Origin of the sequence: Microbulbifer sp. NBRC 101763 (assembly GCF_040371615.1) — a bacterium.
GTDB classification, from domain to species: domain Bacteria; phylum Pseudomonadota; class Gammaproteobacteria; order Pseudomonadales; family Cellvibrionaceae; genus Microbulbifer; species Microbulbifer variabilis.
The window spans coordinates 173,014-230,684 of the sequence record NZ_BAABQV010000005.1; the positions used below are offsets into that span (position 1 = coordinate 173,014).

General features: G+C 48.5%; 49 protein-coding genes and 3 tRNA genes (1 of these 52 running past the window's edge). 24 read left to right on the forward strand and 28 right to left on the reverse strand.

Annotation, left to right across the window (positions count from 1 at the left end):
- The 5 genes from gspE to ABWV76_RS13640 form a co-directional block, all read right to left on the reverse strand.
- Window positions 1–1,014 carry the 5' portion of a type II secretion system ATPase GspE gene (gene gspE, locus ABWV76_RS13620; RefSeq protein WP_020412897.1) on the reverse strand. 483 nt of this gene lie to the left of the window's left edge, so 1,014 of the gene's 1,497 nt are visible here — the first part of the coding sequence; it begins with the start codon at window positions 1,012–1,014; the stop codon falls past the left edge of the window.
- Window positions 1,011–3,038 (reverse strand): type II secretion system secretin GspD, encoded by a 2,028-nt coding sequence (gspD, locus tag ABWV76_RS13625; protein WP_020412898.1) that lies wholly within the window; start codon window positions 3,036–3,038, stop codon window positions 1,011–1,013. The genes gspE and gspD overlap by 4 nt, the downstream gene beginning before the upstream one ends.
- A 58-nt stretch (window positions 3,039–3,096) precedes the next feature.
- Window positions 3,097–3,780 carry a type II secretion system protein N gene (locus ABWV76_RS13630; protein ID WP_353376246.1) on the reverse strand — a complete coding sequence of 228 codons (684 nt, stop codon included), beginning with the start codon at window positions 3,778–3,780 and terminating at the stop codon, window positions 3,097–3,099.
- Between the two features lie 210 nt (window positions 3,781–3,990).
- A complete protein-coding gene (locus ABWV76_RS13635) occupies window positions 3,991–4,920 on the reverse strand; it encodes an electron transfer flavoprotein subunit alpha/FixB family protein (protein ID WP_353376247.1) in 930 nt (309 codons plus the stop codon).
- Window positions 4,920–5,669 carry an electron transfer flavoprotein subunit beta/FixA family protein gene (locus tag ABWV76_RS13640; protein ID WP_353376248.1) on the reverse strand — a complete coding sequence of 250 codons (750 nt, stop codon included), beginning with the start codon at window positions 5,667–5,669 and terminating at the stop codon, window positions 4,920–4,922. The genes ABWV76_RS13635 and ABWV76_RS13640 overlap by 1 nt, the downstream gene beginning before the upstream one ends.
- 353 nt (window positions 5,670–6,022) lie before the next feature.
- Between ABWV76_RS13640 and ABWV76_RS13645 the strand changes: the two genes are divergently transcribed.
- The gene (locus ABWV76_RS13645; RefSeq protein WP_502914805.1) at window positions 6,023–7,660 is read left to right on the forward strand and encodes an electron transfer flavoprotein-ubiquinone oxidoreductase; all 1,638 of its coding nucleotides are present in this window, start codon (window positions 6,023–6,025) and stop codon (window positions 7,658–7,660) included.
- Between the two features lie 134 nt (window positions 7,661–7,794).
- Here ABWV76_RS13645 and ABWV76_RS13650 read toward each other — a convergent pair whose 3' ends face one another.
- The 5 genes from ABWV76_RS13650 to ABWV76_RS13670 form a co-directional block, all read right to left on the reverse strand.
- On the reverse strand, window positions 7,795–10,524 hold the full coding sequence (locus tag ABWV76_RS13650; RefSeq protein ID WP_353376249.1) for a TonB-dependent receptor domain-containing protein: 2,730 nt from the start codon (window positions 10,522–10,524) through the stop codon (window positions 7,795–7,797).
- Window positions 10,525–10,645: 121 nt separating this feature from the next.
- Window positions 10,646–12,295, reverse strand: coding sequence for a beta-helix domain-containing protein (locus tag ABWV76_RS13655; RefSeq protein ID WP_353376250.1), 1,650 nt, complete (start codon window positions 12,293–12,295; stop codon window positions 10,646–10,648).
- A 467-nt stretch (window positions 12,296–12,762) separates the two neighbouring features.
- Window positions 12,763–13,326, reverse strand: coding sequence for a DUF1285 domain-containing protein (locus ABWV76_RS13660; RefSeq protein ID WP_353376251.1), 564 nt, complete (start codon window positions 13,324–13,326; stop codon window positions 12,763–12,765).
- Window positions 13,319–14,002, reverse strand: coding sequence for a TetR/AcrR family transcriptional regulator (locus ABWV76_RS13665; protein ID WP_020412906.1), 684 nt, complete (start codon window positions 14,000–14,002; stop codon window positions 13,319–13,321). Before ABWV76_RS13665 ends, ABWV76_RS13660 begins: the two co-directional genes overlap by 8 nt.
- A gap of 345 nt (window positions 14,003–14,347) precedes the next feature.
- Complete coding sequence (locus ABWV76_RS13670) at window positions 14,348–15,028, reverse strand: hypothetical protein (RefSeq protein ID WP_020412907.1); 681 nt, start codon at window positions 15,026–15,028, stop codon at window positions 14,348–14,350.
- Between the two features lie 346 nt (window positions 15,029–15,374).
- Between ABWV76_RS13670 and ABWV76_RS13675 the strand changes: the two genes are divergently transcribed.
- The 6 genes from ABWV76_RS13675 (at window position 15,375) to ABWV76_RS13700 (ending at window position 19,317) form a co-directional block, all read left to right on the forward strand.
- Window positions 15,375–16,223 carry an acyl-CoA thioesterase gene (locus ABWV76_RS13675; protein ID WP_020412908.1) on the forward strand — a complete coding sequence of 283 codons (849 nt, stop codon included), beginning with the start codon at window positions 15,375–15,377 and terminating at the stop codon, window positions 16,221–16,223.
- A 72-nt stretch (window positions 16,224–16,295) separates the two neighbouring features.
- Window positions 16,296–16,372 (forward strand) — tRNA-Pro (locus ABWV76_RS13680).
- A gap of 231 nt (window positions 16,373–16,603) precedes the next feature.
- Window positions 16,604–17,053, forward strand: a complete 450-nt coding sequence (locus tag ABWV76_RS13685) for a phosphate-starvation-inducible PsiE family protein (protein WP_020412909.1) — start codon at window positions 16,604–16,606, stop codon at window positions 17,051–17,053.
- Window positions 17,054–17,358: 305 nt separating this feature from the next.
- Window positions 17,359–18,573, forward strand: a complete 1,215-nt coding sequence (locus ABWV76_RS13690) for a hypothetical protein (protein WP_353376252.1) — start codon at window positions 17,359–17,361, stop codon at window positions 18,571–18,573.
- Between the two features lie 492 nt (window positions 18,574–19,065).
- A tRNA-Cys gene (locus tag ABWV76_RS13695) sits at window positions 19,066–19,139 on the forward strand.
- A 91-nt stretch (window positions 19,140–19,230) separates the two neighbouring features.
- Window positions 19,231–19,317 (forward strand) — tRNA-Leu (locus ABWV76_RS13700).
- Between the two features lie 360 nt (window positions 19,318–19,677).
- On the opposite strand, the gene lepB is transcribed toward ABWV76_RS13700, so the two are convergent.
- Window positions 19,678–20,328, reverse strand: coding sequence for a signal peptidase I (gene lepB, locus ABWV76_RS13705; protein ID WP_282953392.1), 651 nt, complete (start codon window positions 20,326–20,328; stop codon window positions 19,678–19,680).
- A gap of 194 nt (window positions 20,329–20,522) precedes the next feature.
- On the reverse strand, window positions 20,523–21,071 hold the full coding sequence (locus ABWV76_RS13710; RefSeq protein WP_353376253.1) for an NADPH-dependent FMN reductase: 549 nt from the start codon (window positions 21,069–21,071) through the stop codon (window positions 20,523–20,525).
- Window positions 21,072–21,318: 247 nt separating this feature from the next.
- Between ABWV76_RS13710 and ABWV76_RS13715 the strand changes: the two genes are divergently transcribed.
- From ABWV76_RS13715 to ABWV76_RS13725, 3 genes are all read left to right on the forward strand, one after another.
- Window positions 21,319–21,858: a Dps family protein gene (locus tag ABWV76_RS13715; protein ID WP_020412931.1), complete on the forward strand. Its 540-nt coding sequence runs from the start codon at window positions 21,319–21,321 to the stop codon at window positions 21,856–21,858.
- Window positions 21,859–22,381: 523 nt separating this feature from the next.
- Window positions 22,382–22,924 (forward strand): RNA polymerase sigma factor SigZ, encoded by a 543-nt coding sequence (sigZ, locus tag ABWV76_RS13720; protein ID WP_353376254.1) that lies wholly within the window; start codon window positions 22,382–22,384, stop codon window positions 22,922–22,924.
- A 65-nt stretch (window positions 22,925–22,989) separates the two neighbouring features.
- Window positions 22,990–23,691, forward strand: a complete 702-nt coding sequence (locus ABWV76_RS13725) for a glutathione S-transferase family protein (protein WP_353376255.1) — start codon at window positions 22,990–22,992, stop codon at window positions 23,689–23,691.
- Window positions 23,692–23,773: 82 nt separating this feature from the next.
- Here the strand turns inward: ABWV76_RS13725 and ABWV76_RS13730 are convergent, their stop codons facing one another.
- Together ABWV76_RS13730 and ABWV76_RS13735 are read right to left on the reverse strand one after the other, a co-directional pair.
- A complete protein-coding gene (locus tag ABWV76_RS13730) occupies window positions 23,774–24,193 on the reverse strand; it encodes a GFA family protein (protein ID WP_353376256.1) in 420 nt (139 codons plus the stop codon).
- A gap of 148 nt (window positions 24,194–24,341) precedes the next feature.
- Entirely contained in the window at window positions 24,342–25,505 is a 1,164-nt protein-coding gene (locus tag ABWV76_RS13735) for a dipeptidase (RefSeq protein WP_502914806.1), read from the reverse strand.
- Window positions 25,506–25,692: 187 nt separating this feature from the next.
- Here ABWV76_RS13735 and ABWV76_RS13740 point away from each other — a divergent pair, with 187 nt between their 5' ends.
- A complete protein-coding gene (locus tag ABWV76_RS13740) occupies window positions 25,693–26,166 on the forward strand; it encodes an LEA/WHy family protein (protein ID WP_353376258.1) in 474 nt (157 codons plus the stop codon).
- A gap of 116 nt (window positions 26,167–26,282) precedes the next feature.
- Here the strand turns inward: ABWV76_RS13740 and ABWV76_RS13745 are convergent, their stop codons facing one another.
- From ABWV76_RS13745 to ABWV76_RS13800, 12 genes are all read right to left on the reverse strand, one after another.
- A complete protein-coding gene (locus ABWV76_RS13745) occupies window positions 26,283–27,239 on the reverse strand; it encodes a lipid A-modifier LpxR family protein (protein ID WP_353376259.1) in 957 nt (318 codons plus the stop codon).
- A 56-nt stretch (window positions 27,240–27,295) separates the two neighbouring features.
- Window positions 27,296–29,005 carry a sulfatase-like hydrolase/transferase gene (locus tag ABWV76_RS13750; protein ID WP_353376260.1) on the reverse strand — a complete coding sequence of 570 codons (1,710 nt, stop codon included), beginning with the start codon at window positions 29,003–29,005 and terminating at the stop codon, window positions 27,296–27,298.
- Window positions 29,006–29,262: 257 nt separating this feature from the next.
- Window positions 29,263–29,829: a CDP-diacylglycerol--glycerol-3-phosphate 3-phosphatidyltransferase gene (gene pgsA, locus ABWV76_RS13755; protein WP_020412939.1), complete on the reverse strand. Its 567-nt coding sequence runs from the start codon at window positions 29,827–29,829 to the stop codon at window positions 29,263–29,265.
- A gap of 104 nt (window positions 29,830–29,933) precedes the next feature.
- Complete coding sequence (uvrC, locus tag ABWV76_RS13760; protein WP_353376261.1) at window positions 29,934–31,748, reverse strand: excinuclease ABC subunit UvrC; 1,815 nt, start codon at window positions 31,746–31,748, stop codon at window positions 29,934–29,936.
- A gap of 41 nt (window positions 31,749–31,789) precedes the next feature.
- Window positions 31,790–32,443 carry a response regulator gene (locus tag ABWV76_RS13765; protein ID WP_026305042.1) on the reverse strand — a complete coding sequence of 218 codons (654 nt, stop codon included), beginning with the start codon at window positions 32,441–32,443 and terminating at the stop codon, window positions 31,790–31,792.
- A gap of 601 nt (window positions 32,444–33,044) precedes the next feature.
- Window positions 33,045–34,061: a UDP-N-acetylmuramate dehydrogenase gene (gene murB, locus ABWV76_RS13770; protein WP_353376262.1), complete on the reverse strand. Its 1,017-nt coding sequence runs from the start codon at window positions 34,059–34,061 to the stop codon at window positions 33,045–33,047.
- Between the two features lie 12 nt (window positions 34,062–34,073).
- Window positions 34,074–34,841: a 3-deoxy-manno-octulosonate cytidylyltransferase gene (gene kdsB / locus ABWV76_RS13775; RefSeq protein ID WP_353376263.1), complete on the reverse strand. Its 768-nt coding sequence runs from the start codon at window positions 34,839–34,841 to the stop codon at window positions 34,074–34,076.
- Window positions 34,831–35,865 carry a tetraacyldisaccharide 4'-kinase gene (lpxK, locus tag ABWV76_RS13780; protein ID WP_282953383.1) on the reverse strand — a complete coding sequence of 345 codons (1,035 nt, stop codon included), beginning with the start codon at window positions 35,863–35,865 and terminating at the stop codon, window positions 34,831–34,833. Before lpxK ends, kdsB begins: the two co-directional genes overlap by 11 nt.
- Window positions 35,866–35,874: 9 nt before the next feature.
- On the reverse strand, window positions 35,875–37,704 hold the full coding sequence (msbA, locus tag ABWV76_RS13785; protein WP_020412946.1) for a lipid A export permease/ATP-binding protein MsbA: 1,830 nt from the start codon (window positions 37,702–37,704) through the stop codon (window positions 35,875–35,877).
- Window positions 37,705–37,792: 88 nt separating this feature from the next.
- Complete coding sequence (locus ABWV76_RS13790) at window positions 37,793–38,212, reverse strand: ExbD/TolR family protein (protein ID WP_020412947.1); 420 nt, start codon at window positions 38,210–38,212, stop codon at window positions 37,793–37,795.
- Window positions 38,213–38,227: 15 nt separating this feature from the next.
- Window positions 38,228–38,851 (reverse strand): MotA/TolQ/ExbB proton channel family protein, encoded by a 624-nt coding sequence (locus tag ABWV76_RS13795; protein WP_020412948.1) that lies wholly within the window; start codon window positions 38,849–38,851, stop codon window positions 38,228–38,230.
- Between the two features lie 79 nt (window positions 38,852–38,930).
- Window positions 38,931–41,384 carry a DNA internalization-related competence protein ComEC/Rec2 gene (locus ABWV76_RS13800; RefSeq protein ID WP_353376264.1) on the reverse strand — a complete coding sequence of 818 codons (2,454 nt, stop codon included), beginning with the start codon at window positions 41,382–41,384 and terminating at the stop codon, window positions 38,931–38,933.
- A 372-nt stretch (window positions 41,385–41,756) separates the two neighbouring features.
- Between ABWV76_RS13800 and ABWV76_RS13805 the strand changes: the two genes are divergently transcribed.
- Window positions 41,757–42,695, forward strand: a complete 939-nt coding sequence (locus ABWV76_RS13805) for a porin (RefSeq protein WP_282953379.1) — start codon at window positions 41,757–41,759, stop codon at window positions 42,693–42,695.
- Window positions 42,696–42,829: 134 nt separating this feature from the next.
- Here the strand turns inward: ABWV76_RS13805 and ABWV76_RS13810 are convergent, their stop codons facing one another.
- Window positions 42,830–44,314, reverse strand: coding sequence for a bifunctional 2-methylcitrate dehydratase/aconitate hydratase (locus tag ABWV76_RS13810; RefSeq protein ID WP_353376265.1), 1,485 nt, complete (start codon window positions 44,312–44,314; stop codon window positions 42,830–42,832).
- 342 nt (window positions 44,315–44,656) lie between these two features.
- Between ABWV76_RS13810 and ABWV76_RS13815 the strand changes: the two genes are divergently transcribed.
- The 12 genes from ABWV76_RS13815 to ABWV76_RS13870 all read left to right on the forward strand — a co-directional run bounded on the left by ABWV76_RS13815 (window position 44,657) and on the right by ABWV76_RS13870 (window position 56,465).
- Entirely contained in the window at window positions 44,657–45,274 is a 618-nt protein-coding gene (locus ABWV76_RS13815; protein WP_020412953.1) for a Crp/Fnr family transcriptional regulator, read from the forward strand.
- Between the two features lie 118 nt (window positions 45,275–45,392).
- A complete protein-coding gene (locus ABWV76_RS13820) occupies window positions 45,393–45,953 on the forward strand; it encodes a cytochrome P460 family protein (protein WP_353376266.1) in 561 nt (186 codons plus the stop codon).
- Window positions 45,954–46,113: 160 nt separating this feature from the next.
- Window positions 46,114–47,445 carry a prephenate-dependent tRNA uridine(34) hydroxylase TrhP gene (gene trhP, locus ABWV76_RS13825; protein ID WP_353376267.1) on the forward strand — a complete coding sequence of 444 codons (1,332 nt, stop codon included), beginning with the start codon at window positions 46,114–46,116 and terminating at the stop codon, window positions 47,443–47,445.
- A gap of 497 nt (window positions 47,446–47,942) precedes the next feature.
- Window positions 47,943–49,193 carry an efflux RND transporter periplasmic adaptor subunit gene (locus ABWV76_RS13830; RefSeq protein ID WP_353376268.1) on the forward strand — a complete coding sequence of 417 codons (1,251 nt, stop codon included), beginning with the start codon at window positions 47,943–47,945 and terminating at the stop codon, window positions 49,191–49,193.
- Window positions 49,194–49,228: 35 nt separating this feature from the next.
- Window positions 49,229–49,945 carry an ABC transporter ATP-binding protein gene (locus ABWV76_RS13835; protein WP_353376269.1) on the forward strand — a complete coding sequence of 239 codons (717 nt, stop codon included), beginning with the start codon at window positions 49,229–49,231 and terminating at the stop codon, window positions 49,943–49,945.
- A complete protein-coding gene (locus ABWV76_RS13840) occupies window positions 49,942–52,377 on the forward strand; it encodes an ABC transporter permease (protein WP_353376270.1) in 2,436 nt (811 codons plus the stop codon). The genes ABWV76_RS13835 and ABWV76_RS13840 overlap by 4 nt, the downstream gene beginning before the upstream one ends.
- 93 nt (window positions 52,378–52,470) lie before the next feature.
- Window positions 52,471–53,370: an alpha/beta fold hydrolase gene (locus tag ABWV76_RS13845; RefSeq protein ID WP_353376271.1), complete on the forward strand. Its 900-nt coding sequence runs from the start codon at window positions 52,471–52,473 to the stop codon at window positions 53,368–53,370.
- A 51-nt stretch (window positions 53,371–53,421) separates the two neighbouring features.
- Window positions 53,422–53,697 (forward strand): TehB family protein, encoded by a 276-nt coding sequence (locus ABWV76_RS13850; protein ID WP_353376272.1) that lies wholly within the window; start codon window positions 53,422–53,424, stop codon window positions 53,695–53,697.
- A gap of 204 nt (window positions 53,698–53,901) precedes the next feature.
- Window positions 53,902–54,360 (forward strand): nuclear transport factor 2 family protein, encoded by a 459-nt coding sequence (locus ABWV76_RS13855; RefSeq protein ID WP_353376273.1) that lies wholly within the window; start codon window positions 53,902–53,904, stop codon window positions 54,358–54,360.
- Window positions 54,361–54,906: 546 nt separating this feature from the next.
- Window positions 54,907–55,515 carry a hypothetical protein gene (locus ABWV76_RS13860; RefSeq protein ID WP_353376274.1) on the forward strand — a complete coding sequence of 203 codons (609 nt, stop codon included), beginning with the start codon at window positions 54,907–54,909 and terminating at the stop codon, window positions 55,513–55,515.
- A 50-nt stretch (window positions 55,516–55,565) separates the two neighbouring features.
- Window positions 55,566–56,063 carry an arsinothricin resistance N-acetyltransferase ArsN1 family B gene (locus ABWV76_RS13865; RefSeq protein ID WP_020412964.1) on the forward strand — a complete coding sequence of 166 codons (498 nt, stop codon included), beginning with the start codon at window positions 55,566–55,568 and terminating at the stop codon, window positions 56,061–56,063.
- A gap of 84 nt (window positions 56,064–56,147) precedes the next feature.
- Window positions 56,148–56,465, forward strand: a complete 318-nt coding sequence (locus tag ABWV76_RS13870; RefSeq protein WP_020412965.1) for a heavy metal-binding domain-containing protein — start codon at window positions 56,148–56,150, stop codon at window positions 56,463–56,465.
- Window positions 56,466–56,543: 78 nt separating this feature from the next.
- Here the strand turns inward: ABWV76_RS13870 and ABWV76_RS13875 are convergent, their stop codons facing one another.
- On the reverse strand, window positions 56,544–57,605 hold the full coding sequence (locus ABWV76_RS13875) for an FAD-dependent oxidoreductase (RefSeq protein ID WP_353376275.1): 1,062 nt from the start codon (window positions 57,603–57,605) through the stop codon (window positions 56,544–56,546).
- Window positions 57,606–57,671 lie beyond the last annotated feature (66 nt).

Here is a 57,671-nt window from a genome sequence, read left to right on the forward strand (position 1 = left end):
GATTTGCATTGTTTCGAGGTCACGGATCTCACCCACCATCACCACATCGGGATCCTGGCGCAGAATTGCCCGCAAACCGCGAGCAAAAGTCATATCCGCCTTGGTATTCACCTGGGTTTGGCCCACACCTTCCAGGTTGTATTCCACTGGGTCTTCAACCGTAAGGATATTTTTCTCACGGCTGTTAATACTGCCAAGGCCAGCATATAAGGTTGTGGTTTTACCCGAGCCTGTAGGTCCGGTTACCAAAATAATGCCGTGGGGATGGGAAAGCAGTTCCGTCATTACACTGAGATCGCGCTGTGCCATTCCCAGCTTGCTCAGGTCCATCTTGCCAGCCTGCTTATCCAGAAGACGCATAACCACACGCTCCCCCGCAGAAGAAGGCATTGTGGATACACGTACATCCACTTCGCGTCCAGCCATCAAAAGAGAAATACGGCCATCCTGGGGAACACGCTTTTCCGCGATATCCAGCTTGGCCATAACCTTAATCCGGGAGACCAGTAAAGGCGCCAGTGCACGGCGAGGCTGCAGTACCTCCCGCAGGACGCCATCAACCCTAAAGCGCACAACCAGCCGCTTCTCAAATGTCTCAATATGGATATCCGAGGCGCCCTGTTTAAGCGACTCGGCGAAAATTGCGTTGATCAGCTTAACGATAGGTGCATCGTCTTCCTGCTCCAACAGATCTTCAGTTTCCGGCAACGAATCTGCAACCGCGGCAAGATCCAAATCCTCACCAAGCCCCTCCACTTCCGAGAGGTTTCCTCCTTCACGGTTTTCATACAGTCGCTGTAGAGCAACCTGGAAAGCCTCTTCCTCGACGGCCTCCAGGCTCACCACAGCACCATTGATTCGCTGTACCTCGGCAACAGCCGAGGGATTCAACGGGGCCACATACTGGCATATAGGCTGGCCTTCCTGCTCCACTAACAGAACCCTGTGACGCTTGGCGAAAGCGTATGGAAGGCGGCGAATTATTGGAGTTCCTGTTCCTAGTTCAGCCGTCATTTAGATTCTTCGACCTCCAGCACCTCAACATCAACCTCACCTGGCACCCCCTCCAGGGCTTCCTCCAGGTTATCAACAGCATTGATAGAACCATCTACCGGGGCCGGGCTTTCGTTATAGGTTCCTGTTGGCGGCATTAAGTCAGGCAATGCATCTCCACGGTGCCAATCCCACAGCAGGCTTGTACGATCTTTGATATAGATCTGCTTCTGCTGCAGATCCATGTAACGTTTGCGGGTTTCCTCGTAACCTGCCACTTGCGTACTCAGGATCTTCGGCTTCAGGAACACCATCAAATTAGTTTTGAAGACTTCCTTTTTATTATTGCGGAACAGGCGGCCTATCCCTGGGATATCCCCTAACAGGGGTACCTTTTGCACAGAGTCTTTAACGGTATCTTCAATTAATCCACCCAGTACAAGTATTGCACCATCGTCGATGAGTACCTTGGTGCGTATTTCCCGCTTGCTAGTAATAATATCCGAAGCCCCGACAGCAGCATCAGCCGCGGCCGAAGCAAGGTTTTCAACTTTTTGCTCAATTTCCAGGGTTACAGAGTTGTTATTATTTACCCTTGGAGTCACTTTCAGTGTGGTACCAATATCCTCACGCTGAATGGTGGTAAAGGGATCATCATTACTACCCGACAACAGCTGTTCACCGGTGATAAAAGGCACATTTTGACCAACGAGGATCTCAGCCTCCTCATTATCCAAAGCCATAATTGTTGGAGTGGAGAGGATATTCGTGTTGCCTGCAGTGGCAAGAGCATTCACTGCGACACGAAGGTCGGTGCCACTCAGGTAACCTAAATGTAATGCATTCGCCCCAGTTAGACTTTCAAGAGGTAGTGAGAAAGGGTTGATATTTCCATCGGCATCTTTAGCCGGAAGGTTATTCCAGCCGGCAACAACATTATCATCCGCCCCAGCAATCCAGCTGATACCCAGCTCGTTATTGGTATTTTCATTAACCTCAACAATAATCGCTTCGATCAACACCTGAGCACGACGCACATCCAGACGAGCGATAACACCTTTCATGGTTTCCAGCAGTGCTGGTGGGGCAGTAAGAACCAAAGCATTGAGTGATTCATTGACTTGGATACTGACTTCAACATTCGCCGCCTGCTGATCTTTCTCAGTGTTCTGAATACTGCCACTCATACCTTCCAGGATTGGCTTGAGGTCTGCAGCATTAGAGTACTGGATATAAACCACCGCAGTATTGCCATCTCCATCCAGCGGCTGGTCAAGGCGAGCAATAACAGACCTGATCTGCTGGCGAGTTACCGGGTCACCGGTCAACAAAATACTATTGGAGCGTTCATCCACGGCAATACGCAACGGTTGTACTTCCTTACCAGCCCCTTTACCACCACCCGACTGCAAAAGATCGGTGAGAATCTGCTTGACCTCTTTTGCGGAGGCAAACATCAAGGGCACGACTTCAATATCAATTGCACCAGCACGGTCCAATTGATTAACCAACCTTACGATCTGGTCAATATTAGCTGCGCGATCCGCAATAATCAGGGTATTGGTATCAGCGTAAGCCGCTAGATGGCCAGTCTGAGGAATCAGGGGGCGCAGCATGGCAATCAATTGCGATGCGGAAATATTTTCCACCCGCACAGTACGGACTACCAGAGACTCAGCCGGCGCACGGGTGTTGGCATCAGCTACAGGAATCGCTTGCTGTTTTGCTAATGCATCAGGCACTACTTTCCAGGTTCCGCCCTGCTCTACAAGACTAAAACCATTTACCTGAAGCACCGACATAAAAACATCGAAGGCTTCTTCATGGGTCATGGGATCACCGGCAACAACGGTGACTTTTCCCTTGACATTGGGGTGAACAATAATATTTTTTCCGGTGAAATCCGCAGCCCAGTTAATCAGGTCACGAACATCCGCATTATCGAGAGAAAGGGTTACCCTCTCCGGGCCTTGAGCCAGCGTTGCAGTAGACACAAAAAAACCAAATCCGACCGCAATCAGCCGTCGATAAAACATCTTCATCATTATTTATCTGGCTCTAGTAAATGTTCAAAAAACTCAAAACAATCTAGGTTGACAGTTTTTATTGGGGCTGACGTTGCGCTCGCCGTTCGCGAGCAAGTTCACGCAGCTTTTCCATCCGCTCCCGAATACTCTGCTGATTTTCTCCACGCTGCGCAGTATTACTGCTTCGGCTACTCTTGCGAGCAAGGCTGGAGTAATTCTTAAGCGGAACATTCGGTCGACCATCCACTTCTGGATAGGTCAGTTTTTCCATCCTGCCATTACGACGAAGAACTACATGATCTACCTCAACAGAATAAAGTTCTGCGCCACCCGGCAGAGAATCCCCTACATACAAACGCTTCGCAGGTTTTCCTTTTTCGGCCACAAGTGCGCTAGCTTTTTTCTTGTCACTACTGTCTAAAACGCCAGATAAGACAATATTCAATTGGGTGATAGGGAGATTGGAAAGATCGACTTCAGGGACGTCTACTTTTTCCTTGGCATCGGCGAGGCCAAAGAAAGGGGTATTTGGTATCGAAGCGGCCTGGGGCGCACTCACTCTGGAGTTCTTGCGCTCAGCCAGCAGAGATTCTTCAGTTTCTGCAGGAATAAACAGGGAACCATAGGCGAACAGGTTGCCAGAGACCCAAAGCAGACCCACTGCGGATGCCGCCATGGTGCCGCGGGAAATCGCCTTTCGCGACTCACCCTGGCCAAAACCGGTGCCAACTGAGCCAAAGGCTCGCTTTAATGGGGACATGAACATACCCACATACAAGTTCAACTTTTTTGAGGTTATTGGTTTTTGACGCCTATTTTGTTGCCTAAGTCTTTGAAAGGCAACGCTCCTGCCCAGTTAAACGCTGCAAACCTTAAATTCGTCCCCGAAATTGCACACTAGTTCCGCCTCAAATAAAAAAGGCGGCTACCCGCCGCCTTTTCCAATACTGGTCAGTATAGTAATCAAGGATTACAGCTTTGCTTCAAGCTCGGGAACAGCTTCAAACAAATCAGCGACCAGACCGTAATCGGCAACGGAGAAGATCGGGGCTTCTTCGTCTTTGTTGATCGCAACAATCACCTTGGAATCCTTCATACCTGCCAGGTGCTGGATAGCGCCGGAGATACCGACAGCAATGTACAAATCGGGAGCGACGATCTTACCGGTTTGACCAACCTGCATATCGTTGGGAACAAAACCGGCATCTACAGCAGCGCGAGAGGCACCAACCGCTGCACCAAGCTTGTCAGCCAGCTTGTACAGCATCTCAAAGTTGTCACCATTCTGCATTCCGCGCCCACCAGAAATGACCACACTAGCGGCAGTTAGTTCCGGACGATCGGATTTGGCGAGCTCTTCGCCGACAAAAGTTGAGACACCGGCATCATCAGCAATATCAACTGACTCAACGGCCGCACTACCACCTTCTACTGCAACAGCATCAAAAGCAGTGGTGCGAACGGAGATCACTTTGATAGCATCTGAACTCTGAACGGTTGCAATAACATTTCCTGCGTAGATCGGACGCTTGAACGTGTCAGCACTCTCTACAGCGATAATGTCGGAGATTGGCTGAACATCCAGAAGTGCGGCAGCACGCGGCAGCATGTTCTTGCCAGTGGTGGTGGCGGGAGCCAGGATGTGGCTGTAATCCTTACCTAGATCAGCTACTAATTTGGCAACATTTTCAGCCAGTTGGTGCTCATAGGCGGAATTATCAGCCAGCAGTACTTTACTTACACCTTCTACCTTTGCTGCAGCTTCTGCTACGGCAGCACAACCAGCGCCGGCAACCAGCACTGCGATATCACCACCAATAGCTTTGGCTGCGGCTACGGTGTTCAGCGTAGCGCCCTTCAGCTCGGCGTTGTCATGTTCAGCAATAACCAGGATGCTCATCAGATTACCTTCGCCTCGTTTTTCAGTTTCTCTACCAGTTCCGCAACGTCGGCTACTTTAACGCCTGCCTGACGCTCAGCCGGCGGCTCAACATTCAGGGTTTTGGTGCGAGGAGTAATATCTACACCCAGCTCATCTGGAGTAGTAGTATCGAGGGGCTTCTTCTTGGCCTTCATGATATTCGGCAGAGAAGCGTAGCGCGGCTCATTCAAGCGCAAGTCGGTGGTAACAATCGCAGGCAACTTCAGTTCAACCGTCTGCAGCCCGCCATCAATCTCACGGGTAACCTTAACGGCATCACCCTGCACAGCCACTTCAGAAGCGAAGGTGCCCTGCCCCATTCCAGTCAATGCGCCCAGCATTTGCCCGGTCTGGTTATTGTCACCATCGATGGATTGCTTACCCAGGATGACCATTTGAGGCTCTTCCTTATCAACAATCGCCTTCAGGCACTTGGCCACGGCCAGAGGCTGCAGCTCCGCATCGGTTTCTACCAATATGCCGCGGTCAGCACCCAGGGCCAGCGCAGTACGAATTTGCTCTTGGCATTGCTTGGAGCCCATGGAAACGGCGACTATCTCGCTGACAACGCCTTTTTCCTTCAAGCGTACCGCCTCTTCAACTGCGATTTCGCAAAAGGGGTTGATAGACATTTTGACGTTGGCTGTATCAACGTCAGTGCCGTCCGCCTTAGGGCGAACCTTGACGTTGTAGTCAACAACGCGTTTCACAGCTACAAGAACTTTCATGGAAATCCCGTCTTAAATAAGCTTTTTAACAGCCGCGACTGACGATTCACATCGCGAACGGATACGGTGTTCTGGTCAAACAAGTGTTTGAACGGCGTGTATGGTGGCGGTTCTATACGGCAAAATCAATAGTCAAATAGAAGTCATCACTGCCATTCACAAAATCTATTTCCAACCATTGGGGTAGTCTATCCCCTATTCCTAACCTGTTGAAATACAGCGCATTTGCCATAGCAAATGAATAGTCATGCAATTGGTAGGGTTGATTAAACGCCTATATAATCAGCCACCAATATAAATGATAAGGCCGGAATGGCCGCAAAAAGTTGAATGCAACTGCTGAGGAGAGTGCCGTGGAACGCGAATCAATGGAATACGATGTAGTGATCGTGGGTGCCGGCCCCGCCGGATTGGCAGCGGCCTGCCGTATTCGCCAGCTCAATGAAGACATCTCAGTATGTGTCGTGGAGAAGGGTTCCGAGGTCGGTGCCCACATTCTTTCGGGCGCAGTTTTTGAACCTACTGCCCTGAATGAACTTTTCCCTGATTGGAAAGAGCGCGACGCCCCACTGAACACCGAAGTCAAGGGCGATGACATCTACGTCCTGCGCAGCGATGAAAACTCCATTAAAGTGCCCAATATGTTTGTGCCCAGCACCATGCACAACGAAGGCAACTACATCATCAGCCTTGGAAATCTATGCCGCTGGCTGGCGGAGCAAGCAGAAAATCTGGGAGTGGAAATCTTCCCTGGGTTCGCCGCATCTGAAGTGCTTTATAATGAAGACGGATCCGTAAAAGGCATTGCTACAGGTGATATGGGAATCGGCCTGAATGGGGAGCAGAAAGACTCCTACATGCCCGGCATGGAACTGCACGCAAAGTACACACTTTTTGCCGAAGGCTGCCGTGGCCACCTGGGCAAACAGTTGATTGAGCGCTTCAAACTGGATGCCGATACCGACCCACAACACTACGGCATAGGCATAAAGGAAATCTGGAAAGTACCTGCTGAAAAACACCAACAGGGCTTGGTAGTTCACACCGCAGGCTGGCCTCTGGATCAAAGCAACACCCACGGTGGCGGCTTCCTTTACCACCTCGAGGACAACCAGGTAGTGGTCGGCCTGATTACTGATCTGGCCTACAGTAACCCACATGTCAGCCCCTTTGATGAGTTCCAGCGCTACAAGCACCACCCGGTGATTAAGCAATACCTGGAAGGTGGCGAGCGCGTGGCCTATGGCGCCCGAGCTATTGTTAAAGGCGGCCTACAGTCTCAGCCAAAAATGACTTTTCCTGGCGGGCTTCTAATAGGAGATAACGCCGGCACCCTGAACTTTGCCAAGATCAAGGGAAATCACACTGCGATGAAGTCTGGCATGATTGCTGCAGAATCCGTAGTGGAAGCTATTGCCACAGACCGCAACAGCGAGGAGCTGACCGATTATACCTCCAGGTATCGTGACAGCTGGGCCTGGAAAGAGCTACATATGCAGCGCAACTTCGGCCCTGCCCAACACAAGTGGGGCAACATCCTTGGCTCCGCTTATGCCTTTGTGGATATCAACCTGTTCAAAGGCAAGTTGCCCTGGACCTTGCGCGATACTAAGGCAGATCACGCTCAGCTCAAACCCGCAGCAGACTGTGCAAAAATTGACTACCCCAAACCCGACGGTGTACTTAGTTTTGATAAGCTGTCCTCTGTATTTATTTCCAACACAAATCACGAGGAAGATCAGCCCTGCCATCTGATCCTGAAGGATGCGGAGATTCCGCTGAACCACAACCTGCCAATCTATGACGAACCGGCACAGCGCTACTGCCCCGCCGGCGTATACGAAGTTGTTGAGGATGCCAACGGCAAGCGATTCCAGATAAATGCACAGAACTGTGTTCACTGTAAGACCTGTGACATTAAAGACCCAACCCAGAATATTGTTTGGGTTACTCCGGAAGGTGGCGGCGGTCCCAACTACCCAAATATGTGAACCCATCGACTTAAATGGCGCCTTCCGGCGCCATTTTTATATCTACTTTTTCACTTGAACTCTCTGCAACGTGAAAAAGTAGAGAAAATTCCTGCGGGCGAAAAAGAGGCAGCAGAAATTATTGAGAGAGAAGATCAGAATTTATATTGAGCGTTTATGGCAAAGGTCTGGCCCGGCTTTTCTTCAAAGACAATAACGCCATCTCGCTCAATCTCAATTGATTCATCCAGAAGGTTTTGCATCTTGGCCTTTATCGTCACCTCCTCAGTAGGGTGCCAGGAGTAAGTTAGGTCAAGCGAATGGAAAGGTTGCTCGTAAGAATCTGGATCCAAGTTACGGCCAGCCAGATGCAGGCGCTCTCCAAAAACGTTGTAACCCAGCGTCGCAGAGTGATTGCCATCAGGGCTGTCGAAACCCATCAACATATTCACAACGTATTCGGATGCTCCTGTCATTTCACGCACCGGATTCGTCGGAGCATCAGCCTCATCTCCAGCAACCAACTCGGTTTCCTGCAAGGTTACATTGCCCTGCACAAAGAAGCTCTCCATATTATCGCCAAGGAAACCAAGTTGCTTCATGCCTTCGATTTCAATACCGATAATCTTTCCAGACTCGGCATTAATAATCTCGCGAGCCACATTGGTATCACTGGAGGCAGCCTCGAAAAACTCAATTGGGTCAACCACATCCTTATAAAAAGCAGAAACTGTCAAACTGTCCCCGCTGTCAAAGAACCACTCAGCACGTAAATCATAATTGTTGATTTCTGAAGGCCTGACATCGGGGTTCCCTTTCACCTGCTCATCGGTAATAGGGTCAATATAGAACGCATCGGTAATTTCGCGAAGATCAGGCCGCACGGCTGTTTTTGAAACCCCCAAACGAAGCTGGAACGTCTCCGCCCAAAAAGACCCCATATAAGTCAGAGAGAAAGATGGGTAAATGTCATCTTCAGCATAAACAGCCTCCAGCAACTCATCCGGGTCAGCTGTTACTTGCGGGTCATCTATCGTGTAGCCATATGGGTTCCACTCAAGTGCCACCTGGCTGTAATCCTCCCAGCGTGCCCCTGCCGAAATTCGCCAAGCTTCATTGAACGTCCAATCGAATTTACCAAACACTGCATCTGTTGCCGTTGCAGCTAAATAGCTTTGCTTGTTGCTCCCCGCCAAGTCAAAAACAAAGTCATTATCGCCGCTGATAATATTATCATCACTAAATACTTCATCTAGGGGGCTGCCCAACACATCCCCATCGTTCACACTGAAAATATCCAAGCGTAGCTCAGTTTGCCTGTATGAGCGTCCCTTCTCTATCCTGGCAAAACCACCGCTTAACTCCAGGCTGGAAGTGGAAAATTCCAAAGGTAAGGTGGCCGACCAACCATAATTTTTAACGTCATCCTCAAGCTCTGTGAAGCGGAACCCCGCGCTTCGCGAGCCTGTACTGACCTTCGAACTCAACACTTCGCCTGTCGCAGGATCAGTAACCGTATCGGAAATAACATCCACCTGATTAGGAATATCCGTGGTCGCTGTCGCGTCCGAATAGAACCAGTCGAAAACCACCTCTTCCGGAACCCAGTTGAAAAAATCAAAAGGAAGGATAGCTTTGGTCTCAGGCCCCAAGGAGTGGCTACCCTTGACCTGATTCAGGGCCAACTCCCTCTCTTCATATTTCAACAAATACTCACGATAGCCAGAACCATCTGATACCTGACGATTTTCATTAAAGTAATCGGTGATAGAAGTTTCATCATCAGTGTTACGTAGAAAGAGGCTTGTATTTTCGATTACATGCTCATCCGCAAAGCGCAAACCTAAATTTAAGTTTCCGCTGATATCCACTGAGTATGTAGACTTGCTACGGTTGTTTAATTGCTCATTGGGAGCCCCGAAATTGCGCAGAGTTCTCTCAGATTCTCTCCACTCGCTTTTATATGAGGCACCAGCCAGAAGCCCCAACTCCCATTTATCACCGAGATAAAAACGATTACCTACACTCGCTTTCACATCACCATCAGGATCGCTGGACTCCTCTTCGATGGCAATATCACGATTAAGGTTTAGGGCCAGCTCACGATTTAGCCCCCGGGCTGCAGCATCAGCTTCCTGCTCACTGGAATACTGCTTTCCTTCCTCAATCAGAATTTTTCTAATATCAGAAATTCCCAAACCACCCCTGAAGCGCTTTAGCGCAACAGAGATTTCGCCCGGTAGCGCCCTGGTTCCGTCATCGGTTCCGAAGTGATCATTACCCCCTCCCCGATAGCTCAGAACTTCACCGCTGGTTTCTGAGTTGGCTCCTGTCCCCAATTCAATTGAATACGTAAGATCATCTGGAATCCCCTTTGTCCGAATATCCACATTTCCACCGCCAAAACTCGCGGCCTGGTCAGCAGAGTAACTTTTCTGTACAGCCAGCGAATCCACGATAGAGGTGGGAAATAGATCGAGGGGAATCACATTTCTCGTCAAGTCCGGTGAAGGTACCGTAGCGCCATTCAGCGTGGTACTGGAGTAACGCTCTCCCAATCCCCGCACATAAACAAATTTATCGCTCACTAGCGATAGTCCCGACACCCTGCGTAACGCCGCAGCCACCGTTGAGCCCCCTACCCGACCAATCATCTCAGCACCGAGGATGTCGGTGACCACCTCCTCTTCCAGGCGCTCACTAACCAGAGATTCCGCCGAGTCCCTTAAACGCCCCTGGACCATTACTTCTTCAAGACTTTGTATCGAACCGGTCTCTTTTTCCACAAGATCTGCATCCTGGGCAATTACACCAGGAGCAATAGCAGTGGCCGCGGCAATAGCCATTACCAGCGGCACCCTCTGAAAATTTTCATATTTAGCCATCACATAGGCCTCTTATCATTCCCATTATTGGGTGTCTAAACCAAGCAGGGCGCCGACTCCATCAGCGAAGGCGGCGCCCTGCAAGATCAGGAGAGCTTCCCCTAACCACATCTTTGGCTAATTATTCAAACCAGAGAGGCTGTGCACGGCTGCCTTGATGTAAGCCATAAGTCCAGCCTTGAGTCCAATCAGTACCGTTGATATCAAGTGCACCCAAATAAGCACGCTCAAACGCGGTGACAGCGGGTTCCGCGTCGTTGATTCGCTGCTGGTCGGCGCCCACGGTATAGATTGCTGGAGTGCCGTCTAGCAGAATAAAGTTAGTATCAATGCCGATAGTTGGGCTCAACGCTCCTGAAATTGGAGCAAACTGATTGCCGCTATCTACAGCCCACGCCTCCAGATCAAAGGTATCTTCATCTGTCTTGGTGCGATCCTCACAAGCAAAGATGTTGGAGGTCAGGGCTACTTCCGTACCAGAGGTTGCTTCATTGCGCGTTTGAACACTCTCCATACGCAGACAGTAATTGCTACCATCATCTGACGTTTCATCAGCTTTAAAAGAAGCAACAATTATGGAATTGGTAATCATCGGATAGATACCCTCACGCAGACGCCAACCTGCACCCGGATCATGAGTACCTTCTTTTTGAGCAGAAACGATACAAGTCAGGCCATCAATTATTGGACGGCTGTTCAGACCCTGATCAATCAGAGCGGTATAATCAATCGTATCTTTGTAAGAACCGATTCCATCTGCCTCAATACAGTGGTTCCCATCATTTTCACTCTGTACAACCAAGGCATTGGTGATCCTTCCACGATAACCTTCATCAATATCGATTGAATCATCTCGCACATAGAGAGCAACATAATTGCTAACGTCTACTGCACCACCAAAGAACTCAATTCCATCATCAAAAGTGGAATAAGTTTGCAGGTTATTTATCACTGTGCCGCTGCCAACTGCATCAAAAGAGATGCCATTTAATTCATCACCACTAGCAACCAGGGCACCCGTGTGCTTTACAACAACATAGGAAAGCTCGCCAGAGTTATCTCCATTGTTGTCTCCACCGTAGTATGAGGTGTTATCGTCAGTGGAACCTTCAGCGGCAACATGACACTCGCCATCCAAAGTGAGATCTCCACCGGCAATTGAGCCTGAGTATTTGCACTTATTAGTTACACCAAAACCGTTGATAACCATTCCACCCCACTGGGATACGGCATCTGCAGTTACAGTGCCGCGGACATCTGTTTCAGAGGTAAATGTAATTGGTGCGGATTCAGTACCACGGGCAAAAACCTGTGAACCACGATTTACAACCATAAAGGCTGAGTTATCCTTAAAGGCAACGGTTGCACCGGCTTGTATTTCCAATTTGACGCCATCACCGCCCTGGGCAACACCGGCAGCCTGTAAGTCAACATCACTGGAGTAGTTTTCACCAACAAAGAGACTACCGTCAAAAATGTGCGCGCCATCATCTGGAAGCGCAGGAAGATACAAGTCCTCGGTTAAAGGATTAGACGCGGAAACAAAGTCGGCTCCATATCGACAGTTACCGCTTTCAAAAGAGCCTTGTACCCCCGTACTTTGGATCGCTGCGCAGGGATTTTCAGAAGATCCACCACCAGAATTATCGACAGAGTTGTCTACTGAATTATCAACAGTCTTAGGCTCAACACTCACTCCACCACCGTCACAACCCGCCAGTAAAGCTGTAATGGCGGCAGCCAGAATGATCTGATTTTGTATGCGTTTCATATCTCCCCCCACAGGAATGTAATCCTTGAAAAACAGTCAATCAGCACGAAAAGCTATTGGAGAGCCCTACTAAGCCAAACAACACACTGTTGACTGCCTAAATTTCTGTTTAATTTATTCGCCTAAGCGGTTAGGACGCGGGGGAGTGTAGAAACGCCGTGTTGCGAACTTGTTAACTTTTTGTATATTTTCAGTAATTTTTGCAATAAAACATCCAGCTTTACACTTTTTGGAATGTTTTATTGCCTTCAAATTTCATTCAGCTTTCAAGTAAATGAATAAAATATGGATATTTAATAAATCCGTATCAATTAAGTAATACGTGCAACATTCAGTACATATAGAAAACCAGCAAGGAGAGAAATCAGGAAAAGCCATCCCGCTTAATATAAGACTAAGTAATAAAGCAAAGAAAAGAAGCTTAGAGCCAGCAGAACGCTGGCCCTGAAATGGCAGTTTTTCAAAAATCAATTATAAGAACCGAGCAGAAAATCCTTACCGGCACTACGCACAAAAAGTTTCCCGGTATCACTGGGGCCATGATTAGCTTCTTGAGCCCAATCGACCAGCTGGTAGAACACATCACGGGAAACCCTGGCTTGAAGGCCACCACGAAGCTCCAGGTAAGGAATTAGTTGCGGGGGGGCGCCAAACTCCTTTAAGTGCCAATTGCGGTCTTCGTCTAGCGCGATCACATCACCCACATTGGTTGTGAAAAGTAAGGTCTGAGCATCACTATTCGGATTACGTGCCACCTGTGTCGCCACAAAAGGTACATCTTCCACCAGTATGCGCAGCTTCTCCACTGGAGTCACCAGGAAATATTCATCCCCTTCCCGCTTGAGGATGCTCGCAAACAGCTTAACCAGTGTGTGCCGCTTTATTTCTGTCCCTTCATGAATCCAGCGACCATCATGCTTGATGACCATATCCATGTCGCCACAGAGGTCTGGGTTCCACTTTTCAACCGGAGGATATCCGTGGAACTCCCTCTGTAGTTTTTGCAGCTGCTCGAAAAGTGGCTCAGCCAAAGGACGGCCCCGCAGCTTGACCAGTGGTATGACTGCTTGCCGGTGGCTTGCGGGAGGAAATATCTCCGATATGGACCCCCACGTCCATGATGAACTCCATCAGGCCCTCTCGGTCCTCAATCACGTCAGCAAACGACTTGGAGTGATAAAGCTCTACTGCACCCTGAACCAGGGCCCAATAGGTTGAATAGTAATAGTAGGCAGGCACCTTCTTCAGCATGCCCTGCTCCATCCTTCGTTCAAACACCCGGTTCAGGGCAGAAGCATTGGAGTTGCGAATGGCATGTAGCTCAGAAATCATCTCCGGAGCTAAATTGAGGGTGATTATTTTCTCTTCCAACCGCTGGAAGAGCCTGTCCTTGCCCGGATCAGCCATACGGGACTCAAAATAGGCTCTGGCTGGAGCTGTGATATCGCCTTTTTCTTCAGCATTCTCAACAGCTACCTTCAGGCGTTCAGCGAGGGACCTCTCGTAGTCCATCAGCAAACGCATGTAAATCTCTGTCTTTGAAATGAAGTGCTTGTAGATGGTGCCCTTACCAATATCTACCCGCTCGGCGATCTGCTCTACCGTGACCTTTTCTTCACCGTGCTCCAGCAGAAGCTCCAGAGCCGCATCCAGGATGCGCTGCTCTCTCGCGCGAAACCTCTGAACCTTCTCTTTTGCCTTATCCATACTTCCGACCTTCTCTGCCCGTAATAATGGGGACTGAAATTGACTATTCATTCATGAATGATAGGCAATTCAACTCGGTTGGAAAAGTGAATCGAGAAATTAGACACTCAAATATTAAAAATTTTAGCCTATTTTGCTCAATTTTTGTGCTATTAGTGCAAGATACAGAGTGTGGAGGGGAACGTCACCCGAAAAAGTTGGCGCCAGTTATCGAAGACCTAGAATTCTCAGAGTAGGAGCTTACGGGAATAAAAAACGTTGGAGCTATCAAAAATTTTGGCAGGTAGTCCATTACCCACCCGCAAGCAGGTGCTTTCCCAAAACAGCGCTTTAAGCACCTGCCCCCTAAACCGACTTCATCTTAAGCTCCAGTAAGGGAGCTACGACATCGTTGTCCTGAGCACGAATCCAAAGCATCTCTTCCTCACTATAAAGCTCCGCCACAATAGCGTTTGCCAACTCACAGTCATGGGATATGAGGTGCTGAGCCAGCCATTCGGCGGCAAATGTGCGCTTCTTGCCAAGAGTCCCTTGGGCGCGCTTATATAGATTCTTTATCGCTTTGCGGCTGTACTCTAAAGTGGAAACTCCCGGGGTGGCTTCTACCATCTTGCGGTGCAGCTTTTTCGTCTTTTGCTCAATAATATAGGGCAGTACCTGCCCCGAAATATAATCGTGTGCAACAGAGCCCTTACATGTACATTCAAAAGATTTTCTTTCTTGAAAGATCTTTTTAAGACCATTGAGGTGGTTGTGAGTTTTGTATGCTGACCTGGCGGCCAAGCCAGCGTAACCGACAGAGAGCGCCGTCCCGGCAACGATTAAGCCTACGCCCGTAGCCGAAGTGGCTACAGCAGCCCCGGTTGCAAGGCCTGTAAGTGTTGCACCCGTAGCGGTTTGTGCACCCCAGGTGCCATAGTAAGCTGCGGACCCTACCACTCCAGCCACCGCCTTTGCAGTACGATGTCTGCTAACTACCTTGCCAAAGTTTTGCGGTGGACGAATATCAATATCGTGATGTGGCATCTGGCAACATTCCTTTCCCGTTATTGCATTTTTATCGGTAATTAATCGGCCGGGGTTACGCCTCAAGACATCTCTCCCAGGCACTATATGGCGCGTTATATCACATCAATAAGCACACAATCGACAAATTGAAAAAATCAAGAGCATATTTTTTCAAATTTAATGGGTTATATGATTTGGCCATACACAACTGCGATTCGGTATTGGAGTGACCAGTCGATCGAATTCGTTCAAAATGTGAATGGAGATAGTACATTTGGCTGCTATCATCGCCGCTTCGGGCAAGATTGAAATGCCTGCCCGGATTATTCCGACTATCACTATTAGGTAACAGGTAGAGTCGTCCATGTTGGAAAAGCTGAGCAAACTACTCGACGTAGAAGAGCTGGATCGCAATCTCTTTCGCAGTCGTCACCACGTCGAAAATTATCGAAAAGTACTATTTGGAGGCCAGGTGCTTGGGCAAGCACTGATGGCCGCTACACGCACTGTTGAAGATCGTTTGCCACACTCCCTGCACTCCTATTTTTTGCGCCCCGGCTCCAGCGAACTACCGGTGATCTATGAGGTGGACCCTATCCGCGATGGAGGTAGCTTCACCACTCGCCGCGTTGTCGCAAAGCAACGAGGTCGGGCAATTTTCAACATGTCTGCTTCGTTCCAGATCAAGGAGCCCGGATTCGATCACCAGGCTGATATGCCATGCGAAGGGATTCCTGCCCCAGAGAACCTAAAGAATACGCAGCAACTGGCGCTTGAGGCAGGCTTAGTCAGCCCACAATATGATCAGCGCCGCTATATGATTGACTTCCGCCCGGTAGATCCTAAAAGCTACTTTGGTGCCGAGCTAAGTGAAGCGAAGTGCATGTTCTGGCTCCGCGCCGAGGGTGAGATGTCTGATGACCCTATGGAGCACCGCGCTGCGCTCTGTTACGCATCTGACATGGGATTGCTTGGAACCTCCTTACAGCCACACCATATTTCTTTGTTCGACCCCCACTTAATGCCGGCCAGCGTCGATCATGCGATGTGGTTCCACCGGGACTTCCGCCTGGACCAGTGGCTCCTCTATGTAACCGACAGCCCTTCCGCTACCGGCGCACGCGGATTTGCCCGTGGCCAGATTTTTACCCGCGACGGCGTACTGGTAGCCTCCACTGCGCAAGAGGGCCTAATTCGACAAATTAAAAGTTAAATCAATGGTTTACAGTAAAAAAAAGGTTGCTATAATGCCGCCCACTTCGCTGATGAAGCGAGACCAATAAGTCGGTGAGTAGCGCAGCCTGGTAGCGCACTTCGTTCGGGACGAAGGGGTCGGAGGTTCGAATCCTCTCTCACCGACCAGATCTCAAAACCCGCACTAAGCGGGTTTTTTGCGTCTGGATGACATCTATTTTCATCGCATAGTGGATTGATAGCTCTTTTCATCCAGATAACTCTTCTACCCACAACTTCCTGCTATTTTTCAACCACTCTCCCTTCAATCCACTGAAGTAGTCCAAATAGCTGACCTGGTGGTTTTGACATATATTCAAGCTAAAGCATCACCCTGCCACCAGGGAAAGAGAAAGGCCCATGAAATACGAAGAAATTCATGAGGAACATGACGACCCCCTGATCAACCAGCTGCACCGGGCGATCAAGGCAGCAGTTAGATTTCTAGCCATTCTTATGGTCATGGTTATTTTTTGGACCATTGCCGATGTGATTTATGTGCTTTATGAGAAACTCAAGTCTCCCCCATTCCTCCTGCTCGACATGGAGGACATCCTCGCAACATTCGGAGCCTTTCTGGCTGTCCTGATCGCAATCGAGATTTTTACCAATATACGCTTGTATCTGGGCACCAATGTCGTACCCGTCCAGTTAGTTCTGGCTACTGCCCTTATGGCTGTGGCCCGTAAAGTAATTGTTCTCGACCTTGGACTGGTAAGCTCTGAACAGATCATAGGTATCGCCATGGTCACTATCGCACTGGGCGTTTCCTATTGGTTAGTACAGGAAAAAATCAAACGTTCAGCGTAAAACCCACTACCGGTTCCTTTACACACATGGTTTACGACCTCGTAAATCAGGGCTCATAACCCTTCTCCCCCGTTATTGATTAACAAAGAATGGGGATATTTCTGGTGTTGTCAGATTTGCACATTTATAACGACTTTATAAGTGTATACTTTTTATTAGTGTTTAATGCTAATTGATAACTTCAGTCACCGGGAGCTGGTAGACACAGGTGCCTTACTCTCGCCAATTTGCTTGAAGGTGACACTTGGGCACCTGTAGGCTTGGAAGCTGTCCAAATCTCAACTTGTTGGATTTCCTGCCAAAAAATGATGCTTACAAGACTGTTTACTCTCTCCATACTCCTCCTTTCTATCACCCCGGCCACCTGGGCTTATGACTTGCTTTACACAGCGAAAATAGACCCGGAAACCAAACTCGCGCGGGTGGAATTGGCACTTAGCGGGAAGAGTATCCCCAGTAAACTCACGATCAATTTAAGTTCGGGTCGCTACAAAGATCTTAAAAGTACAGACCCTCTTGAGATTAAAGGTGACAAGGCAGTCTGGCGCCCTAAAGGCCGTCAGGCAAAGCTCAGCTACAGCTTTGTGATAGACAACCAGAGGAGCAATGGCGGGTATGACTCCAGAATTACCGAAGACTGGGCAATCCTCCGCAGTGACAAGTTAATAGCCCCCATCTCTGCGACCAGCCGTGGACGTTCAAATGCACGCCTAAAGCTAGACATGCCCAAAGGCTGGTCATCTGCCCTGCCCTATCCAAAGATTGAAAATAATCTATACCGGCTATCTGATCCTAAACGTCGCTTTGTAAGGCCCAAAGGGTGGATGATCGTGGGCAAGATTGGCAGCCGCCAGGATATCATCGCGGGAACCGAAACCCGGATTTCCGGCCCCAAAGACCAAAATATACACCGCCAGGATATCCTCGCCTTCCTTAACTGGAACCTGCCGGAGTTAAAGAAAATTTTTCCGCTTTTTCCCGATCACTTATTGATCGTTACAGCAGATGATCCAATGTGGCGTGGCGGCTTATCAGGTACCCGATCATTATTTATGCATGCTGATCGACCACTAATCAGTGGAAACCGTACCAGCAGCATGATCCATGAGCTGGTACACGTCGGTACAGGCATCCATGGGGACGATCGGAGCGATTGGATTGTTGAAGGCTTGGCTGAATTTTACTCGCTTGAAATCCTACGTCGCACCGGCGGAATTAGTGAGGACCGCTACCGGGAGGCTATGGATAAACTAGCACGCTGGGGCAAAAAGGCCCCCTCTCTTTTGGTTAGACGCTCTTCGGGCCCAGTCACTGCCCGTGCTGCCGTAGTTATGCTGGAGCTGGATAATGAAATTCGAAAGGCTAGCGGCGGAAAAGCCAGTATTGATAATGTAGCGCGGGAGCTGGCAAGCACCCGGGGAGAAGTGACCCTGGAACGATTCCGTGAGCTATCCGAACAAGCTGCGGGCCAACCTATAAAAACCCTGGCGGTGGAAAACCTTACCGACGAGGGTCGGTAAAACGCCAAAACGCAAATAAAAAAAAGCCCTGACGACGGGGGGGGAGAGCGTCAGGGCCAAGACCATTAGGAGTGAAACTTGGAGGATTTCATCCTTGCTACACAGAGAGCAAGCCATTTCAGTCTGCTCTACCGGCGCTACTAAACACGTTTTGGGGGAGACGTGCTAGCCAGATAAAGACAGTATCGAACACACATGAAAGATTGCCAGCAGCGCTGAAAATAAATTTAGAACAAATGGAAATAGGTTCATTGGGAGCAGTGCTAAAAGTTATTACGCCTTCTGCCTAACCGTTCCACAGGAACTTTCCCGACTTTTTCACCTTTCTTTTTCACAATGTTGAAATCAACGCTTGACTAATCTCCGGGAGTCCATAGAATAGCGGCCTCTTACGCAGCCAAGTGCACGTAAGTATAAGAAAACGCTAGGATTTTTCAGATTTATCAGATAGAATTCGCAGCGTTCCATTTCGCACTAAGTGTGAAATAAAAAGGCTAGGTGGCAGAGTGGTCATGCAGCGGACTGCAACTCCGTGTACGCCGGTTCGATTCCGACCCTAGCCTCCATTTTCCTTTCCATCGCAAAGTCCTGTGAATTGCGCTGGAAGTGAGGATGAAGGACAGAGCAAAAAGCTAAGGTCCCCCTCGCAAAGGAACTGCCCGGGTGGTGGAATTGGTAGACACAGGAGACTTAAAATCTCCCGGCTTCACGGCCGTGCCGGTTCAAGTCCGGCCCCGGGCACCACACAGCACTTCAAAGTTAGATAGTTATTGCCCCCTCTAGTAGGAACGCTTCTCTATATTTTTTTCCTCAGAATTTGAAGCCCCAGCCCCACTTCAACTCAGTTTTAACTTGATCAAAAAGTTGGCAGCTTACATAAGAAACTCATCACTCAATGAAGAGTCAAGCAACCCTTAGGTAGATCCGGCCATACCAGTCATAAATTCCCTCAAGTGATTTACTAAATATGACCCAACAATACGCATTGGGGTTAAGTTACTGGCGAACCCCTACTCCACGCACTTACTAATTACGATTAAATATACTCCTCAGATCCAAACCCCTCCCTTGAAGTTTATGCCTCTTCCAGGTTGCCCTTAAAATTTACAACGACTTCAAAAAACGCGCTTCACGAGGAAGAAAGCGATTCTCATAGTCCAGAGAAAAAACAACACGACTTGCCCTGCCGACTATTTCCTTTCGGGGAATAAGACCTATGACCCTGGAATCAGCGCTGTTATCTCTGTTATCCCCAAGGGCTAAGTAATGACCTGAGGGGATAGTGCCAGCGCTAAAACTCGACATTGGGGAAGAGTGTTTGTCAACTCTGACGAAGTGCTCAACACCTAGCAGATTTTCTATTTTATCCAGGCTATCACCATCAGCTTTAACAAGCTCATAATCAAGCCGCCGCCCATTAATTGTTAAAATATTATTTTTCATCCTAACATTATCCCCTGGAACACCAACAACACGTTTTACTAGCCTCTTTCCGGAAACTTTAGAATCAAAAACTACTATATCCCCCCTATCTGGGTTGGAAAGTTGATAAAGGGAAAAATGTGTAAACGGTACACGAACATCGTAAGCCATTTTATTGACAAGGATTCGATCACCTTCAACAATTGTCGGCCTCATAGAACCTGTTGGCACATCGCTCCAATCAGCTACAGCACTTCTGAAAATTAACATTAAAGCCAAAAATAATAAGATTGATTTATTCGATCCCCAAGCTCTAACCATAAAATTCTTCATCGCAATTCCTTTTTGCCTGACTCACATAAAATCTAGCATCCAGAGACTAGAGATGATAAATATCGAATGCAAGACACCCCATCGCAATAGGCATATCTACTCAGCGCAAATCAAGATAATATCTATCTAAATGGATCATATTTATGAATGTATGTAATTCTTATAAACGAAGACGGAATTTACCACCCTGCTCCTCATACCCGGTGGACCATTCTGGATAAGTTCTGCATCTGGCTTTGCACGAGCTTTTCAACCCTATCATCGACCAATCGCCCATACTGATCGAAAGCCCTGGAGGCATCACTTACCATAATTTCTGGCTCATTGAGAACCCACGCTTTCAAAAACACCATCACCTGCCGCAAATGATACTGACACCGACAAGTACCCATACGGCCAGGGCTAGCCCCCATGATTGCAACCGGCTTATTATAAAACCCTTGTGGTTCATACCGAGACAACCAATCAATCGTATTCTTTAACACCCCAGGCATTGAATAATTATATTCTGGCGTGACAATCAGCACGGCATCAGAAGCAAAGAGAAGCTGATTTAATTGATCAACACTTTTTGGAAAACCAACATTCTTTACATCTTCATTGTACAAAGGAATATCATCAATTTTCCTAAGGTAAAATTCTAATTCCTTCGGCGCTAACTGAATGGCTTGATGCATCAGCTTTTTATTAAAAGATTCTGTTCTGAGACTACCACACAAAGCCAACACATTGATGGGAGCCATATAAATTCCTCTAACAGCCTTCTTGTGCCAACCTTAACCAAAAGATCGATACCTTTTAATATACTATAGGTACCTTGCACTACTGTTATTAACGCTTAAGATTTGACACCCGCCCAGATACCAACCTGCTTCTTGAATATCGCGAATGGCTAGTCACGTCACCACTGTCTACCCTTAGCCTGATTGGCATATTTTTCTTCATTTTGGTTTCTCTCCTTTTCTGAACGTGAAAGACACGAGGTTTACTATGAGGAAGTCAGCAAGAGAAACGCTGCGTACTAAAGAGCTCGCACAACTCAATACCCCAACAGACTTGAGTGAGAGCGCGCGTGAAGACATTACCAGCGCAGTGAATACATTGCTGGCAGATACCTTCGGGCTGTTTATGAAAACCAAGAATTTCCACTGGCATGTGAGCGGCCCACACTTTCGCGACTACCACTTGCTGTTCGATGATCAGTCAGAAGAAGTATTGGACATGACCGACGCGCTGGCTGAACGTGTGCGCAAGCTGGGAGGCACCACATTGCGTTCCATAAGTCATATCGCCAAATTGCAACGCTCAACTGATAACAACTCCGACTTTGTAGACCCACAAGACATGCTAGCGGAATTATGCGAAGACAATCAGGAGCTTGTTGCTTTTATGCGTGAAGTGCATGAGTTGTGTGATGACCACCATGATGTTGCAACAGCGAGTTTACTGGAAGAATTTATTGATCAGTCGGAAAAACGGGCTTGGTTCCTGTTTGAAGCAAGCCGGAGATCAGGTCTAACACGGCATTAGATTTCTCATGTCCCTAGACTTTAGAGCGGATTACATCCTATGGCACTTTAGGAAATATATCGTATTACAGGCCCGCTAGGATTAACATGACAACTTCAGTTCATAATCGGCGGGTCTCCAACCTATCAAGCTCATCATTATCCAGAAAAAGAAGAATTAGATTAAGATCATCACTTCTGTAAAATGCTTTACTTTTATACACCGCACTTTGCATTTAGCATTTAGGAAAGTCACATTTCTAAATGCGCTCTCAAGACATTATGCTACTATCCCCCACCACCCCAAACCGCATGCCTTCCAATAATTGCTGACACATAGGATTCTAATATTGTTTGCAATCGAGAATACGAACGGCGGCTACCAGTTTCACTAGGCTATATGGCCTTTAAATATGATTGACAGCGTAACATTGCTAAAATCATATGGTTCAATTAAATGCCGCTAGTATTGCGGCAACTATAATTTTTATTGCTCCGTGAAGCTTATGACCCTCTGCGGAGAGACTGAAAAGCAGTAATGAAATATGACCATTGATTCTATCTGGAAGAAATACAGCGCAGCCCTCAAAGCTTTCCTCCATTCCAGGATCTCATCACCCGATATGGTGGATGATATTCTTCAGGAGATTCTGATCAGAACCCACAAGAATATCCATACGATCAGAGACCAAAAGAGTATCAAGTCCTGGTTATTTCAGGTCGCCAATCACGCGATGATTGACTTCTATCGTAAGAAAGGAAGAGTAAAAGAGGTGACCCTAGACGATTCTTTTACGATAGAGGAAGACACCAATACACAACAAAGTTTATCGGCATGTATAGAACCCTTCATTAAAGGGCTGCCACCTCAATCGGCAGAACTGCTGATAGCAATCGAGCTAAATGGCCAGTCGCAAAAGACTTATTCTGAGGAACATGGGATCCCCTACTCTACTGTCAAGTCCCGGGTACAAAAAAGTAGAAGGGAACTGCGCAGTCTATTTGAGGATTGCTGCCACCTGACACTAGATAGTCACGGAGCCGTGATTGACTACGTTCCTAAGTCCAATAAATACAGAAATTGTTGAAATCTTATCGTCCTTTTTAAGAGTGGCCCGTCTTATAGATATATACACTAGAGATGAGGATCAAAATGCTTGAGGTCATTAGCTTTAAAATTTGCCCCTTTGTACAACGGGTGACCGCTCTTCTTGAGGCCAAAAAGATTCCCTACAAAATCCAATACATCCGGCTTAAGGACAAACCACAGTGGTTCCTGGATGTGTCTCCGAACGGGCAAGTGCCAGTACTCATAACGGAAAGTGGCATAGCTCTATTTGAGTCCGACGCAATCGTTGAATACCTAAATGACATCTACCCCCGCCTGGAACCAGACATCAGCCCTGAACAGCGCGCCCTTGATAGAGCCTGGAGTTACCAGGCCGCAAAGCATTACCTGGTGCAATGTTCAGCTCAACGTAGCGCCGATAAGCAGACCTTGGAGGAACGTAGCAACAAACTTGACAAAGCCTTTGAGAAAGTCGAAAAAACTATTGGAAATGGGCCTTTCTTTAAAGACGCAAGGCTAAGTGACGTCGATATCGCATGGCTACCAATACTACATCGTGCCGCCATTATTGAGCTCCATTCGGGATATGATTTCCTGGCGGACTTTCCGAAAATGAAGGCTTGGCAGGCCAAGATGCTGCAGACGGGGCTCGCTGAAAAATCGGTGCCTGAAGATTTTGAGCAGCAATTTGTAGATTTCTATCTATCAGAAAATACTTACTTAGGTACTGGTAAAATTAGTATCAACAATCAAGATAACTCCTGCGCGAATCGCAGTTGTTGTTAAAGAACTTTGTTGTGCCCCCTTCTTGGGGGCACAGACAATCGCTAATCAGCCTGACCCCTAATATCAAAGTAATGGATGTATTCTAATCTGCCCCTCCCTTACGTCTACTCGGCTCATGGGCCTCATAGCGAGGCAAGATATCCAGACTGTCCCAGTTTGCCCTTGAAGTTACAAAGTTGTGAGAAATTGGGCGCTCCTGAATATCTGAATCAAGAATGCCAAGGCGAAGGCGGAACCTTGAAGGGTCTTCAGAATTTGAGCTGTAGATCGGCGATGCACATACCTTACAAAAGTGCCGACTCTTTCCCGGGCGAAGCTCGAATGAGCCGATCAGCTGCCTCCCTTGATCAATTGTTAATCCGCCTGCGTCTACGAAGCCATTGGTAGCAAAGGCAGTTCCGCTAGACTTACGACAAAGGGAACAATGGCAGTGAATAATATCCTTCACTCCACCACGGATAGAAATCTTAACGCCTCCACAAAGGCAGCTCCCTTTGTACATAACATCTCCATTAGTTATTAATAGAATTGACCATACGTGCCGAAAGGACAACCTGAAGCCATTGCACACATCTTCCACGTGTAATAAACACACAACTTCGCCATTACACCCCACCCTATAGCCACTTCAGGAAGCAAATTAAAACGCTTTAGGGCAGATACTTCAGGAAAAACTCTTGTATATTTTCTCCCATAACCTTGCGGATTTCTCTCACTGTAAATCCTTGATTCAACATTTCCCCAGTCAACAGATCCAGGTCGCCAACATCAAACGAAACCTCAACACTACCGTCATAATCTGATCCTAAAGCAACATGATCCACTCCCAACAACTCTACGGCATAGCGAATTGTTTTAACAATATTATGGGGGCTGTTATCGCAAACTGCCCCTTTCCAAAAACCGATACCTACTAAGCCTCCACGCTCAGCTATCTCCTTCATAAGGTCATCGCTAATATTTCGTGGCGAGTTACAGCTGCCTTTCAATCCTGTATGAGAAACAATCAAAGGCCGTTCTGTCAGTGCCAACACATCTCTAACAACGGTTTCAGAAGAATGGGCTACATCAATAATAATCGAACGACGATCCATCTCCTGAACAGCCAGGCTTCCAAACTCCGTTAAACCGCCTTCACTTTGCCCATGAAGCGATCCACCCAACTCATTATCAAAAAAATGCTGTAATCCCATCACCCGAAAACCAGCATCGTATAAGCGATCTATGTTAGATAATTTACCCTCCAGTGGATGGGCTCCTTCAATACCGAGAATTGCCGCGAGAGTGCTGGCTCCTCGCTCCCGGGCCTGAAGGACTTGGCGCAGATCTTCAGCGGTGTGTACAATGCGAAACTGCTCCGGGAAAGATTCCTGTAGAGCAGTGGCCCTTTCGGAGTGGAAGAGCGCACGCTCTAAAAGGCTATTCCAGGTTCTCGGTGGCCAACCTTGAGCGACCGCTAATAGCGTTATGTTGTCTCCGGCATCAGCAGAATTTTCACGATAGTTTTGCCCTCTGGGAGACTTGGTGACTGAAGTAAAAACCTGTATTCCGAGATTGCCGCGCCGGGCTCTGGGTAAATCAAGATGACCATAACTGGCGTCATTTGATAAATCTCTCGCCCAGAGGAAGCTATCCGCGTGCAGGTCACCAACAATAAGTGATCTATGCAATGTTCTAGCCTGCTCGGAGGTCTCAGAATAACCAGCAGAACCTATTTTGTTTAAATTTCGTTCGACCTCTGGAAGTAAAAACCACCTCCAACTCGAGAACAATATCAGTGCCAGTGCTGTCAAACTTGCAAGCCACGTCTTCATAATGAGTCTCGGTAGTCAATAATGTTGCGTAAAGTTGCCGTTATAACCTAAGAAGTTGTGGTATGTCAGGAACTTTAGGGGTCAATTAGTAATCACTGGGCAAATGAACCGGAAAGCTCGAACTAATTACGCTAAGGTTCAGCAGCCCAGTGTAATAACTAGCAGATAGGAAGACTAAGGAATAACAGTGACAAAATACTATCGACTCACTCTGTTAATACTGATTACGGCACTATTCACTGGTTGTGCAGCACTTTCGCCTAACTTTCAAAAACCCGAGGTAGAAGTGATCGCAGTAGAACCACTGCCCGCAAGAACTGGCAACAACCTGAAGTTTCGAATACACCTCAGGGTCTTTAACCCAAACAATAGTGAGCTGGCACTATCAGGACTTTATTACACCTTACGCTTAGGAGGACATAAAGTGCTGACAGGCACCTCCAACAACCTCATGCCCATTGCTCCCTACGGTCAGGATGATATTGCTGTGGATGCTACTGCCAGCCTGGTTGGGTCTATCTTTGCTGCTGTCGACCTTATTAATCAAAATCAAGATTCCATACCTTATGAGCTGGAAGCAAAAATAGGCTTGAGTAAATCGCTGCTCCCTTCAATCAGGGTGAATAGAAGTGGTGTGATTAGCTTGAATCAGTATCAATAAGTCTTCTCCAGGGTTCATTACTCAGCATTACTACTTCAGTGCCGTGTCTTAATTAAAGCTTGTAGCGCAGCTATTCAGGAGGGCAAGTAGATATCGTCCTCCTGACAATGAAAAACTCATAATTGCTTAGTGACAATCAAAGACATTACAAAGTTACCCATCGGGGCACCATTGTGGCTCAGAAAGCCTTCATCAGGACGAACCTGGGAAGTATAAATTTTCGTGTTGTACCTGATATTGAAGCCAAATTCATAGGTATTACGCCCCCAAAAAGCCCCGATATTTGCGAGGATCACTTCTTTCTCTGGGACTACACCATAACTGAAAACTTTTACTCCCCTCTTAATCTCGGAGTTTCCCTCCATTAATACATTTCTCTGAACTGCTTTATGTTCCATCCCCAGCTTAAAATACCAGTATTGATTCCCTACTCGCGGTAAAGATATCGCACTGAAAGCTGGTAAAGAACTACCCAATAATAAGGTGATTCCGGCAGCATAATCTCGGACTATGTTGCCGGTTTTCCAGCGTAAGTAAGGGACCAAGCGATAGTTCATGCCTCCAAGATTCACTTTAGGTAATCGGTAATCCAGCTTAAGCTCCGGCATTAGCCCCCATTCATTAAAAATCTGGGAGTCCCACCCATGTGGAGGTGGCGAGGAGACAATCCAGTGTAGAAAAGTCTGTGTGAGACGAGCACCAGACCTAGGACCAATAGTCCCCGCATCAAGAGTGAAATCAACAATCCAGCGATTAGAGAACTGATATTTGTAGCTTGCGCCTAAATAGCTCCAACCAGCATATGGATGTTCATCATTGATTGGTGCAGATCTACCGAGATGGTCCGGGGTATAGATCTCCTGGCCAAGCCTTAAAGTGTAGGCTTTGCCTAGAGGACTCCAACGGATAAAGAGACCACCGGTATAGTCCCTATCAGTTTGGAAAAATGCATCATTGACCAATTCCAGCTGGAGTTTCCCCCTCGGAGAGTCATTCGCATTGGCCAATGAGTGATAACAGGCAGGAACCAAACTAACAATAAAAATCGGGAGTTTTTTTATATTCCTCAGCACCCTTAACCCGCCCCTTCATCCGTGGAAACCGGTACATCAAGTTAGTAGCCCTGTGATTAATTGCCCCAGTCACCAACTTTATCAGCCCCAGGAATTTCAAACTCAAGGTACTCCTGAATGCTAAATGGCATTTCTTCCATAACCGCTCTAACCCGCTGCCCAATGGCTTTGGTTTCGGGGCGCGCATTGGCCAGTCCGGTGTAGGGGATACCCTTCCCACTGGGCACATCCGGGTACTTCTTTTTAAAGAGCCGGTGCCGAGCTACCATGTGATTGAACTGCCCCTGGGTATAAATTAAGGGCACTAATTGCGGATACTCTTCACGGGGGTCCATATATAGGTCGTAGTAAGCCTCCGGCATTCCTGAAGATGCGACCTCACCAGCACCAATCCAGTGACGCTTATATCTCCCTTTTACCGTAGCCCCCAGATTGTGACCGGCATAGATAAAAACATAATCCCGACGGCTGTAGGTGTCACCATTTAGCAGCAGCGCTGTCTGGTCCAGACCATCCACTACCCTATCGGTGGGAATATGCTCAGTCGCACCGCCAAGCCTTGCAAATGTGGTGTATAGGTCCGTGATATGAATGATGTCCCCAACTGCCTGACCGGGCTGAATCATGCCCGGCCACCAAGCAAAAGCCGGTACTCTCACACCTCCCTCAGTAAAATCCCCTTTCCCCCCCCGATATAACATTGGGAGCATGCCCCAACCTGCCGGCGGGCTATGCACCATGGGACCATTGTCTGCCATGGCGACAAAAAGGGTATTCTCCGCAATACCCAGCTCTTGCAGCTCTGTCATCAATTGGCCAGTGAAGTCATCGACTTCGGGGAATGAGTCTGCCACCATCAGACCAGAAACTGAGGGTTTGGGCATAAAGGCAGCCATAAAATTCAGAAAATTGGGCCAGTAAGCCACAAAAAACGGCTTTTTGGCTTCGGCATTCTTACGGATGAATGCCATGGTGCGACGCTCCGCCTCCGGGTCAAACTTGCTAAAACACTCGTTGGAAGTACCGCACCACTCCCTACCCTGCTGCCCTTTCTCACCCTCAATGTTCATTACCCAACCGGAGGGAATCAGGCCTGGATTGTCTAGGCGATAAGGATCGGGAGGGTATATCTCAGGAAACATACCAAGTACTGCATTTACAGCATTGGCCTGGGGATTGAAGAGAGAGGTTATCTGGTTCATGGGAGTAAATAACGCCTCATCAAATCCCTGGTTATGCAGATAGCTCTCCTCGATATCTCCCAAGTGGCCCTTCCCAAAGAATCCCGTGGCATAGCCGGCCTTTGACAGTACCTCCGCAATGGTTACCTCTTCAGCGCGAAGACCGGAAAATTCGTGGGGCATTCCCACAGCCCCCATGCCATACCGCACCGGATGACGACCGGTAAGCACAGCTGCTCGGGTAGGCGTACAGGAGGGTTCGGTATACATACGTGTAAAGTTGATACCCTCTGCCGCCATCTTGTTTAAATTGGGTGTTGTGTAACCAAAGTTCTTTTGAAGTACAGGAAAGCCAACAGCACCAAAGGCGGTATCATCCCAAAGTAGGAAAATGATATTGGGTGGCTGCCCATGCTTTTCCCGCAGGGCCTGCAAGCGTTTGGCTATTTCAGAATCTTCTTTTTGCCAGCGCCCACCATTTTGCATCTTCAGCACGTAATATTCGGCATCATGCACCACCTGCGCCTGCGGTAACATTGAGCACAGCAGCGCCAGTAGCCCTGCCAGAGATTGCCTCACTAACACACCCACCCTCCTATATTTATTTTGGCTGGGACAGCAATACTTTGATGAATTGAGTTACAAACCCAATTCATCACTCTAGAAGAACGACCCAATGGCAGCGCTATATGTGACGACAAATAGAGAGTTTTTGTAAATGGTTGGACGTTACAAGCTCAGTAATTACGTCAGGAAGGGTAGACTTTGAGATGTGGAGAGCCCCCGCCTCAAGCAGGGGGACACCTATAAATAATAAGACCGGTAATATGAAGGGATTTAGGTCATGGAGACTTATGATTGTCCGCCATTAACACCGGCCAAGCTGCGCGCAGGTACATCACCATGGTCCATAGAGTGAGCGCTGCGGCAACATACAGCAACAGGTAGCCCAGTGTTTCCATCACTGGAAAGTCTCGGACATCAAAAGCGAGAAGGACTATGATCGCTGCCATTTGTGCGGTCGTTTTTATCTTGCCTACATAAGAAACTGCAACGCTGCTACGCTGGCCCAACTCTGCCATCCATTCCCGCAACCCAGAAACAGCGATCTCACGACAAATTATTACTGCGGCCGCCACCGTAAACCAGGCGCTCTTATGCAGCCCAACAAGTAACACTAGAGCAGTGGCCACCATCAACTTATCTGCAACCGGGTCAAGGAAGGCGCCAAAGGCTGTACTTTGGTTTAGTTTTCTCGCCAGGTAACCATCCAACCAATCTGTGGCTGCAGCGGCAGCAAAAATCACGGCAGAGGCGATATAGCTCCACTTATAAGGTAAATAGAAAACCAAAACCAGGACCGGAATCAGTGCAACGCGAAGCAGTGTCAGTTGATTGGCGAGTGTCATACTTTTCTCTGTTCTTGTGGAGGGCGTACGTTAACAAGCCATCGCACAAAATGAAACGCTCAGTAGGAAAGCCGGATAATTTTTTCGACAACTTCAGCTGTTTATCATTCGTGATGTAAGGCCGAATATATATCTTGTGCGAGTTTGCGACTTATTCCTTCCACGCTGGCAATTTCTGTCACCGTAGCCTTCTTAATTTCCTGCAAACCACCAAAGTGGCGCAGCAATGCTCGCCGACGCGCAGGCCCTACCCCACCAATGCCTTCGAGTGGGGACTCTCGCCTCTTTTTATCCCGCCGAGCTCTATGCCCCGTAATAGCAAATCTATGGGCCTCATCTCGAACTTGTTGAATCAGGTGCAATGCAGCTGAATCAGCGGAGAGCACGAGTTCTTTATTGCTAGAAACAACATGCAGAGTTTCAAATCCAGCCTTGCGAGTGGTGCCCTTAGCCACACCTATAATTTGTACGCCAACAACCCCAAGCTGATTGAGGGATTCAACAGCCTGGCTCACCTGGCCTTTACCCCCATCGATTAACAGGATATTTGGAAACTTACCCTCCCCATCAGACAGTCTTGTATAACGTCGCTTAAGGGCCTGTCCCATTGCGGCATAGTCATCCCCGGCCTGTATTCCCTTGATGTTAAACAGACGATAATCCGTTTTAACAGGGCCGCCGGTATCGAACACAACACAAGATGCGACCGTTGCTTCACCGGATGAATGGCTGATATCAAAACACTCCAGTCTTTCTGGCAGCTGCTCTAACCCAAGTACCTCCTGAAGAGACTCAAAACGACCAATTAACTTTTGCTGGGCAGCTGTACGGCTGCTTAAATTCTGTTGTGCCGCCTGCTGTGCCATTTCTACCCAGGTAGCTCTTCTGCCTCGCAAACGATATACGATCGCAACGTCCCTTCCTGCCTGTACACCGAGAGCCTGCTGTAAAGGCTGCATATCTTCAAGGGCTTCCGAGACCAATATCTCGCGAGGAATTTCACGAGGATTGCCAATATAGAATTGGGGTACAAAAGCAGAAAGCAGCTCCACGGGGCTCAAGCCGAGACGTTCACTGGGGAAGTAACTGCGACTGCCCAAGATACGCCCCTGTCGAATAAACAGAACGTGTACACAGCAACTTCCCCCTTCACTTGCCACCCCGAGCACATCGACATCGCCACTATCACCCTCTACCACCTGATCGGCCTGGAGGCGGCGCAAAGCAGAGATCTGATCCCGCAGGCGCGCAGCTTTTTCAAACTCCAAGGCTCTGGAGGCATCATCCATTTGGTCGGCAAGTTCGCGGATTATATTGTCGCTCTTGCCGGTGAGAAACATTTCCGCATGCCTCACATCCTGTCGATACTCATCCTCACCGATAAAATTCACACAGGGCGCAGTACAGCGCTCAATTTGGTATTGAAGACAGGGCCGGGAGCGATTGCGGAAGACGCTGTCTTCACAAGAACGGATACGAAATGTCTTCTGTAGGAAATTCAGGCTATCGCGAACCGATGAGGCATTAGGGAAAGGGCCGAAGTAGCGTCCCTTCTTACGCTTGGCTCCACGATGCAAAGCAATACGTGGGAAAGTATCGCTGCTCGAGAGAAAAATGTAAGGATAGCCCTTATCGTCTTTCAACATCACATTGTAAGGTGGATGCTGGGACTTGATCAGGCTTTGCTCAAGTACTAAGGCCTCTGTCTCGCTACGGGTGACAGTGACTTCAATATTGCCAATACGCTGCACCAACGCCATGGTCTTTGCGGTAAGGCCTGAGCTTCGATAATAACTAGAAAGCCGGTTGCGAAGGTTTTTCGCTTTACCCACATAAAGGATCCGGTTATCCGCATCAAACATCTGGTAAACGCCAGGCTTGCGGGTAACCGAGGATAAAAAACGCTTGCTATCAAACATCTGGCAATCGGTACAGTGGGTTCATCAGGTTCCCACAGAAATTAAAGAGCCGCTTCTGGGTCAAGTATCTGGTACTTAACGGCAAGCAAAGTTAGCTCCACATCGCTGTTAATATTCAGCTTCTCAAATATCCGGTAGCGATAGCTATTTACGGTTTTCGGGCTTACGGAAAGCGACTGGGCAATCTCTGCGACTTTAGCGCCGTTAACAATCATATCAGCGGTCTGTAATTCACGTTTGGATAGTTTCTCGAAAGGAGACAGGTTTTCCGCTTGGCCAGAGACATTCCGCAAAGCCATTTTGGTGGCCATGGAGTTACTGATAAAGACACCACCACTGACAACAGTACGAATAGCGCGAACCATCTCCTCCAGGTCTGCCCCCTTAGTGACATAACCCATGGCGCCGGCCTGCATTAATCGACCAGGGAATAGGTCATCATCTAGGGCACTAACCGCGATCACCTTGGCCCCTGGACAGCGGCCGAGCAACTTTCGCGTTGCCTCAAGACCACCCATTCCAGGCATTTTAACGTCCATCAGGATGACATCGACCTCAGACTGGCGCACAAACTCCAAGGCTTCTTCGCCACAGTTTGCCTCGCCAACAACCTCTATATCCGCGACGTCACTCAGCATGCGCGAAATCCCCATTCGCACAAGATCGTGATCATCCACCACTAAGACTTTGATCAAATTATCCCCAACTACGGATAAGTGCAGCGGCTGCGCAGCGTATTAGTCCCCATCGCGCGCTCCCTCAAACTGCGTTCTTCTTTTTACTCACGAGGAAACTACCCCGTGTAGATCCACCCCAAGAATCCTGTCGCAACATACCAGACAAAAACGCTACTGCAAAGCAATACTGCCGTTTCAAATGCTGCCGAAAAGACATTTGGCCACAGGATCTTGCTGCCTTTATAACCATTTATTATACCGTAAAAACGTACCAAGTTATTTTTCTGCGATCAACATTCTCCTTTCCGCACTATTTGCGTCCTTCGATACGGATATGTGAAGAAAATGTTTATGGTACAAATAGAAATATATGAATCGTGCTGCATTATTTTTGGTTATATAGTTACAGTTTGGAAAGGGCAGCATAAAGCCCTGTTGGGGATGATAGTTTTCTGGCAGTCAAACTCAACTGGCCCGGGAGCTTTTGATCAGGGTAACTACGACCAACAAAAGATTGACTCTGCGCACGATTAACTGTGCTTAAGGAGCAGCCCCCAAATGAAGAGCCTATGAAAGAAAAAAGAGTCCGTGAGCTGCAAGCAAAAGCACCGAAGAGATGTTAGGGGTAGTAACGGGGTTCCGGCTCCAGGGATACACCAAATTTAGCATGGACATCTTCAGCAATATCTTCAGCCAATCGCGTCACTTCAGCACCGGCTCCTCTACCTGGATTTACCAGTACCAGAGCCTGCAACTCATGAACCCCGACAGCGTCACGCCTGACACCGCGCCAACCAGCCCGATCTATTAACCAGCCTGCAGCTAACTTCCAACAATCCCCGGCAGCAAATGCAACGAGATCCGGGTGCTCTGCCTTGAGATTCAGATAGCTATGGGTATCGACAATAGGATTCTTAAAAAAGCTGCCGGCATTTGGGATTTTATCCGGCAACGGCAGCTTACTGTTGCGAATATCAATTACCGCCTGAGCAACCTGTGAGGGTGTAAGCCTATCAACATTCCAATTTTGTCCAGCTACATACTGGCTTAGCGCGGGGTAATCAATATGCGCTTGCCATTTCTTGGGAAGGCACAAGTTCACTTGGGTAATAATATATTTGTCCCGGAGTTTCCCCTTAAAAACACTGTCACGATAAGCGAAACTACAATCTTTTGCTGCAAAGTTTCGCAATTCACCGCTTGCGATCTCCATTGCCTGGAGACTCACGAAGCGATCACACAACTCAACTCCGTAGGCACCAATATTCTGGATTGGTGCAGCACCTATCTTGCCAGGAATAAGGGCAAGATTCTCAAGCCCCCCCAACTCCCCTTGCACCGTAGCCATTACTATTCGGTGCCAATTTTCACCAGCCGCCGCTTCTAGAATATGGCCCGAATTGTCAGACCTAATAGAAAAACCACGAAGGTCGACCTGAATGACCAGGCCCGGATAATCACCTGTTAAAACTATATTACTACCACCACCAAGGGGCAATATTGGCAGGGAGCGCTCGCGGGCAAATGCTAATGCCTCACGCAACTGCTCCAACGTTTCCACCCTGGCAAAGAATGCACTGTGCGCAGAAATTGCCAGAGTATTATGCGGTTGCAGATCAATATCATTCTCTATCATTGAAGTTCAGCTTTAGCCGAGCAGTGAGCGCATGCGCTGAAGATCCTGTTCAGTATCTACACCGCCAGGTACCTCTGCACAAGCATTAGCCACATGAATATTCTCATCGTGGTACAAAAAGCGCAGCTGCTCCAGAGCTTCAAATTTCTCCAGAGGGGCCATTGGCCAAGTCACAAAACTTTGTAGCTGCGCCACTCGATAAGCATAGATTCCAATATGCCTACGTGGTTCCAGGCCTGCAGGTAGGTCGCTGCTATCCTGAGCAAAAGCATCCCTGGGCCAGGGAATGGGAGCACGTGAAAAATAGCGGGCCAAACCGGATTCTGCAGTTACAACCTTAACGATATTCGGGTTATGGAAATCCTCCAGGGTAAGAATTGGCTCTGCCAGAGTAGCAACGCCCGCATCGGTATTTTGCGCGAGATTGGAAGCTACCTGATCGATAACCTGAGGCGGAATCAAGGGTTCATCCCCTTGTACATTTACCAGGATACGATCGTCGGACAACCCCAGGTTTGCTGCCACTTCTTGTAAGCGATCAGTTCCTGACGCATGCTCCGTGGATGTCATACACACTTCACCACCAAAAGAACGTACAGTCTCCGCCACGCGCATATCATCAGTAGCGACAAAAATCCGCTCTGCACTGCTCTCACTGGCACGCTCGTAAACATGCTGAATCATAGGCTTGCCGGCAATATCAGCCAGGGGTTTACCAGGTAACCGGCTTGAACCGAATCGAGCAGGAATAATTACGTCAAAAGAGAAACTATTTTTCATGTTGGCAAAACTGTTGCAGGTGCTGATGCACCTTCTGATAGAAAAGATCTGGTAATTTCGCTCGCACCTCAAGTGCCCACCAATGGCTCTCCCAGAAATCCCGGCATTTCACCGCGTCTTTCATAGTCATTAGCACTGGGGTTTCGCCATCAAAATGCAGCTCCTGTGGACTGAACTGATGATGGTCCGCAAAGGGCTGCTCCATCACCTTGTAGCCAAGTTTCTGCAGTTCGCGGAAAAACCGTTGGGGATTACCTATTGCTGCAACTCCATGACAGGGGCCGATCTCTGGTCCGGAAGTCAGTCGCAGGGTGGAGGTCTGGTCTAGATTGAACTGGTGCCAACAAGATGGCTCCAGTGTCATTTGGAATTCGAGCAAATCACCACACTGCTGCTTTACCTTGGGCTCTGGCTCGCCATTACTAACCACAATATCCACACTTTGCAGGCGGGTGGCGGGTTCCCGTAGCGGGCCCCGCGGCAACATATGGCCGTTGCCTAGGCCACGATGGCCATCCACTACGCAAATTTCCAGGCTCCGCCAGAGACTGTAATGCTGTAAACCATCATCCGAGAGAATCACATCGCACTGGTGGTAGTCGATCAGGGCCTGGGCGGCTTCAGTGCGTTGTGGGGAAACCATCACTGGAACTCCAGTGATCAGGTGCAGCATCAAAGGCTCATCGCCAGACTCCAATGGATGTGATTGCGCTGTAACCTGATAGGGGTAACGCTCAGCTCGCCCGCCATAACCGCGACTGATAATACCGGGGTTGTGGCCCCGCTCTTTAAGCCAGCGCGCGAGCTCTGCCACAAGTGGTGTCTTGCCAGCACCACCAACGGTAATATTCCCAACCACAATAACCGGTACTGAAAGAGGTTCCGGTGGCGTACGTGAGTTTAATACCCGACGCCGCCTACTCACTCCACCGTAGAGCATTTCCAGTGGCGTCAACAGGGAGAGGGAACGCCCCTTCCCTTTCTCCGGATACCAGCGCTTGTTAAACCAGTCTTCCAGTGACATCCAAGTGCCCTATCCCATTGTCTGCTGTTGCAACAAAGTGGCGTAACGCCCCCCGCGAGCGAGTAACTCTACGTGGTTACCACTCTCTACGATGTGTCCTTTCTCCATTACCAAAATACGATCGGCATTCTCGATGGTAGTTAAGCGGTGGGCAATAACAAACGTAGTGCGATTTTTCATCACTTCTGCCAAGGCAGCCTGGATATGCCGCTCCGATTCATTATCCAATGCAGAGGTTGCTTCATCCAAAATCAAAATTGGCGCATCCTTAAGCAGGGCCCGAGCAATTGACAACCGCTGGCGTTGGCCACCAGAAAGCATCTGCGCATTATCACCCAGAACAGTTTCCAGTCCTTGAGACAGCTCTTCAATAAAGTCTGCTGCGTGCGCCTGCTCAATTGCACGCAATACATTTTCCTTTGGCGCATGTTCAAGCTCACCGTAAGCAATATTTCGATAAACTGTGTCGTTAAACAGCACAATATTTTGCGACACCATACTGATATGCCTGCGGAGATCTTGCAAAGGTACCGATGAAATATCGGTACCATCCACCAGAATACGGCCACCTGTTGGCTCGTAGAAACGTGCCAGCAGGCTCACCAAAGTACTTTTACCGGAACCGGAGGCGCCGACCAATGCAATAGTCTCACCCGGCTCTACTGAAAAGCTGATATCAGATAGCACCTGGGGCGCGGATTCATCGTAGCTAAAGTCAAGTGCCTCAAAGGAAACCGAGCCACGAACTGGCTTGGGCAAATCCACATTTCCGCCTTGCGACTCCTTCGGCGCATCCATCACTTCGAAAATACTCTCCGCCGCAGCAATACCCTTCTGGATATCAGCAAAGACTTCCGACAGACTGCGCACCGGTTTTGCCAAGGAAGCCGCCGCGCCAATGTAGGCTGCGAAAACACCGGCAGTCATCGCCTCCACCATGCCCGGGGCCAACGCCAGCCATACGATAGTGGCAGTTGAGAGCCCTACCAGGATTTGGATCACAGATACACTGGCGTTGTTGGCTACCACCAGTTTCATAAACTGCCTGCGATTGTTATCGCTGGCAGACTGGAATCGCGAATTTTCGTATTCCTGACCACCATACATGCGTACTACTTGATAGCCATTAATTGCCTCTTGGGTAACATGTGTTACGTCACCCATGGAGTTTTGTATCCTGTGGCTCAACTTGCGAAAACGCTTGCCCACCGTACGCACAATCAGAGCAATAAACGGCGCAAACAAGAAAAAAGTCAGTGTCAGCTTCCAGTTCACTAGCAACAGGTATGCCAGCAAACCAATAGTGGTAAAAGACTCACGAAATAAAACCTTTACGGCCTTAGTGATAGAGTTAGTTACTTGCTCGACGTTATAGGAAACTTTGGAGATGAGGTAGGCGCCCGTGTAGCGATCAAAATAAGCACTGGGCAGCTGGCCAATCTTCTCAAACAGCTGTGCTCGCAGCTCGTGAATCACCGCACGACCCACATAAGCCAAGCCGTAGCTGCCGACAAAGTTTCCAATTGCTCTCAACACAATGATCAAAAGCATCGCAAGAGGTACCAACCAGCGAGCAGTCTCCTGGGGCATAACCCCCCCGGGATAATGGGATGCTACAAACTTGGATAGGAACCCCCTGCTCTCCTGAATACCTGCACCAACAGCGTCGAGCAATAGCTCAGTAACAGCAATCAGGCTCACGCCCATGATGGAGAACAGGAAAAATCCCAGTACCGCAACAGCAAAAATGGCCAGATGCGGTCGGGCGTAGGCGAGCAGGCGTCGATAAGTGTGCGCCCCGCGCTGTGGTGTGCTCGGGGGCAAGGTTACTTTCTTCATACAGACCAATGACTGGACCCACCCCCTAAGGGGCGGGATCGCACACAAAACCTATAACCAATCGCAGTACCGAGGCAGGCTTTGCGCGCTAGTTCTCTTCCGGTTGCCGTGTAGTAATGCTTAGGTTGACAAAGCCCAGCTGTCCAGCGGCATCCATTGCACGAACCACGGCCTGGTGGTGGGCTGTGGCGTCGGCGGTTATCACAAGCGGGCGATTGTACTCGCCTGCGGATACTTCCGACAGCGCAGATTTCAAAGTGGTCAGTTTTTTATTGATCAGTGCCTGACCATCCACCGAATAGGAGCCATCTGCACTGATCAGAATTTCTACAGCTTGCGGTTGATCCGCTGCTTGAGGGCCCGCGGCCTCAGGCAGGTTCAACTTGAGATGGCTCTCTTTGGTGAAAGTAGTAGACACCATAAAAAATATGAGGAGCAGAAAGACCACATCGATCAATGGCGTTAGGTTTACCCCATCCTGCTCTTTGGTTTGGCGGCGAAACTGCATGGATTGCTACCTCGCTCAGGCCGCATCTTCGATTTTGCGGTCACTGTGTAAAGCATCCACGAGTTTTACCGCTTCCTGCTCCATAGTCACTACGATGGTATCTACCCGGCGCTGAAAGTACCTGTGTGCCATCAGTGCAGGAATCGCGACAGTCAAACCGGCGGCAGTGGTAATCAGAGCCTGGCTGATACCTCCGGCCAGTACACCCGCGTTTCCGGTGCCTTCAAGCATTATTGCCGTAAACACCTGGATCATACCGATAACGGTACCCAATAAACCAATCAAAGGGGCAACAGCAGCAATCGTGCCCAATGCACCCAGGAAACGCTCCAGGTCGTGGACCACTTGGCTCGCAGTTTCCTCAATACTGTCTTTCATAACCTCCCGCCCATGACGGGAGTTGGAAAGCCCGGCAGCAAAAATGCGCCCTAAAGGACTGGAGTCACGTAACTCTTTTAACTTGTCGGCGTTTACCTGGTTGCTTTTCAGCCACCCCCAAACATCTCCTAGCAAAGTACGCGGTGCAATACGCTGGGGATTCAAAGTCCAAAGGCGCTCAATACAAATTGCAATTACGGCAACAGAACAAAGCAGGATCGGCAACATCAGCCAGCCGCCAGATTTTATTATTTCAAACACTTTTTTGGCCCCAAACAGCGAGAGGGATTTTCGTAATTTTCTTCTGCACTTGAGATGCAGGAAGGGCACTTTATCACAGCTACTCCCGGCGGCTAAGTCTTCCAGGTAATCCTTCGCTATCAGTGTGACTCGCATACCAAAATCGCGGAGCCGACCGCGCGATAAAAATTTCAGGTTCTAGAGCGTTTTCCCCCCAGAAAAATTCAACCGCGCCACTGTCGGCAGTATTGAAAATTCGCGCACCAACTTCGTGATACCGCGCAACCACTTCGGAGTGTGGATGACCAAAGTGATGACGAAATCCCGCACTGAAAACAACATGTCTGGGCTTTGCCCAGTTCAACAAAGCCATGGATGATGAAGTCTTTGAACCATGGTGAGGTGCCACCAGTACATCCACTGGAACAAACTGCGGATAAGTCATTAGCAGGCGGCGTTCTACTGCAGCACTGATATCACCGGTTAGCAATATCCGTACCTCACCCCATTCAACCAGGGCAACACAGCTGTGGTCATTCTCCTCACCAGTAACTGTTACTTGCTCGGGCCAAAGCCAGCGGATATTAATATCACCAAATTTTTCTTCTTTGCCCGCAACGCAAGTTTTGGAGAATACATCCAAGCCAGCCGCTAATTTTTGCCCTAACTTTCCTGGTGCGTACAGGTTGCTAACAGATTTACCAGACAACACCCCCTCAACGCCCCCGGCGTGATCCTGATCACCATGGCTGACAATCAGCGCATCCAGTTGATCAATTCCTCTACCACTGAGAAACGGTGCAACAATTGTATTTCCCGCACTCCATCCGGAATTCGAAACCGGCCCGGCATCAACTACCAGCTTACCCCGTGAAGAATAAAGAACTAAAGCCAGGCCCTGCCCTACATCCAACACAGCAAATGTGAGCCCCTCACGCTCAGTTGCAGGTAGAGGCAATACCGGTTGAATCAGAGGTAACAGGAATAGCCACCCCAGGTTTCTTCCCGGCATTCCCCTCGGCATCAGTAACATCAGCAGGCACCCCGCGACAACTGATAACATCAACACACCCTGGGGAGGGCTCAGAGCCTGCCAGGTGGGCAAGTATCTGTCAGCTCTCTCCAATAGCTGCAAGAGAAGGTCCAGCTGCCATCCGGCAAAACTGAGAAACAAATGCCCCAACGCCGTGTTTATTAACAAAGCCCCCAACATCAAAGCTGGCAGGACTAGCAAGCCCAACCACGGAATAGCGAGTAAGTTAAGCAGTAATCCGCCGCTGCTGTAACCGGAAAAGTAGACAACTGAAGGTAGTATCAAGCCCAGCGCGACCAGCCATTGGCTACGTAGCAGCTGAAGAAAAGCATTGAGAGTATCTGCAACCCTGGGTAACGACCGCCAACCCCCTTCCCTACCTTGGTCCTGGTGTCCCTTCCCAATCACCTGTCGCCCACCGAAGCCGAGGAGCAACGCCGCTACTGCAGCGAATGACAGCCAGAATCCAGCTTCGTAAAAGGCAAGAGGCTGAATCACCAGTACAAGCGTCAAAGCCAGAGCGAAAGCAAATCCCGCACCTATCCTACGGCGCCACTGCCAGGCGAGTAGCAACACCCATGTCATTACCATCGCCCTCTGGGCTGATAGCGGTGCGCCAGCCAGCAGGGTGTAAACCAAGACCCCGGAAGACGCCAAGATGACCGGAAGTAACCGCAGGCTAGCGCCAATAAACACACCAGCACTTCGACTAATCATATTGCCGATCAGCAGTAGAAAGCCCGCAACCATCCCAACGTGAAGTCCAGAAATGGCCAACAAGTGCGCTGTCCCCGTCCGCTGCAATATTTCACGTTCCTCCCCACTGAGCCCACTGCGATCCCCTAGTAGCAGCGCGGCCGCCAGTGCAGGCCTTTCAATCGGCAGTTCTCGAAGAGCTTCACGAAACACATCGCGTATTTTCGCCAGCCCCCAGCCCTGCCCCAACCATTCTGGCTTTAGATCTTTCGGGCGAACATAGCCAGTTGCATACACACCACGACGCAATAACCAGCCCTCGTAGTCAAACCCATAGGGGTTTACACTACCCCGCGGTCGCTTTAGACGGACGGGCAACCTCCAATGACTGTTACCTCGCAATTGAACAAGAGCGCTCGGAGTTACTCGGTACCAGGTGAGATAGAGAAGACTCCCAGAGACAATATCTTCATTCGTAGAGACCACTTTAGCCTGAAAGCGTATATTGACACCCGGATCTCGCTGCCAGCTCCCTCCGTCTACTGAGCGGATTTCTGGCAAAGAAGTGACTCCTATATCCAAGAAATGATCTGACCCATGAGCCCAAAGAGGCAATCGTTGATCCAGGACTGCCTGGTTGGAAAATAGTGCCCAGGACGACCCAGCAAAGGACACTAAAAGAATGCCCCATAGACTGATACGCTGCGAAGACGGTGCCACAACAAGGCTTACTACCAGGTAGCCACCCAATAGCTCTGTGGGCCGGGGCAATACGGGAAGTAGCCCAACCAATACAATTGACAGGGAAAACACCCATAGCCACACAATCGGCCCGCCAAGTATCGGTACCCTAGACCCACCAGCTCTTTTTTCTCTTTTGGCGACAGGGGAGCCTGTCAGCCTGCGGCCCATTGCTATCAATAAGAAATACTCCCTGTAAGGAATCCACACAAAGGCTTCATCTACAAATGATATACAGCTGCACCACTCAAGGCTTAAAACGCCGTGATTTACAATTTTCAGGCTACCTTAACTGTTATTAATGGCACCGCCTGGTCATATTTTTTTAAGAAAAGTGCCATCTTTAACATGTTTGTAATATTCAAGTCGCAAAATCCGCACCAAATAGAGGGACAGCCAACAAACAGAACGGAAGGCCACCCCTCAACCCAAAACCATAAACTGTGCGAGACGACTATGAATAAGACCGCTCTCTCTCTGGCCATCGTTGCCATGATTCCTACTATGGCCAACGCCCAAGATGAAGGCGATGTACTCGACTTTTACGGCAAAGCCAATGTCACCTTCCAGGCTGCTGATGAGGGTGACGGCTCTGAAACTGACGTTCAGAGCAACGCTTCCCGCCTGGGCGTTAAGGGTGAAATCGCCCTGACCGACGGCATCAAGGGTATCTACCGTATGGAATACGAAGTAGATATGGACGGAGACGCCGATGACACCTTCTCCCAACGCAACATCTACGCTGGCCTGGAAGGCGGCTTTGGTCAGGTTATCGCGGGTAAATTTGACACCCCGCTGAAAGTTGCGCAGAAGAAAGTTGACCTGTTCAACGACCTGGAAGGCGATATCAAAAGCCTGATTACCAGCAGCGACAACCGCGAAGAAGATGCCCTGCAGTACACTACTCCTTCTTTCGCTGGCTTCAAAGCTTCTGCTGCTTATATCAGCAATAAAGGCGAAGTCATTAACGAAGAAACTGGCGAAGAGCGCAACAACGGTATCTCTGCTTCTGTTGCCTACGATAACAATGGCGTTTTCATGGCCTATGCATTCGACCAGGATGTTGAAGGCCAGGACATCGACGTTCAACGCTTTGTAGCCCAGTACAACATCGGCCCTGTACAGGTAGGTGCGTTGTTCGAAGACCAGGAAGACGCTGCTGGCAACAGCACCGACGGCTGGATGGGCTCTGTAGCCTACAAAATCGAACAGTGGACTATGAAGGCTCAGTACGGCCAGTCTGATATTAAAAAGGAAGGTGGTGAGACCTACAGCCTGGGCCTTGACTACAAGTTCAACAGCTCTGCCAAAGTATTCGGTTTCTACACCGACGAAACTGCTGATGGCGACTACGACCGCAGCTATGCCGGTATCGGTGCTGAGTACAAGTTCTAATTATTGCTTTTTAGGGCAGTCATCCAAATTGGGTTTGGGTTGAGCAGTTTGGCTGTCATGTATCTTTAAGAACTTAAGAAAAGGCGGCCTCTGGCCGCCTTTTCTGTATCCACTTTAAGCGGAAATTGAATTGGTCAAATTACCAATAAATCCATAAATCTATTTACCGGCGTCTCCTCAAATTTCTTTTGTGCTTTGAAGAGATCAATGATTTTTTCCGCCCGATGAGGAGGAAAACGCGAGAGCAGGTTTGACCTGAACTTTTCCTCTAGCAACGGCATACCCTCCTTACGTCGGCGTCTGTGCCCCAATGGATATTCCACTTCAATCTTTTCTGTCTCGCTGCCATTCCTGAAAAATACCTGGACCGCGCTGGCAATAGATCGCTTGTTCGGGTCGAGATACTCATCGCTATAACGCTTATCCTCAACAACTTCAATTTTTTTACGTAACTCATCTATTTCCGGATGATCCTGGTGAAAATCATTCTCATAACACCCGGCGGACAAATCTCCAAACAGCAGGCCGACTGCAACAATATATTGAAGACAATGATCTCTATCCGCGGCATTAGCCAAGTGACCTGTTTTGGAAATAATCCGAATTGCCGACTCATGGGTAGTGACTACAACCTTATCAATATCAGCAAAACGTCCTTCAATCTTTGAATGCAGGATAATCGCCGCCTCACAAGCCGTTTGACTGTGGAACTCGGCTGGGTAAGAAATTTTGAACAAAATATTTTCAATAACATAGGAGCCGTACTCCCGGGAAAAGTGAAATTGGCGATTTACCGGCGCCTTTATTTTCTGATCGGCATTGGTTTTACTGAAAGAAACATCATAAAACCCCCACTGCTTTGCTGTCAGCGCACTAGGTACCCCCATTTCCCCACTTAAAGCCATTTCAGCCAGACGCACTCCCCGGGATGTGGCATCTCCTGCAGCCCAGGACTTACGGGAACCAGTATTAGGCGCATGTCGATAGGTACGTAAAGCACTGCCATCCACCCATGCCAGAGAGACTGCAGCCATCACCTCTTCCCGGCTCCCCCCTTTTAACCAGGTCGTCACTGCCGCCGAAGCTACCCGCACAAGTAAAACATGATCGAGTCCCACACGATTAAAGCTGTTAGCCAGTGCCAATACACCCTGGATCTCATAGGCTTTAACCATTGCCTCCAGGACTGTTCGCATCTTTAACGGGGGTTCCCCAACGGATATCTTCTTCCGGGAAAGATAATCACTGACCGCCAATATGGCCCCCAGGTTATCAGATGGATGCCCCCACTCTGCCGCAAGCCATGTATCGTTGTAATCCAGCCAGCGAATGGTAGCGCCTATATCCCAGGCGCTCTTTACCGGGTCCATACGGAATTGGGTACCCGGCACACGGGCCCCATTAGGCACCACAGTGCCCTCTGCCAGAGGACCCAATAATTTAGTGCATTCAGGAAAACCTAATGCCAGACACGCACAACCCAGAGAATCCATCAAGCAATAGCGGGATGTTCGCCAAGCCTCATTAGAATCAACCTGGAATTTGAGGACATAATCAGCAATATCCTGTATCACCTGATCATAATCTGGGCGGTCAGCCCGGCTTGAATCAGAACACATAGCTAAGAGCCTGATGCAAAAAACAAAAGGAAATTACACGAGTTTAGCTGTTTTCGACAACGCCACTAATCAGTTTGAAGTGAGATCCTCGACCCGAAGCTTGATAATCGAGAAAAATATCTTGATGATACTGGCTCCTGGAATTTACAACCGCCACATTAAGTCGGCCTGCCAGACCATTACTATTTAAGACACCAGCTTGTGAGGGATTTAGGGTGCATCCGACGCGATATTGTTTGAAATTAGATATTAGGCTAAGGGTTCAATGACCCCCCCAAAAAAACTAACTCGCTCGAAACAAAGAGACCTAACTTTAAGAGCCTCCAGCAGGATTATGTTAAATTGCAAGAAATAGCCGCTAAAACAAAAAGAATATACTGCGCTAAAGAAACAGTATTATTCCGCCAGGGACAAGAATCCAGAAAAATCTATTTTATTCATACAGGCTATGTTCTTATCCATAAAGTGGATTTTCAAGGCAATTCTGGGCTTGTAGACTTATATGGACCAGGCTCCTGGTTTGGCCCCGGCCTAGGCGGGAATTCACAAGATATCGAAGCAATTGCCAAAATAGGCTGTGAGCTAGAGGTAACCTTTCCAGAAAACCTCAATACACTGATGCTTTCTCTGTCACAAACCCCAGAAGACCTTATAGAGCATTTAGCCAACAGGGAATCCCTGTTGCAGCAGCGTATATTTCAGCATATCACCGCACCACTGCCTGTAAGATTAGCAAGCTTGTTATCTCAACTCTTTTATTTTCGGGGGCAACCCTGCGCCCACGGGCATGAACTGGACGTTAGGCTTTCCCAGTCTGAGTTAGCGGCTATGGCCGGCGGCAGTAGACAAACTGTCAGCCAGCTACTTAACCGTTGGAAACAGGAAGGCGTTATCGATTACACACGCCAACATATATGTTTACTTAACAAAAACGCCCTCAAAGACTTAGCGCAAGGCTAAATCCAATTTTTTTGTCAGCTAGCTGACAGTTCATCACCCCTCGCCTCCCTATACTTTCAAAATATTGAGGGCCAGAGCTAATCCTCATCTCTATTGAATCAACATAGGAAGAGACGTCATGCGGACCATCTGTTTAGCGACACTGGGAATTCTCTTTAGCCTGCAGGCCATAGCCCAGGAAAACCTAAAGTCCACATTCAGTAATTTCGTCGATCCACGGGGAAATATCACCTTGCCTAAGGATTACCGCCAAAACTGGACCTTTCTCGGCTCTTATCAGGTTAAGTCCTCGAATGGCGAGGGATGGGATACCCACAATGTTTACACCCAACCTGCGGCAGTTAAAGCCTTTCGTAACACCGGAAAATTCCCGGATGGCGCAGTACTGGTAAAAGACGTCAACAGCACCAAATCAGAACCACTTACTACTGGTTTGGCATACTACTCCTCTGATCTCCAGTTCACATTTATGATGGTAAAGGACACTGAAGGGCGATTTCCCAAAAACGAGGCCTGGGCCGAAGGTTGGGGATGGGCTTTATTTAAGCCAGGAATAACAGAAAGTGAAACCAAAACCTGGAAGGGCAGCGGACTTAACAACTGTTTTGGATGCCACTTGCCAGCCAAGAATAATGACTGGGTATATACGCAAGGTTATCAACAGGTCCTACAGAATTAACAAGTAAGTAGCATAAATCAGAGGTCAATCATTCGGCTAGAAAAACAAGCATAGCCCCGTCCAAATCAGCTTATCACTTCCACCCCGGCACTAATTGATTTATATCAATTAGTGCGATCTTGAATACCGTTAACATGCGGCCGCGTCCAACTATTCCACTATGAGTTTTTCCGTGCTTAAACCTGAGTTACTGTCCCCCGCAGGGACTTTAAAAAATATGCGATATGCGTTTGCCTATGGTGCCGATGCCGTTTATGCCGGCCAGCCCCGCTACAGCTTGCGTGTGCGCAATAATGAATTCAAAAATATTGAAACCCTGCGCCTAGGCATAGAGGAAGCACACCAGCAGGGAAAACAGTTCTATATCGCCTCTAACATCGCCGCTCACAACGACAAAGTTCGCAGTTACCTGCGGGACCTGGAAGAAATTGTCGAAATGGGGCCTGACGCCCTGATTATGTCCGACCCGGGCCTGATCATGATGGTAAGGGAGCGTTGGCCTGATCTGCCAGTCCACCTATCCGTACAGGCCAATGCGGTAAACTACGCAACCGTAAAGTTCTGGCATCGCCAGGGGTTATCTCGGGTGATACTTTCCCGGGAACTGTCCCTGGATGAGATTGAAGAAATTCGCCAGAGAGTGCCTGAGATGGAGCTGGAAGTCTTTGTCCACGGTGCACTCTGTATCGCCTATTCCGGGCGCTGCTTGCTGTCCGGTTATATGACCCATAGAGATGCCAACCAGGGCGCCTGCACCAACTCCTGCCGCTGGCAATACCAAGCTCATGAAGCCAAAGAGAATGAAGTTGGCGAATTGATTCATGTGCAAACCCAGCAACCCACCTCCGCCAGTGACAGTACATCCCAGGCCTTTTTACTGCAGGAAGAAGGTCGTCCTGGAGAATATATGCCGGCCTACGAAGATGAGCACGGTACCTACATCATGAACTCCAAAGATCTACGGGCTGTACAGCATGTCAAGCGCCTCACGGAAATGGGGGTTCACTCTTTAAAAATCGAAGGTCGCACCAAATCCCACTACTATGTGGCTCGTACTGCCCAGATCTATCGTCGCGCGATAGACGATGCTGCAGCAGGAAAAGACTTTGACATGAAGATGATGGACGAATTGGAAACCCTCTCAAATAGGGGCTACACGGAAGGTTTCTACCGTCGCCATCCACCAGCAGAATACCAGCAATATGAAAAGGGATTGATATCAACTCCGGGCCAACAGTTCGTAGGCGAGCTTATTGACGGAAGTCCTGAGTATTTGACGATTGATGTTAAAAATCGCTTTGAACGCGGTGATCAATTGGAGTTAATGACTCCCAGCGGTAGCTTGTTCTTCCCCTTGAAGCAAATGGAGAATACGGAAGGCAAAGCGATCGATGTAGCTCCGGGATCCGGGCATATCGTGCAGATACCCCGACCAGGGGGGGTTGATGACGATCAACTTCAACAGGCGCTATTGGTCAAAGCTCTGGGATAACCCCCGGCCTGTAATTTGCACTAAGGCTTATCAAGCCCTTCTTTTTACAAACCTATTTTGTTAACGGTGTAGTGGTTTAGACAAACCACCGGATTCACTAAGCCACGACACCTTATTTCCATCATATCTCTTTCTTTTAACTTGTGAGTTGATCCTCAAAATTCATTGGGTAATCGTTAAATTTCTCAAGTGACTGCCCACCTCACAATATTCAAACCGTCCTGTATTTCCCTACCATTCACCGCAAGCAACTGGTTCTTGCACCAATTTTCCTGCATTTTCAGCCTCACCTAAAACCCTTATACAGCCTAAGTTTTGATCATAAAAATATGCTCGACAGTACTAATTACAAGATAAAAACCCGCCCTCCCTCGGAGTTCCAACAGGAATACCACCCTTTTTAATCGCTATGGTTTTCCACCTCTAACGCGCCTCCACATCAAGGTTTCACAGCAGAAAAGCGTGCAACGATTGCTTAACCAAGGAAATGCCACAATATGGATATTATTAAACCTAAGAAACGCCCCCTGATTAAGCACCCTTTAATGTTGGGTGGTGCTGCTCTAGCTTTTGTGGCATTCACCAGCACTCTCCTCTTACTTCCTGACAGCGCCTACAAAGTTGAGCGGGAACAGCTGATGCTGGGTACCGTCCAACGGGGAGACCTGCAAGTTGTGGTAGATGGCTATGGTAGGCTGCGTTCAGACAAGCAGACGTTAATTACCGCTCTAACCGCAGCGAACGTTGAAAAGATTATGTTGCGTCCCGGTGCAGAAGTACAAAGTGATAGCATCATTATGCAGCTGAGTAATCCCGAGTTAATGCGCGATCTGGATGGAGCCGAAACCTCCCTGGAACAGGAGGAAGCTAATCTGCGCCGGCTTGTTCTGAACAACCAGCGCGATGTGCTCGCGGAGGAAGCCATACTCGCGGAGCTGAACTCCAATTACCAGGTGATCAAGTTGCGTCGCGAAGCTGAGGACGAGCTGGTAAAAAGTGGAGTGGTTTCCCAGCTCACCTACCAAACCACCGTCTTACGCCAGGAACAGATGAAAAAACGTGTGGACCTTCAAAAACAGCGTATCAATCACCTGCGCAAAGTCGCCGTCGAATCAGAGTTAATCCAGCGCGAGCAAATCAACCAAGCCCAGACCCAACTGCAAAGTATCCAGCAACGAACAGAGCGACTGACGGTACGCGCCGGCCTGGACGGCATACTGCAAAGACTACCGGTAGAGCTGGGGCAAGGTGTCGATCCCGGGCAGGAGCTGGCACTGATCGGCAGCGAGACAGATCTACTCGCCCTGGTTCAAGTACCACAATCCAAAGCAGAGCAACTGGAGGTTGGCCAGCCCGCTGAAATTGATACCCGCAGGGAAAAAGTCGAGGGTGTGGTAACCCGTATTACTCCTGAGGTTCGGGACGGCAATATTGAAGTGGAAATTGCTTTTAGCGCGGGCGCCCCGGAGTCTGCCAGGCCACAGCTCAACGTCGATGCCCGGATCTTCACCGCCACTATGGAAGATACACTGTTCGTCGAGAGACCTATCAATGTACAGAGGCACAGTGAGACCAACCTCTTCCTGATTAATGAAAACGGGGAGGAAGCGGCACTCCAGCCCATCAGTTTCGGCGAGGAGTCAGGTCGATATATCCAGGTCACCCAAGGCCTCAATGAAGCGGACCGCATCATCCTCTCGGATATGGCCAATTTTAATGAAGCTGAGCATATCCAGATTGTTGACTAAAGCCTGAAACCCAAAGCGAGAACAGGGAGTTCGCTATGTCCAAGCCAATCCTCCATATGGCCGGGATCACTAAGGTGTTCAGCACCGAAGAAATGGAAACTCACGCCCTGCGGGGCGTTGACCTGAGTATTTACTCGGGGGAATTTGTTTCTATCTGCGGCCCCTCGGGTTGCGGTAAATCCACACTTCTCTCGATCCTCGGCCTGCTGGACCTCCCCACCAGCGGCAGCTATCAGATTGAAGGCACTGAAGTCGCTCAATTGACGCTAAGTGAGGCCGCGACAATTCGCAACGAGAAAGTAGGCTTTATCTTCCAGTCCTTTAACCTGATTGACGAACTCTCTGTCTACGACAATATCGCCCTGCCCCTGCGATACCGACGCAATCCAATTGCCAAGTCTGAAGCCGACAAAAAAGTGAAACATTGCCTGGAGAAGGTAGGGATGGGTCACAGGGCCTCTCACAAACCTAACCAGTTGTCCGGTGGCCAACAGCAGCGAATCGCCATAGCCCGGGCGCTAGTTGGCAATCCATCCCTGCTGCTGGTAGACGAGCCCACCGGCAATTTGGATTCCCACAATGGCGATGCGGTAATGGAAATGCTGCGGCAGCTCAACAATGAAGGGACCACCCTGTGCATGGTGACCCATGACCCTCGTTATGCAGACATGGCCAGCCGCCAATTGCATCTGCTGGATGGAAAAATCTCAACGCCGCAGCCCATAAAAGAGCCTCACGAGATGGCCCTATGATCACCACAAAGGACCTGTCCATTGCCCTCCAGTCCCTCAGCCGGGCGCGGAGCTACGCCACCACTATTATTTTAACCCTGGGTATCACCCTCGGCGCCCTGGTAACGCTATTTAATCTCAACTACCAACTGCTAGCCGCGCCCCTACCCTACCCGGACGAAGATCGGCTGTATGTCGTGAATGGTAATCTCTACCAGAACAAGCAGCTGCGGCTGGAAAACAACAGCCAATACCCCGCCCTGGTTGAAATCTATAAGAACGACAGTTTCTTCGAATCCAGCGCCCTGGTGTACTTCTGGGAAGATGTGGTTCGCAACTTATCCGGATCACCACGGGTTAATGTTTCCTATGTCTCTCCGGAATATCTCCAGCTGGCTGGAGCACCCCTGGCCTTGGGCAGACAATTCAATACCGATGAAGGGCTCGACAGCCGGGTTCCCGTGGCGGTTATCAGCTATCAAACCTGGGAGCAGATGTTCCGGCGCAGCCCAAATGTCTTGGAGCAAAGCCTGCAATTTGGGGAGGTGGACTTTCGTATTGTCGGCGTCACCGCCAAAGACTTCATTGAACCCCAGATCTATAAGCAGGGCCGACAAACGGCGGTCTGGCTGCCCTGGGACTTTAACGATACACAAGTAGAGCGCAGAAATAATTGGAGAGGCTTCCTGCCTTTTCGCATGCTCACAGGAAAGCTGAAGCCGGGCATTGACCCCGCCAGTGCGGGGCATGAATTAAGCACATTAATGGATGCCCAGTATCAAGCGGCCCTAGCGGGAAGATCCTCTTCGGTAGAAAGGTCCGTTGAATACCGACTCACCCCCTTCGCCAATAAAATACTTGGCGACAGTGCCACGCGAACTCTAATGGTAATGGGCGGTACACTGGTGCTTCTGTTAATTGCCTGCGCCAATGTTACCAACCTGATTCTTTCTCGCGCAGCCAAACAACAACGCAATATGGCGATACAGGTCGCGTTGGGCGCACACAAAAAACATATCTTTTTGGCCCTGCTGTGTGAAATCGGCCTACTTATGTTAGGGGCTGCATTACTTTCTCTACTTTTAGCCCTGGGGTCGACGGAAGTATTAAAGGTGATGGCTACGGAACAAATTCCTCGCATTCAAGAGCTCACCTTAAACTGGCAGACACTGGTTTTTGCACTGTTGTGTGCCTTACTTCTCGCCCTGTTCTTCTCAGCCATAGTCAGTCGCCAGGTTAATTACCGCGCACTGAATCAAATGCTGCAGAGCAGCGGCAAAGGTTCCGGCGTACAGATCTCGCCTCTAATCCGCAAGGTACTCATCAGTAGCCAAGTGGCAATGACCAGCTTACTCATAGTCGCCAGTTTACAGATATTCCTGCAAGCCAATCGCCTGATTAACCAACCATTTGGTTTCCCTTTGGACAACGTTCAGGTAATGACTCTGAATATCGGCAATCTTAGGAGCGCCCCCACTACCGAGCGAGAGAGTTATCTGAAGGCCATCAGGCAAAGATTGCTGGAGCACCCCAAAGTACAAAATGCCAGCCTGAGCTTAAACACTCCTATCTCTATCAGCCGGCCACTCTGGACCACATCCCTGAGTCAGGATGCCAGCCGACAAAACCCGGTGATGGCCAAGACCACAGTCGTCGACGAAAACTACCTTTCCATTTTGCGTATGCCACTGGTAGCTGGCCGCCATATCAGTGCGGCTGAGTTTTCCGATAACAATCGCATGATGCTCGTTAACGAAACCCTGGCCCAGCAGCTGGAACCGGATGGAGAAGTATTAGGTAAGCGCTACTACTGGCGAGGTGATTTGCCCTACCAAGTGGTCGGCATAGTGCGCAACGCAAGCCTGCCCGGCAAAAAGGAACCCGCCCGCTTATTTGTGCGCGGTATCAATGTGAGCTATCCCCTACTCGTACTCAGACATAAGCCTCACCAACCACTCAGCACCACAGAAATCAATCGGGAATTTGCCGGAGTAAACAGGCAGTACAAAGTTTCCGAGCTATTCTCCCTGGAGCAGGCGCGAGACCTACTCCTAAGCAATGACCGGGTCTCAGTTTGGGTAACCACCGCCCTCACATTACTGGCACTCAGCCTTGCTGCCATCGGTATCTTTGGAGTGCTCAGTTACAGTGTACAACTGCGGCGTACCGAGCTTGGCGTGCGCATGGCAATCGGCGCCCGCCCAGCGACGATTTTCTATCACACCCTGATCGATAGCTTGATTCCCGTAATTATCGGTATCGCTGTAGCGACTTTGGTAGTGGTCCCACTGGCACTTTGGCTTGAGCAAAGCGAGTTCAGCATTGAAACCAGCCTCTGGGGCTGGCTGCTGCCACCACTACTTATTATCGGCCTAACCGCATCGGTTACCCTGCTTTCTGTATGGAAGGTAATCAACAAGCCCGCGATTTACGCCCTGCGTGGCACAGGGTAGTTACTCTTTACGCCAATATCCGGCACTGCTTGAGATTGTACTCGCTTCATGCAATCTTTGCTGCGAATACAACGATAAGAAATGGAAGAACCAATGCAGCCTCAACAGTGGTTATCAAGTGGCCAATACTTCAGCTACCAAAATCACCGGTTATTCTATATCGACAGCGATCCAAATAACCTTCAGAAGCCAATACTATTGATGGTTCACGGCTTCCCAACAAGTAGCTATGACTGGCATAAAGTTTGGCCACAACTTACGGAAAATTTCCGGTGTATTGCCATGGATATGCTGGGCTTTGGGTATTCTGACAAACCAAAACAACACCGGTATAGCATCCATGAGCAAGCCGACTTACAAGAAGAGCTTCTACATCGCCTAGAAATCACTTCATTACATCTATTGGCACACGACTACGGCGATACCGTTGCCCAGGAACTGCTCGCTAGAGACAATAGCCGGGAAAAGAAGCTTTTCCGTTCTACGTGCTTACTGAATGGTGGTCTCTTTCCTGAAACGCACAAAGCACGACCCATCCAGAAGTTACTGATTTCCCCCATCGGCCCCCTGATCAACTTGCTAGTGAACTATCGTCAATTCTGCCGCAGCTTCAAGGTGCTGTTTGGACCTGCCACCAAGCCCACAGAGACCGAATTGCGTGAACTCTGGCAAATTATCCAGTACAACGGCGGCAAATACCGTTTCCACAAACTGATAAATTACATGCAAGAACGACTCGAATACCGCCAGCGATGGCTGGATGCCCTAAACCAGTACCCTGGCCCACTGCAGCTCATAAATGGCTCATATGACCCGGTTTCAGGCGCACATATGGTAGCCCGGTTCCGCGAACTGATAGAGCGGCCAGCTGGCATCGTAGAACTGGCAAAAGTGGGACACTATCCGCAGTGGGAAGCACCAGAACTTCTCGCATCAACCTACCTAGGGTTTATTGAGAACCATTCAAAAAAAGTGGCTCCAATCAGCCTATAACCAAAGGCTAGATTGCCAAAATTCTATCCAAACAATAAAAGGTTGCCGTCAATGAAAGAGTTGCCCCCAGGTATAACCCCCTATAAGAAAACCCCTGAATTCACTGAAGAAGACATCCCTCCAGGACTACTGAAAGATCACAATACCAAGGAGGGAGTATGGGGGAAAATTGTAATCCTCTCCGGATCACTGGAATATACGATTCAAGAGCCTGAAGTGGAGATTGTTGAGTTGAGTCCTAAAAAATTTGGCGTAGTAGAACCAACTATAAGGCACCACATAAAACCGCTAGGGAACGTAAAATTTTATGTTGAGTTCTATCGATAAAAATCATCCAATCCAGCCATCTTGATAGATAGATCTGGTACAGCCCTGCTTCCTCAAGTCAAAGAAGGCAGATAGACACAGGATACATTTCAGCCACCTATATAAAAGGACAAGATCAACTTCAATGATAAGTAACGTGGATAGTTAGACAGATATTCTCAACCAGAATATAAAATAAACCTCAAAAAATCCAAGGGAGTATTTATGTATCGGATTGCATTGCTCACTTTATCTTTCCTGATCGTCAATGCTGTAACTGCAAATTCACCCGATGATAAGAAAAGCATAGAGAGGGCTGTACTCGACTATATTGAATCACAACACCAGGTTAAGCCCAAATTAATGGGTAGGGGTTTAGATAAAAAATTAGCCAAAAGAACCTATTGGAAAACTAAGGATGGTTCAGAGTTCATAATGGAGACAGATTATGAAACCATGCTTTGGATAGCCGAAAACTACAATAAGGATGGAGATAAGTTTCCACCTTCCCCTAGAATTGATATAGATATCCTTGATATTGATAATCGAGCTGCATCAGTAAAATTATCTGTAGATGAGTGGATTGACTACATGCACTTATATAAAAATGATAGAGACGAATGGAAGATAATCAACGTTCTCTGGCAATACCATGACAACAATAGACATGTAAGCAAGAAATAAACTGGGGCAATATGGGCCTAAAGCAAATGGACACTTCTGTATATCATGTGATTTCCAAATGCACTCAAACCCAAGACAGAAAATCACAACTTCCTGCCTCTCAGAAAACTATCAGTTTAAAATCACTATTTGCTGGTTTGGACCCTGGAGCATTTTAACTACAGCTGGTAAATTAAGATATCCGAGGTCACATAATGCTTAAGCAGAATACCAAGATGACAAAGAGATTCATATCATCAGCATTTCTACTTATTGCTCTCGTTGGGTGCGCACACCAGGAAGACACCCTGAATAATGAATTGTAGCCAGGGGATCTAAACATGTATCAACTTAGCTACTCAAATGAGCCTCAGCCAGGTAATACCCAATCTCTATACACGCAACCTGAAGATAATGAAAATAAGAACAAGCAAGAGCTTATTTCTGACTCTATAAACTGGCATATAAGAGCTGGATACCTAACATTTATCCTACGATAGCGATATAAAGAAGTAGCATGGGGCTATCAGCCCCATACTTCACCATTAACAGCACAAAAGTAATTGCATGAAAAAGACCCTGATTAAAATTCTAATTTATACTTGCTGTATTACAATTCATGATTCGCTTGCAGATCACGGAACAGGTATAGATAAGGCATCTGAGAGCCGACACCCACAGGAAAATGAGCAGCTAACCCGTTTATTTAACCAGGATCAGATTTCACGCAAGCTTTCACACGACGAAATCGACTGGAATGTACTTAATCATAAAGACAAGAATCGACGTGAAAAAGTACTAAAGATGCTAGCAGAGGGCCGAATTAAGACTTCAAAAGACTTCTACCATGCAGCACTTATTTTCCAGCATGGCAATAATGCGGAAGATATTAGGCTCGCTCACGCACTTACCACCATAGCAGCCATCCTTGCTGAGGACAAAAGCAAGGCAAATTGGTTAAAAGCAGCTACATGGGATCGATTAATGATGAACCTAAACCAACCACAATGGTATGGCACCCAGTTTGTGAAAGACCCATCGGGAAACTGGAGCCTGTATGATATAGATCCTGATATAATCTCTGATCAGCAACGAACAGACTGGTCAGTTCGAGTAATAGAAGAATCGAAGGCTTTAGAGAAATCACTGAACAACACCAAGGAAGGCAAGCATTAATTAAGCTGACCATTTTTCTTATTACGACGAGGGAAGAACTAAGAATAAGCATGATAAGACCAGTTACTACTTTAGACTCCGCAGAGATTGCTGAAATCTACAATTACTATATAGAAAGTACTTTTATTACTTTTGAGACCGAGCCTGTTTCAACTGAAATTATCACCAACAGGATCGAAGAATGCTCCAGAAACAACCTCCCCTGGCTTGTCGCAGAATATGAAGGTCGCATAGTTGGCTATTGTTATGCCAGTAAATGGAAGGGGCGCTGTGCATATCAGCACTCAGTAGAAGCTACCGTATATTTAGATACAAATTCAATATCCAAAGGCTGGGGTTCGAAGCTTTACGCAGAATTATTAAAGCAGTTGATACAGCTTGATGTTCATGCAGTTATCTGCGGTATAGCACTACCCAATGCAAGTAGCGTCGCACTTCATGAGAAATTTGGCATGAAGAAAGTCGCTCATTTTAAGGAAGTGGGATACAAGTTTGGGCAGTGGGTGGATGTTGGTTATTGGCAATGCTTACTTTCCTCAGGAAAATAATTAAGATATATAACCATTCGATTACGATAACCACGTATTAGATATATACTTTTACACTAGCTTTCGCCATAAGAAGGAAGTCAAATGATTTTTTCAACTACAGAAACAGTACCAGGAAAGGAAATCTCAGAGGTGCTGGATATCGTCACTGGCAATGTTGTTCAGTCAAAACATATCGGTCGTGACTTAATGGCAGGGATCAAGAGTATTGTCGGTGGAGAGATCCGCGGCTATACCGAAATGCTGACCGAAGCGAGAAAAAAAGCTTTTCAAAGACTGAGCGATAGCGCAACACAGAAAGGTGCTGACGCCGTAGTGGGTATTCGCTTTACTACAAGTGCTATTATGGACGGCTCCTCAGAGATCCTGGTTTTTGGTACAGCAGTTAAGTTAAAAAGATAGGCTGTTGGCATCAAAAAATTTGAACAATTTCCCTGTATAGACTTAACCCAAGCTAGAAGCTGCTACTTATTTACACGACTAAAGCTCTACCGCAAACTGCCCCAACTTTCTCCGCACCGCCGGCAAAGAGTTGGCGGCAGCTATAAGGGCCCTGAATTCAAATCTTGCCTTAAGGGATTGCCCAGTGACTATTTTGCGGCCATGCTCGGTAACGTCAATAACCTTCTTGTCCTCCCTGTGACGCAATTCTGAGTACCCAGTGAGCCGCCCTGCTACAACCCGCGCTGCTAGCTCAGCAGCATCGGCAATCCCCAAGTTCATACCGCGGCCGCCTACAGGAGAATGACAGTGGGCTGCATCTCCAGCAAGATGTATTCTGCCTTTCGAGTAGGTCTCAGCCTGGCGAACAGAAATATTAAAGGTTCCCTGACGACGAACCCTCTTGATATCCAATGCCATTGGGAAAGCCCCTATGGCATCGTCACAGCTTGCCACCAAACGATGGCGCCCCTCCCCTAAAGGCACTGCAACAGCTACCACTCCGGACTCCATTTTTACCAATGTGAACTTTCTTTTTGGGGGCCAACCATCGGTATCGACATCGGCAATCGACCATTCTTCCTCCAGGTCAAACCCAGGATAATTAATACCTGCAGCCTCACGAACAGTGCTGTGGATACCATCCGCTCCAATCACAAGATCGAAACGCTCCTCCTCACCCGCATTAAACTGGGCTACCACTCCGCCTTCAGATTCAGTAAGAAATGTAAGCTCTTTCTGATATTCGACCTCAACACCCATACCTGATAGTACCTGGGCCATAAGGGATTCGGTCCTGTCTTGAGGCAATCCGAGAATAGTGGGGAAATAGGTGCGATCGGAGTGAAGGGGGAATTCCAGCGCTAGTCGCGTATCCAGATAGATACAGGCAGCTTGAACAGCAATACCTTCAGCTATCAATTTCTCTGAAACGCCTGACTTCGAAAGCAATTCAAGACTGCGGGAAGTAATACCCACAGCCCTACTTAGAGTGGATGCGCTGTCCCGACGGTCAATAATCCTTGGTGACAAACCAAGGCGGGTAAGCTCAATGGCAGCGGTAAGACCAGTAGGTCCCGCCCCAACAACCAATACTTTCACAAGCCACCTCGAATAACTTCATTATCAGGCCACTGCTATCTGCGTAAAGTATAAACATGAACTCTC

Bases quoted from the DNA above. Each gene is read 5' to 3' on its own strand.
- gspD (WP_020412898.1), bottom strand. From the start codon at position 3,038: ATGATGAAGATGTTTTATCGACGGCTGATTGCGGTCGGATTTGGTTTT.
- ABWV76_RS13630 (WP_353376246.1), bottom strand. From the start codon at position 3,780: ATGTCCCCATTAAAGCGAGCCTTTGGCTCAGTTGGCACCGGTTTTGGC.
- ABWV76_RS13635 (WP_353376247.1), bottom strand. From the start codon at position 4,920: ATGAGCATCCTGGTTATTGCTGAACATGACAACGCCGAGCTGAAGGGC.
- ABWV76_RS13640 (WP_353376248.1), bottom strand. From the start codon at position 5,669: ATGAAAGTTCTTGTAGCTGTGAAACGCGTTGTTGACTACAACGTCAAG.
- ABWV76_RS13650 (WP_353376249.1), bottom strand. From the start codon at position 10,524: ATGGCTAAATATGAAAATTTTCAGAGGGTGCCGCTGGTAATGGCTATT.
- ABWV76_RS13655 (WP_353376250.1), bottom strand. From the start codon at position 12,295: ATGAAACGCATACAAAATCAGATCATTCTGGCTGCCGCCATTACAGCT.
- ABWV76_RS13665 (WP_020412906.1), bottom strand. From the start codon at position 14,002: ATGGATAAGGCAAAAGAGAAGGTTCAGAGGTTTCGCGCGAGAGAGCAG.
- ABWV76_RS13670 (WP_020412907.1), bottom strand. From the start codon at position 15,028: ATGCCACATCACGATATTGATATTCGTCCACCGCAAAACTTTGGCAAG.
- ABWV76_RS13675 (WP_020412908.1), top strand. From the start codon at position 15,375: ATGTTGGAAAAGCTGAGCAAACTACTCGACGTAGAAGAGCTGGATCGC.
- ABWV76_RS13685 (WP_020412909.1), top strand. From the start codon at position 16,604: ATGAAATACGAAGAAATTCATGAGGAACATGACGACCCCCTGATCAAC.
- ABWV76_RS13690 (WP_353376252.1), top strand. From the start codon at position 17,359: ATGATGCTTACAAGACTGTTTACTCTCTCCATACTCCTCCTTTCTATC.
- lepB (WP_282953392.1), bottom strand. From the start codon at position 20,328: ATGAAGAATTTTATGGTTAGAGCTTGGGGATCGAATAAATCAATCTTA.
- ABWV76_RS13710 (WP_353376253.1), bottom strand. From the start codon at position 21,071: ATGGCTCCCATCAATGTGTTGGCTTTGTGTGGTAGTCTCAGAACAGAA.
- ABWV76_RS13715 (WP_020412931.1), top strand. From the start codon at position 21,319: ATGAGGAAGTCAGCAAGAGAAACGCTGCGTACTAAAGAGCTCGCACAA.
- sigZ (WP_353376254.1), top strand. From the start codon at position 22,382: ATGACCATTGATTCTATCTGGAAGAAATACAGCGCAGCCCTCAAAGCT.
- ABWV76_RS13725 (WP_353376255.1), top strand. From the start codon at position 22,990: ATGCTTGAGGTCATTAGCTTTAAAATTTGCCCCTTTGTACAACGGGTG.
- ABWV76_RS13730 (WP_353376256.1), bottom strand. From the start codon at position 24,193: ATGTACAAAGGGAGCTGCCTTTGTGGAGGCGTTAAGATTTCTATCCGT.
- ABWV76_RS13735 (WP_502914806.1), bottom strand. From the start codon at position 25,505: ATGAAGACGTGGCTTGCAAGTTTGACAGCACTGGCACTGATATTGTTC.
- pgsA (WP_020412939.1), bottom strand. From the start codon at position 29,829: ATGACACTCGCCAATCAACTGACACTGCTTCGCGTTGCACTGATTCCG.
- uvrC (WP_353376261.1), bottom strand. From the start codon at position 31,748: ATGTTTGATAGCAAGCGTTTTTTATCCTCGGTTACCCGCAAGCCTGGC.
- murB (WP_353376262.1), bottom strand. From the start codon at position 34,061: ATGATAGAGAATGATATTGATCTGCAACCGCATAATACTCTGGCAATT.
- kdsB (WP_353376263.1), bottom strand. From the start codon at position 34,841: ATGAAAAATAGTTTCTCTTTTGACGTAATTATTCCTGCTCGATTCGGT.
- lpxK (WP_282953383.1), bottom strand. From the start codon at position 35,865: ATGTCACTGGAAGACTGGTTTAACAAGCGCTGGTATCCGGAGAAAGGG.
- msbA (WP_020412946.1), bottom strand. From the start codon at position 37,704: ATGAAGAAAGTAACCTTGCCCCCGAGCACACCACAGCGCGGGGCGCAC.
- ABWV76_RS13790 (WP_020412947.1), bottom strand. From the start codon at position 38,212: ATGCAGTTTCGCCGCCAAACCAAAGAGCAGGATGGGGTAAACCTAACG.
- ABWV76_RS13805 (WP_282953379.1), top strand. From the start codon at position 41,757: ATGAATAAGACCGCTCTCTCTCTGGCCATCGTTGCCATGATTCCTACT.
- ABWV76_RS13810 (WP_353376265.1), bottom strand. From the start codon at position 44,314: ATGTGTTCTGATTCAAGCCGGGCTGACCGCCCAGATTATGATCAGGTG.
- ABWV76_RS13820 (WP_353376266.1), top strand. From the start codon at position 45,393: ATGCGGACCATCTGTTTAGCGACACTGGGAATTCTCTTTAGCCTGCAG.
- trhP (WP_353376267.1), top strand. From the start codon at position 46,114: ATGAGTTTTTCCGTGCTTAAACCTGAGTTACTGTCCCCCGCAGGGACT.
- ABWV76_RS13830 (WP_353376268.1), top strand. From the start codon at position 47,943: ATGGATATTATTAAACCTAAGAAACGCCCCCTGATTAAGCACCCTTTA.
- ABWV76_RS13835 (WP_353376269.1), top strand. From the start codon at position 49,229: ATGTCCAAGCCAATCCTCCATATGGCCGGGATCACTAAGGTGTTCAGC.
- ABWV76_RS13840 (WP_353376270.1), top strand. From the start codon at position 49,942: ATGATCACCACAAAGGACCTGTCCATTGCCCTCCAGTCCCTCAGCCGG.
- ABWV76_RS13845 (WP_353376271.1), top strand. From the start codon at position 52,471: ATGCAGCCTCAACAGTGGTTATCAAGTGGCCAATACTTCAGCTACCAA.
- ABWV76_RS13850 (WP_353376272.1), top strand. From the start codon at position 53,422: ATGAAAGAGTTGCCCCCAGGTATAACCCCCTATAAGAAAACCCCTGAA.
- ABWV76_RS13855 (WP_353376273.1), top strand. From the start codon at position 53,902: ATGTATCGGATTGCATTGCTCACTTTATCTTTCCTGATCGTCAATGCT.
- ABWV76_RS13860 (WP_353376274.1), top strand. From the start codon at position 54,907: ATGAAAAAGACCCTGATTAAAATTCTAATTTATACTTGCTGTATTACA.
- ABWV76_RS13865 (WP_020412964.1), top strand. From the start codon at position 55,566: ATGATAAGACCAGTTACTACTTTAGACTCCGCAGAGATTGCTGAAATC.
- ABWV76_RS13870 (WP_020412965.1), top strand. From the start codon at position 56,148: ATGATTTTTTCAACTACAGAAACAGTACCAGGAAAGGAAATCTCAGAG.